The organism is Segatella copri (genome assembly GCF_009494395.1).
In the GTDB taxonomy this organism is placed as follows: Bacteria; Bacteroidota; Bacteroidia; order Bacteroidales; family Bacteroidaceae; genus Prevotella.
Genome location: NZ_VZCB01000079.1, coordinates 54,564 through 112,234, shown reverse-complemented (window position 1 = coordinate 112,234; position 57,671 = coordinate 54,564). Strand labels below are relative to the sequence as shown.

The 57,671-nt window shown below is 50.1% G+C and carries 52 protein-coding genes and 1 tRNA gene (2 of these 53 cut by a window edge); 11 read left to right on the top strand and 42 right to left on the bottom strand.

All coding sequences use genetic code 11. From position 1 onward, the window contains the following. Window positions 1–733, top strand: partial view of a glycosyl hydrolase 115 family protein gene (locus F7D73_RS10185; RefSeq protein WP_153124404.1) — the end only. Its footprint begins 1,688 nt before the window's first position; 733 of the gene's 2,421 nt are visible here — the last part of the coding sequence; the start codon falls outside the window, past its left edge; the stop codon is at window positions 731–733. 20 nt (window positions 734–753) lie between these two features. Here the strand turns inward: F7D73_RS10185 and F7D73_RS10180 are convergent, their stop codons facing one another. The 3 genes from F7D73_RS10180 to F7D73_RS10170 all read right to left on the bottom strand — a co-directional run bounded on the left by F7D73_RS10180 (window position 754) and on the right by F7D73_RS10170 (window position 5,943). Further along, window positions 754–1,176: a hypothetical protein gene (locus F7D73_RS10180; protein WP_153124402.1), complete on the bottom strand. Its 423-nt coding sequence runs from the start codon at window positions 1,174–1,176 to the stop codon at window positions 754–756. A gap of 699 nt (window positions 1,177–1,875) precedes the next feature. After that, entirely contained in the window at window positions 1,876–2,772 is an 897-nt protein-coding gene (locus F7D73_RS10175) for an Rpn family recombination-promoting nuclease/putative transposase (RefSeq protein WP_153124400.1), read from the bottom strand. A gap of 675 nt (window positions 2,773–3,447) precedes the next feature. Next, the gene (locus F7D73_RS10170) at window positions 3,448–5,943 is read right to left on the bottom strand and encodes a GH36-type glycosyl hydrolase domain-containing protein (protein WP_153124398.1); all 2,496 of its coding nucleotides are present in this window, start codon (window positions 5,941–5,943) and stop codon (window positions 3,448–3,450) included. A 158-nt stretch (window positions 5,944–6,101) separates the two neighbouring features. Here F7D73_RS10170 and F7D73_RS10165 point away from each other — a divergent pair, with 158 nt between their 5' ends. From F7D73_RS10165 to F7D73_RS10155, 3 genes are all read left to right on the top strand, one after another. Further along, window positions 6,102–11,681, top strand: a complete 5,580-nt coding sequence (locus F7D73_RS10165) for an alpha-2-macroglobulin family protein (protein ID WP_153124396.1) — start codon at window positions 6,102–6,104, stop codon at window positions 11,679–11,681. 41 nt (window positions 11,682–11,722) lie between these two features. After that, entirely contained in the window at window positions 11,723–12,787 is a 1,065-nt protein-coding gene (locus F7D73_RS10160) for a DUF1573 domain-containing protein (protein ID WP_153124394.1), read from the top strand. Between the two features lie 62 nt (window positions 12,788–12,849). Continuing rightward, window positions 12,850–13,728, top strand: a complete 879-nt coding sequence (locus tag F7D73_RS10155; protein WP_367383713.1) for a 4-hydroxy-3-methylbut-2-enyl diphosphate reductase — start codon at window positions 12,850–12,852, stop codon at window positions 13,726–13,728. 250 nt (window positions 13,729–13,978) lie between these two features. On the opposite strand, the gene cmk is transcribed toward F7D73_RS10155, so the two are convergent. Both cmk and porQ read right to left on the bottom strand, forming a co-directional pair. Continuing rightward, window positions 13,979–14,671, bottom strand: a complete 693-nt coding sequence (cmk, locus tag F7D73_RS10150; RefSeq protein WP_153124392.1) for a (d)CMP kinase — start codon at window positions 14,669–14,671, stop codon at window positions 13,979–13,981. Window positions 14,672–14,698: 27 nt separating this feature from the next. Then, the gene (porQ, locus tag F7D73_RS10145; RefSeq protein WP_153124390.1) at window positions 14,699–15,649 is read right to left on the bottom strand and encodes a type IX secretion system protein PorQ; all 951 of its coding nucleotides are present in this window, start codon (window positions 15,647–15,649) and stop codon (window positions 14,699–14,701) included. 160 nt (window positions 15,650–15,809) lie between these two features. On the opposite strand from porQ, the gene F7D73_RS10140 reads away from it, so the two are divergent. The 6 genes from F7D73_RS10140 to F7D73_RS10115 all read left to right on the top strand — a co-directional run bounded on the left by F7D73_RS10140 (window position 15,810) and on the right by F7D73_RS10115 (window position 22,693). Then, window positions 15,810–16,547 carry an energy transducer TonB gene (locus tag F7D73_RS10140; protein ID WP_228117705.1) on the top strand — a complete coding sequence of 246 codons (738 nt, stop codon included), beginning with the start codon at window positions 15,810–15,812 and terminating at the stop codon, window positions 16,545–16,547. A gap of 47 nt (window positions 16,548–16,594) precedes the next feature. Continuing rightward, entirely contained in the window at window positions 16,595–17,569 is a 975-nt protein-coding gene (locus F7D73_RS10135; RefSeq protein ID WP_153124388.1) for a polyprenyl synthetase family protein, read from the top strand. Between the two features lie 84 nt (window positions 17,570–17,653). Further along, complete coding sequence (locus F7D73_RS10130; protein WP_153124386.1) at window positions 17,654–18,481, top strand: TatD family hydrolase; 828 nt, start codon at window positions 17,654–17,656, stop codon at window positions 18,479–18,481. A 41-nt stretch (window positions 18,482–18,522) separates the two neighbouring features. Then, on the top strand, window positions 18,523–21,060 hold the full coding sequence (locus F7D73_RS10125; RefSeq protein WP_153124385.1) for a beta-N-acetylglucosaminidase domain-containing protein: 2,538 nt from the start codon (window positions 18,523–18,525) through the stop codon (window positions 21,058–21,060). Window positions 21,061–21,226: 166 nt separating this feature from the next. Next, window positions 21,227–21,314: transfer RNA gene (locus F7D73_RS10120), tRNA-Ser, on the top strand. A 128-nt stretch (window positions 21,315–21,442) separates the two neighbouring features. Next, window positions 21,443–22,693 (top strand): site-specific integrase, encoded by a 1,251-nt coding sequence (locus tag F7D73_RS10115; RefSeq protein ID WP_194256894.1) that lies wholly within the window; start codon window positions 21,443–21,445, stop codon window positions 22,691–22,693. Window positions 22,694–22,732: 39 nt separating this feature from the next. On the opposite strand, the gene F7D73_RS10110 is transcribed toward F7D73_RS10115, so the two are convergent. From F7D73_RS10110 to F7D73_RS09955, 32 genes are all read right to left on the bottom strand, one after another. Beyond that, complete coding sequence (locus F7D73_RS10110; protein ID WP_153081876.1) at window positions 22,733–22,948, bottom strand: hypothetical protein; 216 nt, start codon at window positions 22,946–22,948, stop codon at window positions 22,733–22,735. Between the two features lie 22 nt (window positions 22,949–22,970). Then, window positions 22,971–23,372 carry a hypothetical protein gene (locus F7D73_RS10105; protein ID WP_153124381.1) on the bottom strand — a complete coding sequence of 134 codons (402 nt, stop codon included), beginning with the start codon at window positions 23,370–23,372 and terminating at the stop codon, window positions 22,971–22,973. Window positions 23,373–23,388: 16 nt separating this feature from the next. After that, the gene (locus F7D73_RS10100) at window positions 23,389–23,619 is read right to left on the bottom strand and encodes a hypothetical protein (RefSeq protein WP_153081880.1); all 231 of its coding nucleotides are present in this window, start codon (window positions 23,617–23,619) and stop codon (window positions 23,389–23,391) included. 46 nt (window positions 23,620–23,665) lie between these two features. After that, entirely contained in the window at window positions 23,666–24,052 is a 387-nt protein-coding gene (locus tag F7D73_RS10095) for a hypothetical protein (protein WP_153124379.1), read from the bottom strand. A 26-nt stretch (window positions 24,053–24,078) separates the two neighbouring features. Beyond that, entirely contained in the window at window positions 24,079–24,312 is a 234-nt protein-coding gene (locus F7D73_RS10090; RefSeq protein WP_153081882.1) for a hypothetical protein, read from the bottom strand. A gap of 13 nt (window positions 24,313–24,325) precedes the next feature. Continuing rightward, window positions 24,326–24,556, bottom strand: coding sequence for a hypothetical protein (locus tag F7D73_RS10085; RefSeq protein ID WP_153081883.1), 231 nt, complete (start codon window positions 24,554–24,556; stop codon window positions 24,326–24,328). A gap of 13 nt (window positions 24,557–24,569) precedes the next feature. Beyond that, window positions 24,570–24,821, bottom strand: coding sequence for a hypothetical protein (locus tag F7D73_RS10080; RefSeq protein ID WP_153081884.1), 252 nt, complete (start codon window positions 24,819–24,821; stop codon window positions 24,570–24,572). A gap of 67 nt (window positions 24,822–24,888) precedes the next feature. Then, window positions 24,889–25,119, bottom strand: a complete 231-nt coding sequence (locus tag F7D73_RS10075) for a hypothetical protein (RefSeq protein WP_153081885.1) — start codon at window positions 25,117–25,119, stop codon at window positions 24,889–24,891. Window positions 25,120–25,306: 187 nt separating this feature from the next. Then, window positions 25,307–25,885 (bottom strand): hypothetical protein, encoded by a 579-nt coding sequence (locus F7D73_RS10070; protein ID WP_153124377.1) that lies wholly within the window; start codon window positions 25,883–25,885, stop codon window positions 25,307–25,309. 4 nt (window positions 25,886–25,889) lie between these two features. Continuing rightward, complete coding sequence (locus F7D73_RS10065; RefSeq protein WP_153124375.1) at window positions 25,890–26,420, bottom strand: glycoside hydrolase family 108 protein; 531 nt, start codon at window positions 26,418–26,420, stop codon at window positions 25,890–25,892. A gap of 3 nt (window positions 26,421–26,423) precedes the next feature. After that, complete coding sequence (locus tag F7D73_RS10060; protein ID WP_153081888.1) at window positions 26,424–26,717, bottom strand: hypothetical protein; 294 nt, start codon at window positions 26,715–26,717, stop codon at window positions 26,424–26,426. Then, a complete protein-coding gene (locus F7D73_RS10055) occupies window positions 26,714–27,115 on the bottom strand; it encodes a hypothetical protein (protein ID WP_153124373.1) in 402 nt (133 codons plus the stop codon). Before F7D73_RS10055 ends, F7D73_RS10060 begins: the two co-directional genes overlap by 4 nt. After that, complete coding sequence (locus F7D73_RS10050; RefSeq protein WP_153081890.1) at window positions 27,112–27,399, bottom strand: hypothetical protein; 288 nt, start codon at window positions 27,397–27,399, stop codon at window positions 27,112–27,114. Before F7D73_RS10050 ends, F7D73_RS10055 begins: the two co-directional genes overlap by 4 nt. Before the next feature lie 22 nt (window positions 27,400–27,421). Further along, window positions 27,422–30,316 (bottom strand): hypothetical protein, encoded by a 2,895-nt coding sequence (locus tag F7D73_RS16060; RefSeq protein ID WP_194256893.1) that lies wholly within the window; start codon window positions 30,314–30,316, stop codon window positions 27,422–27,424. 5 nt (window positions 30,317–30,321) lie between these two features. Continuing rightward, window positions 30,322–30,774, bottom strand: a complete 453-nt coding sequence (locus F7D73_RS10040) for a hypothetical protein (RefSeq protein WP_153124372.1) — start codon at window positions 30,772–30,774, stop codon at window positions 30,322–30,324. Beyond that, window positions 30,771–32,195, bottom strand: coding sequence for a reverse transcriptase domain-containing protein (locus F7D73_RS10035; RefSeq protein WP_153124370.1), 1,425 nt, complete (start codon window positions 32,193–32,195; stop codon window positions 30,771–30,773). The genes F7D73_RS10040 and F7D73_RS10035 overlap by 4 nt, the downstream gene beginning before the upstream one ends. Window positions 32,196–32,716: 521 nt before the next feature. Further along, the gene (locus tag F7D73_RS10030) at window positions 32,717–34,096 is read right to left on the bottom strand and encodes a hypothetical protein (protein WP_153124368.1); all 1,380 of its coding nucleotides are present in this window, start codon (window positions 34,094–34,096) and stop codon (window positions 32,717–32,719) included. Between the two features lie 21 nt (window positions 34,097–34,117). Continuing rightward, window positions 34,118–35,218, bottom strand: a complete 1,101-nt coding sequence (locus tag F7D73_RS10025) for a hypothetical protein (RefSeq protein WP_153124366.1) — start codon at window positions 35,216–35,218, stop codon at window positions 34,118–34,120. Window positions 35,219–35,221: 3 nt separating this feature from the next. Beyond that, window positions 35,222–35,434 (bottom strand): hypothetical protein, encoded by a 213-nt coding sequence (locus F7D73_RS10020; protein WP_153081896.1) that lies wholly within the window; start codon window positions 35,432–35,434, stop codon window positions 35,222–35,224. Window positions 35,435–35,437: 3 nt separating this feature from the next. After that, window positions 35,438–36,709 (bottom strand): hypothetical protein, encoded by a 1,272-nt coding sequence (locus F7D73_RS10015; RefSeq protein ID WP_153124364.1) that lies wholly within the window; start codon window positions 36,707–36,709, stop codon window positions 35,438–35,440. Between the two features lie 24 nt (window positions 36,710–36,733). Next, window positions 36,734–40,114 carry a hypothetical protein gene (locus F7D73_RS10010; RefSeq protein WP_153124362.1) on the bottom strand — a complete coding sequence of 1,127 codons (3,381 nt, stop codon included), beginning with the start codon at window positions 40,112–40,114 and terminating at the stop codon, window positions 36,734–36,736. Beyond that, window positions 40,095–40,553, bottom strand: a complete 459-nt coding sequence (locus F7D73_RS10005) for a hypothetical protein (protein ID WP_153081899.1) — start codon at window positions 40,551–40,553, stop codon at window positions 40,095–40,097. Before F7D73_RS10005 ends, F7D73_RS10010 begins: the two co-directional genes overlap by 20 nt. A gap of 12 nt (window positions 40,554–40,565) precedes the next feature. Then, window positions 40,566–45,161 (bottom strand): tape measure protein, encoded by a 4,596-nt coding sequence (locus tag F7D73_RS10000; RefSeq protein ID WP_153124361.1) that lies wholly within the window; start codon window positions 45,159–45,161, stop codon window positions 40,566–40,568. 207 nt (window positions 45,162–45,368) lie between these two features. After that, window positions 45,369–45,902 (bottom strand): hypothetical protein, encoded by a 534-nt coding sequence (locus F7D73_RS09995; RefSeq protein WP_153124359.1) that lies wholly within the window; start codon window positions 45,900–45,902, stop codon window positions 45,369–45,371. A gap of 70 nt (window positions 45,903–45,972) precedes the next feature. Continuing rightward, entirely contained in the window at window positions 45,973–46,530 is a 558-nt protein-coding gene (locus tag F7D73_RS09990) for a hypothetical protein (RefSeq protein WP_153124357.1), read from the bottom strand. Between the two features lie 17 nt (window positions 46,531–46,547). Next, complete coding sequence (locus tag F7D73_RS09985) at window positions 46,548–46,964, bottom strand: hypothetical protein (protein ID WP_153081903.1); 417 nt, start codon at window positions 46,962–46,964, stop codon at window positions 46,548–46,550. 2 nt (window positions 46,965–46,966) lie between these two features. Further along, window positions 46,967–47,425: a hypothetical protein gene (locus tag F7D73_RS09980; RefSeq protein ID WP_153081904.1), complete on the bottom strand. Its 459-nt coding sequence runs from the start codon at window positions 47,423–47,425 to the stop codon at window positions 46,967–46,969. 11 nt (window positions 47,426–47,436) lie between these two features. Further along, complete coding sequence (locus F7D73_RS09975) at window positions 47,437–47,754, bottom strand: hypothetical protein (RefSeq protein ID WP_153124355.1); 318 nt, start codon at window positions 47,752–47,754, stop codon at window positions 47,437–47,439. Continuing rightward, a complete protein-coding gene (locus F7D73_RS09970; RefSeq protein WP_153081906.1) occupies window positions 47,754–48,080 on the bottom strand; it encodes a hypothetical protein in 327 nt (108 codons plus the stop codon). The genes F7D73_RS09975 and F7D73_RS09970 overlap by 1 nt, the downstream gene beginning before the upstream one ends. Window positions 48,081–48,102: 22 nt before the next feature. Beyond that, a complete protein-coding gene (locus F7D73_RS09965; protein WP_153124353.1) occupies window positions 48,103–49,260 on the bottom strand; it encodes a major capsid protein in 1,158 nt (385 codons plus the stop codon). 28 nt (window positions 49,261–49,288) lie between these two features. After that, window positions 49,289–49,867, bottom strand: a complete 579-nt coding sequence (locus F7D73_RS09960; protein ID WP_153124351.1) for a hypothetical protein — start codon at window positions 49,865–49,867, stop codon at window positions 49,289–49,291. Between the two features lie 30 nt (window positions 49,868–49,897). After that, window positions 49,898–50,629, bottom strand: a complete 732-nt coding sequence (locus F7D73_RS09955) for a hypothetical protein (protein ID WP_153081909.1) — start codon at window positions 50,627–50,629, stop codon at window positions 49,898–49,900. A gap of 177 nt (window positions 50,630–50,806) precedes the next feature. Between F7D73_RS09955 and F7D73_RS09950 the strand changes: the two genes are divergently transcribed. Next, complete coding sequence (locus F7D73_RS09950) at window positions 50,807–51,022, top strand: hypothetical protein (RefSeq protein ID WP_153081910.1); 216 nt, start codon at window positions 50,807–50,809, stop codon at window positions 51,020–51,022. Between the two features lie 34 nt (window positions 51,023–51,056). Here the strand turns inward: F7D73_RS09950 and F7D73_RS09945 are convergent, their stop codons facing one another. The 5 genes in view from F7D73_RS09945 to F7D73_RS09925 are tightly spaced (at most 24 nt apart) and all read right to left on the bottom strand, a layout consistent with a single transcriptional unit that may run on beyond the window. Then, window positions 51,057–53,666, bottom strand: coding sequence for an ADP-ribosyltransferase (locus F7D73_RS09945; protein ID WP_153124349.1), 2,610 nt, complete (start codon window positions 53,664–53,666; stop codon window positions 51,057–51,059). Between the two features lie 11 nt (window positions 53,667–53,677). Further along, window positions 53,678–55,099, bottom strand: coding sequence for a phage portal protein (locus F7D73_RS09940; protein WP_153081912.1), 1,422 nt, complete (start codon window positions 55,097–55,099; stop codon window positions 53,678–53,680). A 24-nt stretch (window positions 55,100–55,123) separates the two neighbouring features. Continuing rightward, the gene (gene terL, locus F7D73_RS09935; protein WP_153124347.1) at window positions 55,124–56,578 is read right to left on the bottom strand and encodes a phage terminase large subunit; all 1,455 of its coding nucleotides are present in this window, start codon (window positions 56,576–56,578) and stop codon (window positions 55,124–55,126) included. Between the two features lies 1 nt (window position 56,579). Beyond that, window positions 56,580–57,044: a DUF5681 domain-containing protein gene (locus F7D73_RS09930; protein WP_153124345.1), complete on the bottom strand. Its 465-nt coding sequence runs from the start codon at window positions 57,042–57,044 to the stop codon at window positions 56,580–56,582. Window positions 57,045–57,050: 6 nt separating this feature from the next. Continuing rightward, window positions 57,051–57,671, bottom strand: partial view of a DNA modification methylase gene (locus F7D73_RS09925; protein ID WP_153124344.1) — the end only. Its footprint extends 789 nt past the window's final position; the window shows 621 of its 1,410 coding nt (coding positions 790–1,410); its start codon lies off the right edge, out of view; the stop codon is at window positions 57,051–57,053.

Here is a 57,671-nt window from a genome sequence, read left to right as displayed (position 1 = left end):
ACGCAAGGATGAGTTCTATCAGCTATTCAAATATCCCGTGCAGGCTGCTGCCCAGATGAACAATAAACTGCTCTATGGGCAGCTGGCTCGCCACGGAAAGGAGATCTCAGGAGAATTCCGCAGTTCTTCCCGTGACATTTCTGCCGAGTATTGGAAGAAGAGCGAAGCGGCTTACGACAGCATCGTCAGTCTCACCAAGGTATACAACGAGGGTTATTACAATCAGGGCAAGTGGAACCGCATGATGGATTTCCAGCCACGCAGGCTGCCGGTATTCAACCGTGTGCCTCATACCGTGGCTACCCAGCCTTTGGCAAAAGATCCTGAATATATAGCATGTTTGAGCGCCAACGATTGCATTTCTGCCAGTCCTCTTTACTTGTGGAAGGGATTGGGTTATGAAGGTAAGGCGATTAGTATAGTCCGAAATCAAGAGATAGGTTTTGTTTTCGACGGTAAGAAGGTGAAGGGTGATTCGATTACCATCCAGGTTCGTTGGGTTCCGACTCATCCTATGGATAACAAACTTCGTTTCTTCCTGTCGTTGGACGGTGAAAATCCGGTTGAAGGGGAGGTTCAGACCAGTGGCAGAAGTGAGCAGTGGAAGGTGAACACCCTGCAATGTCAGGCTCGCGTATCCTTTACATTGCCAGTAGCCCGAATGAAGAAGCATCGCATTCTCATCAAGGCATTGGACGAAGGCTTGGTTTTGGACCAGGTTTGTGTGTATTGAGAGGGCGTGTTTTACGGGAATTATTTCTTCGCATCGAGTTTTACCTCCTCTACATATTTCACCAGCGAATCCTTGCCGTTCAGCAGATAGTAGTCTACTCTTACCACGTGGTTGATGTCGGCATTACCCTTCACCTTGATATGTAGGGTCTTGCTATATATAAAGGTGTCGCGGCGTGAAGGGTAGGATACCAGCTGGATGATATCCTTGGTAGAACCGCTGCCTATATAAAATATGTCGGTACTGTCCACGATGGCAGCCTGCTCAGCTGTCTTTTTCGCCATCTTTTTGGCGTGGGCAGACGATGTATCTTCCGGATAGAACTCGCTGGCAGCCACGGTGTCACCATCCTGCTGTTCGGGTGCGAACTTACAGCTGGTACCGGTTGTCGTAATAAGGGTTGTGGCGGCAATGGCAGCCACGAAGTATAAAATCTTCTTCATGATTATCTGTTTTTTGCCTGCAAAATTACAAAAAATCCTCTGAAAAACCAATTTCTTTTTCGTCTGATAGTCTTTTGAGCGTATAATTATCGTTCATTTGATACAATAAATCGTTCTTGATGCGTAAAAATGCCAAAAATTGCTGTTTTTTGAACGATTTTTTCACCTATTATATACAGAAATACCTTATCTTTGCACCAGAATTCAGAAAGGTTTGGTTTACTTACGGTGAATCGATTCGTTTCAGGATGATATGGTTTACGATTATAAGTTTAGGTTTAGTTGTTTTAGGTTAAGTTTAAGGTAAAAGTTTTTAAGTTTAGGTTAGTTAGGTTTTTAGGTTTATAGGTTTAGTTTTTTAGGTTTATAGAATTGTATTCTAGAAGTCCACAGCCCGCTGTTGAAGCTCGCTGTGGATTTTTTTTATCCCCAAAATACAAAAAAAATTATGAGAATGTTTTTGGATTCCTAGGTTTTACTCGGTAAAAATCTGCGACGTTTGCGAATTGAAAATCGGCGGCAGGAGGGAAAGGTGAAGCTGCGGGAGTTATTTCTTGTCCCACAGATTCCACAGATTTTCACAGATACAATAGAAAAAAGGGTCTATATGCCACGATAATCGGGTGGCGTATAGACCCTTCTTATTGTATCAGGGATACCGAAGGATGGCGCCATGCGGTCTGATGGGGCGCTGCATGACTAGAGTTTCATCTGCTTGATTTCCTCTGCCGTCAGCCCCGTCAAATCCATGACCATTGCTTCATCCATACCCTGTGCCAGCATCTTTCTGGCAATCTCAAGGCTTCGCTGGTTCATGCCTTCTTCTTTACCTTCAGCTCTGCCTTTTTCTATGCCTTTCTCCATTCCCTCTTCCTTACCTTTCTGGTAGCTGTCATCAATGAGGGTTCTTTCAACGCTTACGGAATCCCAGAATTTGTCGTAGGCCCAGAGTTCGGCATCTGTGAATCCGGAAATCTCCAGTTCCTCTACGGCTTTTCCTATCTCCGGGTCATTAAGCAGGTCGGAAGGAATCTCCTTCGTGTTGGAATTGATTTCCGTCAGGAAACGGAGCCACAGCACCATCATGCGCTTGTCGGCGATGGAATGTGGTGTGAACTTAGGGAGTTCTATGAAGGTGAAATGCAAACCCTCGATGACCTTATTGCTGTCCTTATCGTGCACGATGCGGTAGTTGTGGATGAAATCCGGAGTATCATGCGCAAAGATATCATTTATCAGGTTGAGAGAATACACAGGTTGGAGTTCGCTGTATTTTCCTCCCTTTTTAGCCTGACTCACATAGAGCTTGGAGGCATTGAACAATACTCGTTGCTGGAAAGCATCAGACCATTCCATCTGCATCTCCACGCAGAACTTCCTGCCTCTGACGTCGGTGCAGAGTACATCAACAATGGTGTTCTTTCCCCCTTCGAGCTGGGGCACAAGTTCTGTTGGCAGATACTTGATTTCTTGTATCTGCTCCTCTTCGCTGAGTGGCAGGAGTGCGTTCAGAAGGCTGATCAGTCTTTTAGGATGATTGCCGAATATCTTCTTGAACGTGAGGTCTGCCTTAGGATCTAAGTACTTCATAACCATCTGTTTTAAAATCTACAGCGCAAAGTTACGACTTTATTTTCAAACCCGCAAGCTTTTTCTGGAATTTCTTTGTTTTTCCTTGGGGGTGTTCTAAAGAAGCTGTTAGATTGGGAAAATATCTCTGAGAAATAATAAAATATCTCTGAGCGATAAAATATTATCTCTGTGAGATAAAACTATATCTCTGAGAGATAAAATAATAGCGTATTGAAAAATCTTGATTCTTTGGAAAAAGAGGGAAAATAAAAAAATAAGACACGAAAACTGAAGGAACTGAAGGCAAAGTTTTTTGGAGTGTTAAAATAGGGTTAAAAAGTAAGGAGAATGGACAAAATTATTGGCTGAAGGACTGAAGGCACTTTTTCAAAATAATAATTTCATGTCAAAAACTGCATTTTAACACTTGGTATAAATATATTGCAATTACCTAATAATCATATAATTGCATCTTTTTTACTCTACGCTGCATATAAAAATGAGTTTTTAATTTCAGATTTCAGCTTTTTTTTGTGACCCTTCCTTCACAACCTTCAGTTTTTCAGAGGGTATCCTTTACTCGTAATTCTTTACAAATTCTAAAATCCTAAATCTGCGTTATCTGTGATATCTGTGGGACGATTAAAGAAACAAAAAAGAGGATGTGCCATGGACTCATGACGCATCCTCTTTTTTTATTTACATTTCTACGATTACCTCGTGTTTGCCTTCCTGGCATGGAATGATGGTGCCTGGGATAGGTTGACCATCAACGGTTATCTGCTTGATGCCCTTCTCCTTGCCTTCTGGGTTCTTTACCACGATGTGGTATTCGCCACCACGGAACTTACGGGTTACCTCGTACTCATGGGCGGTGCTTGGGAGACATGGGTCGATGTTCAGACCCTCGTAATCTGGCTTGATGCCGAGGATGAACTCGCTGACCGTATACCACATCCATGCTGCTGTACCGGTGAGCCAGGAGTTCTTTCCTTCGCCCGGTTTGGCTGCATCCTTACCGGCTACCATCTGGCAGTTTACGTAAGGTTCTACCTTGTGCAGAGTCTGATACTTCTCTTCTACATAGCTTGGCAGAATCTTGGTATAATGGTTCCAGGCATCGTTGCCACGACCGGCTACGGTTTCACCGATGATAACCCAAGGATTGTTGTGGCAGAAGATGCCGGCATTCTCCTTGTAACCTTCAGGATAGGATGATATCTCGCCCATCTCTACATGATAGGTGGTATAGGCAGGGTTGTTCAATACCAGTCCGTGCTCGCACTCCAGACGCTCCTTGGCGCTGTCCAATGCCTTGTCGCAGAGACCGTCTTCCAGTCCGATGCCAGCCATGGTGCACCAGCCCTGGCTCTCGATGAAGATCTTGCCTTCCTCGTTCTCATCACTACCTATCTTGTTGCCGAAGAAATCGTAGGCACGGAGGAACCATTCGCCGTCCCATCCATGCTGCTTCACGGCTTCGCTCATTGCGTCTACCGCCTGCTGCATACGCTCGGCTTCTGCCAGGTAATCTTCCTCGGCTAGTCCGGCGATAGCGCCTTCATGGCTGTTCACGGCTACCTTGGCAAGCTGCTTGCAGAGGGCTACATAGTCCTTGCCGGTTACTACGAACAGGCCGGCAATCATCAGGCTTTCAGCCTTGCTGCCTTCGCCCTTGTTCTCGGTGGTCTGGAAACTCTCGTTAGGATCCCAGGAGAAGCAGTTCAGGTTCAGACAGTCGTTCCAGTCGGCTCTGCCGATGAGCGGCAATTTGTGCGGACCCAGGTTGTTGATGACATGGTTCATTGAAATCTTGAGGTGCTCGAAGAGGCTTACTTCTGTGCCCGGCTGGTTGTCGAAAGGCACCTGCTCAGCGAGGATAGAGAAGTCGCCCGTTTCCTTGATGTATGCCACGGTACCGAAGATGAGCCAGCAAGGGTCATCGTTGAAACCGCCACCGATATCGTTGTTGCCGCGCTTGGTGAGTGGCTGGTACTGGTGATAGCAGCCACCGTCAGGGAACTGGGTGCTGGCGATGTCGATGATGCGCTGGCGGGCACGGGTAGGAATCTGATGAACGAAGCCTACGAGGTCCTGGTTGGAATCGCGGAAGCCCATGCCTCGTCCGATGCCACTCTCGAAGAAACTTGCCGAACGCGACATGCAGAAGGTAATCATGCACTGATACTGGTTCCAAATGTTCACCATGCGGTCTAACTTGTCGTTGCCGCTCTTCACGGTGAAGATGTTCAGCAGGTTATCCCAGTACTGGTTGAGTTCTGCGAAGGCAGCATCCACCTTTTCTGTGGTATCAAACTTGGCGATAAGCTCATGAGCCTTCTCCTTGTTGATTACCTTCTTGGCGCTGAACTTCTTGTCCTGCTCGTTCTCCACATATCCCAGGAGGAAGATGAGGTCGCGGCTCTCGCCTGGCTGCAGGGTAACCTCGATATAATGAGATGCGATAGGGCTCCAGCCGTGGGCAAAGCTGTTGCGTGGCTTGCCTTCGATGACTGCCTCAGGCTCGGCAAACTCGTTATAGAGTCCGATGAAGCTCTCGCGGTCGGTATCATATCCCTGAATCTCTGTATTCACGGTGTAGAAAGCATAGTGGTTGCGGCGCTCGCGGTATTCGGTCTTGTGATAGATGGTAGAACCCTCTACCTCCACTTCGCCTGTAGAGAAGTTTCGCTGGAAGTTCTCCATATCGGTAGCTGCATTCCAGAGGCACCACTCTGCAAAGGAGAACACCTTGAGGGTCTTCACCTCCTCAGTCTGGTTCTTCAGCGTCATCTTCTGCACCTCAGCCCATGTATGGAGCGGAACGAAGAAGAGCACACTTGCCTCCACGCCGTTCTTGCTGCCCGTGATGCGGGTATAGTTCATGCCGTGGCGGCACTCGTAGCTGTCGAGCGGTGTCTTGCAAGGTTTCCACCCTGGGTTCCATACGGTATCGCCATCCTTGATGTAGAAATAGCGACCGCCGTTATCCATCGGCACACCATTGTAGCGATAACGGGTGATACGACGGAACTTGGCATCCTTGTAGAAAGAATAACCACCTGCTGTGTTTGAGATGAGCGAGAAGAAATCCTCGTTACCCAAATAATTGATCCAAGGCCATGGGGTCTTTGGGTCAGTAATCACGTACTCGCGATTGGCGTCATCAAAATGACCATACTTTTTTTCTGCCATTGTTTTTTTAATGTTATTTCTTGGTAAAATATACTATTTTGGTGCAAAGATAGTAAAAAGTTTCAGTTTCGGGGTTAGAAAACAGTTTTTTTTTGTATTTTTGCAATGAAAAGTTTGATGATTATCATCATTCTATAAACATTTTATACAGTTGGCTTATGAAAAGAAACATTTTATCACTTCTGATAGCCCTCTTTGCAACCTTGCAGGTAGCGGCTCAGACATACGACAACTTGTGGAAGCAAGCTGAAATCATTGCTCAGAAGGACCAGCCTAAGAGCGAAATCGCGGTGATGAAGAAAATCATCGCCAAGGCTTCGGCTGCCAAAGATTACGGGCAGCTGCTGGCGGCTGAGACAAGACTGATGACACTCTGGAATGAGATTTCGGCTGACTCGCTGACGCCTAACGTGAAGCGGATGGAAGCAGAGGTGCTGAAGGTGAAAGACCCGGCATTGAAGGCGGTGAGATATGCCGTGCTGGGTAAGGTGTACTGTGATATGAACGAAAAGAAAAGCCAGGAGTTCTTCAAGAAGGCCTTGGAACAGCCTGAACTTCTTGCTCGACATACATCTACAGAGTATGTTCCATTGACGCTGAAGGGCGTGGATGGAAGTTCCTTCAACAACGATCTGCTGCATCTCATTGGTTTCGAGGCAGACAGCAAGGAGGCGTATCTGCAGCTGTACACCTATTATAATAAGGTGGGAAATAGGGGCGCGGCTTGTCTCTGTGCCTATAAGCTCATTGAAAAATACAGTCAGGACGACGTGAGAGAGGTGAAGAAGTCGAAGTATCTCCATACCATCGACTCGCTCATCCACGTTTATCAGGATATTCCGGAGGCAGGCGAACTTGCCGTGGAGCACTACCGCTTCATGGAGCGTTCTTCCGATGCCAAACCGCAGGATAAGCTCAACTATATCAACTATGCGCTGAGCCGCTGGGGCGGTTGGTCGAGAATGAACGAACTGAGAAATGCGCAGAAGCGACTCACCGAACCGATGTTCCAGGTGCAGGATATGCCGCAGGTATTGCGTCCAGGAGAGAAGGCGTGGGTGCATCTGAATGTGCGCAATCTCCAGAACCTGAAGTTCAGCATTTCCCGTCTTGATATCACGGCAGATAATAATTATGATGCGCAGGATGAGGCTACCTATAAGATGCTCCTGAAGAAGACTACGAAGCTGCATCAGAAGGATTACAGCAGGAACTACTACGGTCGTCCGGATTATGAAGAGGTGAAGGATTCCATCGAAATCGGTGGCAATCTGCCGCTGGGCGCCTATCTGATGGAGGTAACTTCGGATAATACCGGCATCGCTCCGCAGCGACTGCTTTTCTATGTGAGCAATCTGGCGGTGATGATCCAGCAGTTGCCTGATGACAAACATCGCTATGTGGTAGTGAATGCTACCGATGGCCAGCCTGTCGCAGGGGCTAAGATTGAACTCTATGAAAAGGATTATGATGTGAAGACGGGCAAGCATAAGCGACTGGTTCATGCCCGCTTGACTACTGACAGCAATGGTGAGGCTTACTTCAAGAATGTGGATGGAGAGGTGTTGATTTCCACTTCTGCAGATAAGTATGCGCCAGCCAAATACATCTATCTCAGCCGTGACCGCTATTTCGAACGGAAGGATGACAAGACTGCATATCAGCTGTTTACCGACCGCAGCATCTATCGACCGGGACAGAAGATGCATGCCACTGCCGTCTCCTTCATCGTGAAGAAGGGCTTGGATGCCAGCGTGCCGGGCAAGAGCAAGGAACTGAAGTTTATCCTGAGAGACGCTGAATGGAAGCAGGTGGCTGAGCAGAAGGCTACGACCGATGAATACGGTACGGCTTCGGTGGATTTCGAATTGCCGAAGGAGGGAAAGACGGGAATGTTTTCTATCTCCGTGAATGGTACGGCAACAGAATATGTCAGAGTAGAGGAATACAAGCGTCCTACCTTCGAGATTACTTTCCCGAAGGTGAACGAGCGATATACCTGGGGCGATACTATAGTGGTGAAGGCTACAGCCAAGACCTATGCTGGTGTGCCTGTGCAGGGAGCCAAGGTGGAATATAAGGTGACCCGCAGAAACCAGATGTGGTGGAGGGGTGCCAGTTCTTCCGATAAGCTGGTAAAGACAGAATCCACCGTGACCCGCGAGGACGGAACCTTTGAGGTGGAAATCCCATTGGAGGTTGCAGAATCGGAGAAGAACGACTTCATGCGCATCGCCCGCTTCTTTAATTTCACGGTTTCTGCCGTGGTTACGGATATCAGCGGCGAGAGTCATGAAGGCGAGATGAGTCTGCCTTTGGGCACCAGGTCTACTGCTTTCTCGGTGGATATGCCGAAGCGGATAGAGGTAGACAGTTTGAAGACCGTGACTTTTGCTTATAGAAATGCCAGCGGAATGCCGATTTCGAGCCAGCTGAAATATCGCATTGATAAAGGCGAATGGAAGGTGGCTGAGGCAAATGCTCCTATCGCCATCAAGGAACTTAACGCTTCTTCTGCCCATGTTTGGAAATCGGGCGTTCATCAGCTGGAGGCAATCTGCGGAACAGATACCCTGCAGCAGAAGTTCACCCTTTTCAGCATGAAGGATACCCATCCGATGGAAACAACCACCGAATGGTATTATCAGACGGCGAAGACCTTCCCTCGTGATGGAAAGCCGGTATACGTGCAGGTGGGCTCTTCGGAGAACGGAGCGCACATCGTTTATTCCATCATCGCCGGCAACAAACTGCTGGAGAAAGGTGCCTGGGAGTTGGGCGACAGTATCGTGACCCTGCCATTCACCTACAAGGAGGAATATGCGTCGGGCGTGGTCATCAACTATAGTTTCGTGAAGAACGGAGAATGCTATGCTCGAACCATCAATATCGCACGTCCTCTGCCGGAGAAGAAGCTGAACATCGCCTGGAAGACTTTCCGCGACCGTCTCACTCCGGGACAGAAGGAGAAGTGGACCTTGCAGATTACCACTCCTGACGGCAAACCAGCCAAGGCACAGCTGATGAGTGTGCTCTATGACAAGTCGCTCGACCAGTTGGCTGAGCATAGCTGGAGAATGTCGCTGGGATTCAGCCAGTGGTTGCCAAGCTGCTATTGGCGGAGCAATCTGAAATATTATACGATGGATTTGCTGGGTATCTATCCTACCAAGTTTTATGACGAGAAGCAATTGGATGTGGATAAGTTTGATGGCAAATTCTTTAGCTATTATGCTTATATGCAGGCGGTGGAACTGAGCAAGTTGGAACGTTCTTCTGGCGGAACCGTTGAGGCTGTTCGTATACAGAAAGACGAGCTGGTTCGAGATGAGGCGAAAGTCATGAGAATTCGTGGTTCTAAGATGACCCGTTTCGGAGCTGCTTCTTCGAAGCCTTTGCTTTCTGAGATGGACCTGGTTTTGAAGGAAAAAATGGTGATGCATGAAGAATTTGGAGGTGGAGGATCTAATAAGGTTCTTTCTTCTGCCGATGAAGCGGCACTCAACCATGTTCAGGTGCGTGAGAATATGAACGAGACCGCCTTCTTCTATCCTGCCTTGGAGAGCGACAACAATGGCAACGTAGCCATCAGATTTACCCTGCCGGAGAGCGTGACTACCTGGAAGTTCATGGGATTGGCTCATGACAAGGAGATGCGCAACGGTTTGCTGGTGGATGAGGCTGTGGCTCAGAAGACCGTGATGGTACAGCCTAACATGCCTCGCTTCCTTCGTGAGGGCGATAAGGCAATTATCGTGGTGAAACTCTTCAATACTTCCGACAAGAAGGTGAGCGGCAACACCCGTATGCAGATTCTCGACCCGGAGACCAACAAGGTGGTTTGGCAGAAGACGCAGAACTACAGCATCGATGCTGAGGGCTCTGCTACCATCTCCTTTGATGTCCAGGGACTGAAAGAAGGTGTATATATTAATAAGGTGGTGGCTGCCGGTAATGGCTACAGCGATGGCGAGCAGCACTATCTGCCGGTTTTGAGCAACCGTGAACTCGTGGTGAACACCCTGCCTATCACCCTGCATCAGAAGGGTGAGCAGAACTTCGACCTGAGCAAACTCTTCCTGAACAAGGAGGGCAAGCAGGCGAAGGGCGCTGAAGAGGCAAAGGTAACCATCGAGTACACCAATAACCCAAGTTGGCTGATGGTGAAGGCGCTGCCAGCTATCAGTAATCCTACCGAGGAGGATGCACTCTCCTTGATGGCTGCCATCTATGCCAACACCGTGAGCCGCCATGTCCAGAAGACCTTGAACGTGAATGCCAAGGACATCGACGATGCTTCGGGCTTGACATCGGCTTCTGATACCTTGGAAAAGAAGGTGAACAAGTATGTCGCTCTCCTGAAGAAACTCCAAAACAAGGATGGTTCCTTCTCTTGGTGGAAGGGCATGAGCGGCAGCAGATATATGACCACGGCTGTGGCAGAGATGATGGTTCGTCTCAATGCCATCGTGGGCAGACAATCCTCTACCGCAAGTATGCTTTCGGGAGCAATCGACTATCTGCGTCAGCAAACGGCTCGTGAGGTGAAGGCGATGAAGGAGGATGAGGCAAAGGCTGCGCAGAAAGCCGCTCGCAATGGCAAGAAGGGCGAGGCTTACCAGGCTACGCCAAGCGAGGTGGCTTTGCATTATCTCTATATTGTCGCAATGGATGGGACTTGTGTGAAACTCAAAGCTCCTGCTTTGAATGACATGGATTATCTCCTCGGAAAACTGAAGAAGATGACCCGTTCGTTGACCATCTATGGCAAGGCGAAGGCTGCTGTGATACTCGCCCTAAACTACGATTACAAGACGGCTGCCGACTACTTGAAGAGCATGGAGGAATATTCAGTCTATCGTGAGGATATGGGCAGATATTATGATACTCGCAAGGCGTACTATAGTTGGAGAAACTATAAGATTCCGACAGAGGTGGCTGCCATCGAGGCTCTACAGGCTTTGGATGCTCAGTCAATAGCTGCTATTTCATCAGCATCGTTTGCTATTAGCAAACAGCAGACCATCGAGGAGATGCAGCACTGGCTTCTGATGTCGAAGCGTACCCAGGTTTGGGATACGCCGGTGAACACCGTGGATGCCGTCTATGCCTTTATGAAGGGCAATGAAGGCAACTGGAACAGAAAGGCTGAGAATGCCGTTCTGAAACTGGATGGCAAGCTGCTGCCGATGCCGCAGGATTCCACTACTTTGGGCTATGTGAAGACCGAAAGACCGGGCAAGGCATCTAAGCTGAGTATCGACAAAAAGAGCGATTATACCAGCTGGGGAGCCGTCTATGCAGAGTTTAAGCAGCCTATCAGCGAAATCGGTTCTATGGAGTCGGGCATCAAGGTGCGCCGTGTCATCGTTCCTGCCGAATCTGAGAGCAAGGGCAAGGCGCAGGCGAAGGTAGGCGAGAAGGTGAAGGTAACGCTCATCATCACCGCCGACCGCGACTACGACTTTGTGCAGATTACGGATAAGCGTGCGGCATGTCTGGAACCGGTCAACCAGTTGAGCGGTTATCAGTGGGGCATAGGCTGCTATGTTTCTCCAAGAGATCATGCAACAAATTTCTATTTCGATCGTTTATCTAAAGGTAAGCACATCGTAGAAATGGAGTATTACGTGGATAGAAAGGGCGACTATCAGAGTGGAACTTGCACCGTACAGTGCACTTACAGTCCGGAGTTTGGTGGCCGCACAGAGGCTTATGAATTGAAAGTTAATAATTGATTGTAAAAAGTTTATAGATTGATAATTTAAAATAGAATAGTATGAAACGGATGAATATATGGATGCTCTCAGCGCTGTTGGCGCTGCCGGCATCAGCACAGAAGATTACAACCCAGCACGAGGTGGTGGACTGCGGACAGGTGTTGTTCCGCAAGCCCGTAACTGCTGAGTTCGTGATGAAGAACGAAGGCCACAAGCCTTTGGTGATTAACAATGTATTGAAGAGCTGCGGTTGTACATCCGTGGAATATCCTAAGAAGAGTATCGCAGCAGGCGAGACCTTCACGGTCAAGGCTGTCTATGACTCCAAGCAGGTGGGTACCTTCATGAAGCAGATATGCCTCTACAGCAATGCCTCTGACGAACCTTTCATCGTCATGATGAGAGGCAAGGTGGTGGGCAGCGTGGTAGACTTCGCAGGTTCTTACGACCAGCTTCTGGGTGACATCAAGTCGGATGTCCAGGAAGTGGAGTTTGATGACGTAAACCGTGGCGACCGTCCGGTGCAGCGCATCCACATCTTCAATCCTACCGACCGCGTGATGGAACCGGTGGTGATGCATCTGCCTAATTATCTCCAGGCACAGGTATCTCCATCCAAGGTGGCTCCTCATCATTCTGCCGTCGTCGTATTGGGCTTGGATTCCAAGAAGCTGCGTGACCTGGGACTGAACCAGACTTCCATCTATCTGGGCGAGCGTCCTGGCGACAAGATTGCCCCAGAGAAGGAAATCGTGGTTTCTGCTGTCCTCCTTCCTGACTTTGACAAGTTGACAGCCGAGCAGAAGGCAAAGGCTCCGAAGTTGGAAATATCGGCAACGGAACTGAACCTCGGCAGCTTCAACGGCAAGAAGAAGCTGAAGGGACTTATCACCCTCACCAACAAGGGTAAGTCGGAACTCGACATCAGAAGCATGCAGATGTTTACCATGGGCTTGCAGGTAAGTTTGAAGAAGAGCAAGATTCAGCCGGGAGAAACCGTGAAGATGAAGGTGACGGCAGTGGCTGCCGAACTGAAGAAATCGCGTGTGAAGACCCCTCGTATCCTCATGATTACGAATGATCCTGACCAGGCAAAGGTGGTAGTGAAGATTCATGTTAAATAATGTACAATGAATAATGTACAATGAATACATTATACATTATAAATTATAAATTGAAATAAACCGTGCAGATAGAAATAGATAACGGCAGTGGTTTCTGCTTCGGCGTGACCACTGCCATCAAGAAAGCTGAAGAAGAGTTGGAGAAAGGCAGTAAACTCTACTGCCTGGGAGATATCGTGCATAACGGTATGGAGGTGGAACGACTGCATGAAGCAGGACTCATCACCATCGACCACGAGCAGATGGAGGAGCTGCATGGCGTGAAGGTATTGCTTCGTGCCCATGGAGAACCACCTGAGACCTATGCCCTTGCCGAGCGCAACAACATTGAAATCATTGATGCCACCTGCCCTGTGGTACTGCAGTTGCAGCGACGCATCAAGAAGCAGTATGTCAACAATCCGGAGGCGCAGATTGTCATCTTCGGAAAGAAGGGACATGCCGAAGTTCTGGGTTTGGTAGGACAGACCCAGAGTCACGCTCTCGTGGTAGAGAAGCTGGAGGATGTGGAACATCTGAGGGAGATAGGAAGGCTGGATTTCTCCAAGGACATCTATCTCTATTCTCAGACCACCAAGAGCCTGGAAGAGTTCCATCGCATCATCGAATACTGCCAGGCGCATATCGTGGAAGGTGCTACCTTCAAGAGCTTTGATACCATCTGCCGACAGGTGGCTAACCGCATGCCGAATATCGCCATCTTTGCCAGCAAGCATGATGTGGTGCTCTTCGTGAGCGGCAGAAAGAGTAGCAACGGTAAGGTGCTCTTCAAGGAATGCAAGAGCGTGAATGACAACAGCTATCAGATAGAGAGTGCTGACGAAATAGACATGGCATGGTTCCAGGGCGTCAATACCGTGGGCATCTGTGGTGCCACAAGTACTCCCAAATGGCTGATGGAAGAATGTAAGGAAAAGATTATCAATGAATTCAAGGGGTAATCTCTTTGAATTCAGGGGTAATCTCTTGGAATTCTGGAATGTATAAAAACAAAACAAGTGGTAAATCTTCTCCCGAAGACTTACCACCTTCAAAAAACAGTAATTAACTCAAAATTTATAATCTATATCATTACTACCTTTAAATAGTGCTGCAAAGATAATAAATCATTGCTTTTTTTGCAAGGTAGTGTCAATGAATAATTCTATTTTCTCGTTAAATTATTTTATTTTAACTTATTTTTGCAAACACCTATGCCTTGATGGCTTTCTGATACTGTTTCATGAGCCATGCCTTCTGCTGAGGGATGGTCAGCTGGCTGTTGTCGAGAACGATGGCATCTTCTGCCTGGCGCAGAGGAGAAGTCTCTCGATGGGTATCGATGTAGTCGCGCTCTTCCACGTTTTTCAGGATGTCCTCGAAATCAGCTGGCATTCCCTTCTCCTGCAGCTCATCATATCGGCGCTGTGCTCTCACCTGGGAGCTGGCGGTGACGAATATCTTGAGTTCTGCGTCAGGGAAAACGGTGGTGCCGATGTCGCGGCCGTCCATCACGATGCCCTTGTCTTCACCCATCTTCTTCTGCTGTGCCACCAAAGCCTCTCTGACGAATGGGATGGCGGCAATCGGACTCACGTGGCTGGAAACCTCCAATGAGCGAATCTCCTTCTCTACGAGTTCGCCATTGAGATAACAGTCCGGGTGACCGGTAGCTTCATTAAACTTGAACGAGATGTGAATTTCAGGCATCTTCTTCTCCAGCTCATCTACCTTGACATTGCCCTCTGCATCAAACAGCTTGTTTCTCAAGGCGTAGAGCGTAACAGAACGGTACATGGCGCCTGTATCTACATACACATATCCAATCTCCTTGGCAAGGTCCTTAGCCATGGTACTCTTGCCACATGATGAATAACCATCAATTGCTATTGTTATCTTCTTCATATTTCGAACTGATTTATAATTTATAATTTACAATTTATAATTCACACTCAGCACCAGACTGTTGCTGCTGACGTGATATTTGCCATAGGTCACATTCAGCTGGAAGCGCTTCAGGTTGATGCCTCCACCGAATGACCATCCGGCTCCATGACTGCTCTCCTCGTTCTCCTCGCCTGTAGAAATCGTCATCTCGTCGGCACGGCGGGCATTATATCCTGCTCCCAGCCACAGACTCTCGCCCAGGAGAAGTTCTGCTCCCACCACAAGATGGTTCTTCAGTCCGCTGTCCCAATGGTTCAGATTCACCAGGGTGGCAGAAATGCGGAACGGGGTGCTCTCAAACCGTTTGGTGGCTCCCACCTGCAGGTCTATCGGCATCTTCTCATATTCCTCATCATACGCCTTGAGCTGTCCACCCAGGTTCTTGGCAACGGCAGAGATAGAAAGGTCCTGCTCCGGGTCGTAATAGTTCAAACCCAGGTCTACGCCCATGGCGATGGAGTTGTAATCACCGATATAGGAGGTGATGAATCTGGCAGAGATACCACCTGCGAGATTCTGGGCAAGCATATAGGAGAAATGGCCCGCAAGCGCAATGTCCTTTGCCGAGAATTCGCCCATCTCGATGTTGTTCTCATCCGTCTGTTTCATCTTACCATAGTCGATGTATTGAGCCGACACCGCCCATGATGCCTTTTCCTTCACGATGCGGTTGAAGGAAGCCGATGCCACGTTCACCCCCGACATGTAATTCATGTAGTTGAGGTTGATGGTCTTATCGCTCACCGACGACAGCAGCGCCGGATTATGAAATACGAGGGCTTCATCATCTTCTATCAAGGTGATGTTATCGCCTCCGAGGGCTGCGGCATGTGCACTGACCGGTAAGCGCAGAAAGTTATAACTCGTTTGGCTCTCCTGAGCGTTCATAAAAGCCGCAAAAAGCGTCAATACGAGGGAAAAAACTATTTTTTTCATTTAAATTCTATAAATCTTTGGCAAAGATACAGCTTTTTTCAAGAATATACAGTAAATTTGCATTGTTTTCGTAGAAAAGAACGGAATTGATAGTGAAATATTGCAGTTTCTGCTCCTAAAAATGGGGAAGTGGGGCTGCAGACTAGATAGAAATAGAAGAATGTTGGAAATTAAAAAATCGAAGAAAGTACAGTTGGACGACAAGCGGGTCACCTTTTTCCTGCTTGGGCTTCTTCTGGCTTTTACCTTCCTCTTCGTGGGACTTCAATATCAGAAGGGACCTCAGGGAGGAGATGACTGGGCTGAGAACTTTGAGGATCTGGCACAAGACCTGGATATGCAGACACCACCCGACCAGAAGGACATGGTGAGTGCTGAGGCTATGTCGAAGGCACCTGCATCAGAAGCCATCACGCAGGAGGTGAAACCTACCGAACAGCAGATGGTGAAATCGCCCGATAAACTCAGTACCACTACCAGCAAACTGGTTATCGGTGACGGTTCGGGAGCGGTGGAAGGTGCCGATGTGAAGGAAGCTGCACCTGAGACTGCGATTGATAATTCTGACAATACGCCAGAAGAACCCATCAAATTTACAGTGGTGCAGAAAATTCCGGAATTTCCGGGCGGATGGTCGGCATTCATGCAATGGCTCACCAAGAACCTGAAATATCCTTCTGCAGCGCAGAAAAACAAGGTGCAGGGAACCGTTGTCATCACCTTCATCGTGAACAAGGATGGCAGTATAGCAGATACGAGAGTAAGCACTTCGGTAGATCCGGTGCTTGATGCTGAGGCTCTCAGGGTGATGAAGATGATGCCGAAATGGAAACCGGGAATGGATAGAAACAAGGTATGCCGTACCATGATTGCCGTTCCGGTGGTATTCCAGTTATAGGATTATAAATTATTTTGTAAATTATTCATTATAAATTATACATTATTATGAAGACAGCTGATGAAATTTTAAACATGGTGAACGAGTTCTTGGAAAACTTGCCATACGACCGTAAACCATATTCGCTATATGAGCCGATAAAGTATGTGCTCTCTATGGGGGGCAAGCGCATCCGTCCAACCCTGATGCTCCTGGGTTACAACATCTTCAAGAACGACCCGGAGAAAATCCTGATGAATGCCATCGCCCTGGAGACTTATCACAACTATACCTTGCTCCATGATGACCTGATGGACAATGCCGACCTGCGCCGTGGTCACGAGACCGTTCACAAGAAGTGGGATGCCAATACAGCCATCCTCTCGGGCGACAGCATGCTGGTTCTTGCCTATGAGCGCATGGCACAGTGTGACGAAAAGCATCTTGCCAAGGTGTTGAAAATCTTCACCACCACCGCTCTCGAAATAGGAGAGGGACAGCAGTATGATATGGAGTTTGAGACACGCAACGATGTGAAGGAAGAGGAGTATATCGAGATGATCCGTCTCAAGACCAGCGTACTCCTGGCTTGTGCTCTGAAGATTGGTGCTGTTTTGGCTGATGCTTCTGAGGAAGATGCCGAGAACCTGTATAAGTTTGGTGAGCAGATTGGCCTGGCTTTCCAGTTGCAGGATGATTTCCTCGATGTCTATGGCGATACCAAGGTGTTCGGTAAGGAGATTGGTGGCGATATCACTTCCAACAAGAAGACCTTCATGCTCATCAATGCCTTCAACCATGCCAACGACGCTCAGCGTGCAGAACTCCAGAAGTGGTTGGATGCCAAGGAGTTCGACCGCAAGGAAAAGGTAGCTGCCGTTACCCGTCTTTACAACGAGATTGGTATTGACAAGATGGCTCAGGACAAGATAGCTTATTACTTCGAGCAGAGCAAGAAGTATCTGGATGCAGTGAATGTGCCTGCTGAGCGCAAGGAGGAGTTGGCAAAGTATGCTCAGAAAATGATGAAGCGCCAGTACTAATTTAAGTGAAGAGTGAAGAACGAAGAGTGAAAAATTCATCGGCTTTACTAATCATAAAGTTCAAAGTTCAAAGTTCAAAGTTCAATGTTCAAAGTAATAGATACGCATACGCATTTTGATGCGGAGGAATTTGATGAGGATAGGGCGGAGGCTTTCGCTCGTGCCAGTGAAGCGGGGGTAGGCAAGGTGTTCTTGCCTGCCATCGACTTGAAAACCACGCACGCAGTCCTGGCTTTGAGCCGGGAATATCCGGGCTACGCCTATCCCATGATTGGCTTGCACCCTGAGGAGGTGAAGGAAGACTGGAAGGAGCAGCTGGCAGAACTCCGGAAGATATTAGAGGAACATCGCATAACAGGGAATGCTAATCCTGCAGGCGATTCTCCACAGGTTTCTGACTTTATTGCCATTGGCGAAATCGGATTGGATTACTATTGGAGCCGTGAGTTCGAACATGAGCAGCTGGAGGCTTTCGAAGAGCAGGTGAAGTGGTCGGTAGATACCCGCTTGCCATTGATGATTCATTGCCGCAAGGCGCAGAACGAGATGGTACATCTGCTCAAACAGTATCAGAAAGACCTGCCGGGCGGCGTGTTCCATTGCTTTACCGGCAATCAGAAGGAAGCCGAGGAACTCCTCTCGTTCGACAACTTCGTGCTGGGCATCGGTGGAGTCTCTACCTTCAAAAGCAGTCATCTGCGTGAAGACCTTCCAGCCGTGGTTCCGATGAACCGCATCGTTTTGGAAACCGACTCTCCATACATGGCTCCCGTTCCATATCGCGGAAAGCGCAATGAGAGCGCCTTCGTAGTAGAAGTTCTTAAAACCTTGGCGAAAGCCTACAACGTGAGCGAAGAAGAGTTTGCCAAGCAAACCAATGAAACCGTGGAAAGAGTATTCCATTTGAAATAAATAAACTTTAATAAATATAAATCCTAAACCAACTATTCATTATGACTAGAAAAATGTTGATGGCAGCCCTCCTGATGGCTGCATTTGCACAGGGCACTCAGGCACAAGACCTGAGCGGCCAGCGTTCTGAAAAGCAGGACGTAAACATGATTCCCGGTAAGAAACTGGATCATCACGGACTCATCGTGAGCCCTACACCACATCTCCTGAATGTGGATGCTGCTAACCGACTCGACCTGCAGAAAGGTGTCAAGGTGATAGACAAGAAAGGCAAGTTTGCCGATGACGTGAAGTTTCTTACCGTCAACGCCAAGGGCATTCGCCTGACTATCGATTTCGGTGAAAAACTCGCTGCCAAGGCTGGCGTAAAGCCTGTTTCGGGTGCTTACAGCCTGAAGGCTGATGCCAAGGGTATCCAGATTGTGGGCTACGACGAGCGTGGTGCCTTCTACGGTTTGCAGACTCTGCGCCAGATTGTTAACAGCGAGATGGCAAAGGGACAGATGCCTTACACCACCTGCAACGACTACCCAGATCTTCCAAACCGTGGTGTGGTAGAAGGCTTCTATGGCGAACCTTGGTCTCATCAGGTGCGTCTTTCCCTCATCGACTATTACGGAAAGAATAAGATGAACACCTATCTCTACGGTCCGAAGGACGATCCATATCACAGTTGTCCAAACTGGCGTCTGCCTTATCCTGAGAAAGAGGCTAAGAACATTAGCGAACTCGTTCAGGCTTGTCGCCGCAACCGAGTAGACTTCGTGTGGGCTATCCATCCGGGACAGGACATCAAGTGGAACGAGGAAGACTATCAGAACCTGGTTCACAAGCTCGATCTGATGTACGACCTTGGTGTTCGTTCTTTCGCTATCTTCTTCGATGATATTTCCGGCGAGGGTGCCAACCCGGTAAAGCAGTCTGAACTTCTCAACCGTCTCGAAAAGGAATTTGTGAAGGCTAAGGGCGATGTAACTCCGCTCGTGATGTGTCCTACCGATTATACCCGTCTCTGGGCGAATCCAAAGCCAACCGGTTCTCTCGCCATCTTCGGAAATACCCTCGACCCTTCTATCAACGTATTCTGGACAGGTGATGTGGTATGTAGCGACTTGACCCGCGAGACGCTCGACTGGGTAAACTCCCGTATCAAGCGTCCTGCTTATTACTGGTGGAACTTCCCTGTAACCGATTATGCTCGCCATATCATCATGCAGGGGCCTACCTACGGATTGCAGACCGACCTGACCAACAAGGATCTCTGCGGTTTCGTAAGTAATCCGATGGAGCACGGAGAGGCATCCAAGCTGGCGCTCTATGGTGTAGCTGACTATAGCTGGAATATCGCCAACTATAATCCGCTCGATAACTGGGAGCGTGGTCTGGTAGATCTCACCCCAGAAGCACATGAGGCATATCGCACCTTCGCCATGCACTCTTGCGATACCGAGACCGGTTATCGCCGCATCGAATCATGGGAGACCAAGAGCTTCCGCATCGACAACTTCACAGATGCACAGTTCAACGCTTTGCAGAATGAGTTTGTCAAGGTGAAGAATGCTCCTGCCCAGATGGAGGCAAACTGTAAGAACGCCCTGCTGATGAAGGAACTTCGCCCTTGGCTCAAAGAGTTTGGCAAGTTGGGTGAGCGTGGCTTGAAGACCATGAGTCTTATCAAGGAATACAAGGCTGGCAACGACCAGGCATTCTGGGAGGGTTACGTGAACAACCGCATGAGCAAGGAAGATGTGGCTGCCTACGAGAAGCATAAGTCAGGAACCATGGTATTGCAGCCATTCTACGAGCAGTCTATGGACGATATGGCATCTGGTTTCTTCAAGAAGTTGACCGGCAAGGTGCCTGCTTTCTATAAGGGTATCGGTACCTATGCTACCTTGAGAACTACCCAGAGCAAGGCGATGTTCGACAACGATTCTACTACCTATTATACATCGGGTAACGGCCAGAATACAGGCGACTGGATTGGTGCTGACCTGGGCTGCGTTCGTTCCGTTTCAGAGGTAAGAATCCTTCAGGGCCGCAACTCTGTGGATGATGTGGATTACTTCGACAACACCGTATTGGAGTATTCTGTAGACAGAAAGGAATGGAAGGCGCTGACAGGCGAGTTGAAGAAGCAGTATATCATCAACTGGAAGACCGACACTCCTGTTGAGGCTCGTTATATCCGTATCAAGAAGTTGAAGTCAGACAAGCGTAACTGGGCAGCTGTCCGCACCTTCGAGGTGAATCCAACCACTCCAGAGCGTTTGAGCTTCCCTGTAGAGGCAACCAACTTTCAGGCAGCGATGTATGGTTTCGATGAGAATCCTTGCACCTCATTCACCAACGAGGGCATCCTTACCATGGGTGTAGAAAAGGAAGTAAAGGGTTACACCCTGCTTCTGAAGTTGACTCCAGGCAGTTCTTTGGTTTGTCGTCAGTTGAATGCCAAGGGCAAGGTTCTTGCCACTACCACCATCGACAGTTCATTCTGCAAGGTAGAATTGGTGAAGAAGGCAGCCAAGCTTCAGATAGAAGGCTCAGCCGAAATCTTCGAGATTATTCCTGAGAAGTAGGATTTATATGATTGAGGGTGTGGCATTAGTTTCTTGCCTTATTTATACTCTAGGCAAGAAACTTATGCCACACCCTCTTCTTGCTGTTTTCGTTAAAGAAATGTAAAAAGCAAGCGAATATGTGGCATTTCGGATAAAAATTGATACTTTTGCATTCCGAAATAAAGGAAAGGTGCTCGAGTGGCTGAAGAGGCACGCCTGGAAAGCGTGTATTCCCCTAAAGGGAATCGGGGGTTCGAATCCCCCTCTTTCCGCTTATAATCAGTTTATTTCTCCTTTATTTATTGCGTTTTTGGTCTGCCACCTTTGTTGCGCTTGTCTCCCTTTTGTTTCTCTTTGTTGCAAAATGCGTGCAAAATGCGTGCAGTTAAATCTCGGAAAAATGATTAGAGTGCATTATTATCTTGATGTTCGTGGTGTCCCCGACGGTGGTCTTGCTTCCTTGAAGTTCGATTTCTGCCGTCAGCGTTCCCATTCCCAGCTCCCTGTTGGTATTCGCCTGCTTCCTTCTCAGTGGGATGCCAAGGCGCAAAAGGTGCGTGGTACCATGAACGACGAATCCACAAATCTCTTCCTGCTGCAGCAGATGGCTCGTGTCTCTGAAATCATTCTGAAGCTGACCTCTGCTGGTAATCTCGTTGGCTTGTCGGCTGTCGAGGTGAAGAATCGGGTGGCTGCTGAACTTCGCCCTGATGCTGGTGTCGATAATCGGTTCTTGGCTCGTTTCCGCTCCTATGCCTCGCTGTGCAGGTCTCCTCGAACTCGTGATATCTACCTGGTGACCGTTAAGAAGGTGCTTGCGTTTGACTCTCATGCCGAGTCTCTCTCCTTCGAGCGCATCACGAAAGATTGGCTGTCCAGGTTCGAGGCGTGGCTTGGTACCGAGCAGGGTGGGTGTCCTTCTGTGAATGCTCGCTCCATCCATCTGCGAAACGTTCGGGCTGTCTTCAATGATGCCATCGATAATGGTATCACCTCCTGGTACCCGTTCCGCTCCTTCAAGGTGAAATCGGAGGCGACCAAGAAACGAGCTGTGTCGGTGGAGGCTCTTCGCTCGCTGTTCTCGTTCCCTGGTTTGACCTGGCAGCAACAGTATGTCGATGCCTTCAAGCTCTCGTTCTGTCTGGTTGGCATTAACCTGGTTGATCTGCTAGCTCTGAAAGATGGGCAGCTTGTCGATGGTCGCCTGTCCTATCGTCGCTCCAAAACTGGGCGGCTCTATGATATCAAGGTGGAGCCAGAGGCTGCAGCTCTCATCGAGAAGTATCACGGCTCCTGTGGTCGGCTTGTCTCCTGGGGGGAAAACCGAAAACGCTATACCTCCTTTACCATGCAAATGTGCCGTGGCTTGAAGGCTGTTGGTTCTGTCGTGAAGGAATGGCGCACCGATGATCTGGGCGTGTATCGTGAAGTGGAGGTGTTCCGTCCTGCCTTCCCGATGCTGTCTTCCTATGTGGCTCGCCATTCCTGGGCGACGATTGCTGCTTCCCTGGATATCCCAAAGGACGTTATCGCCCATGCTCTTGGTCATGGTGGGTCTTCCGTTACCGATATCTATATCGATTTCGACCAGCGGAAGGTGGACGAGGCGAATCGTCGTGTCCTCGATTGGGTGTTCTACGGTACGAAATAAGGGAGGATCCTGTGTAGGATTCTCCCTTTCTCCTGTCTGTCAAGGCTCGATTATTTTAATCTCTGGCTTTCCTGCCGTCGTAATAATCACCTTGTGGCGTGTCATGTCTTGTCGTATCAGCTCGTTGATGTAGCGGTTCTTGTTTGGCTTGGTGTTCAGCCAATCCTCCAGCTCGCTGTCAATGGCGACCCCGATTCGTTTCTGGGTGCGTCCGTCGCCTCGCTTGCTTGACTTGTATTTTCTTGGTTCTGCCATGTTCTGTTCTCCTTTTTAAAAATTAAACTCCCCATTTTTTCCAAGTGCCAGCCTCCTTGCGTTGGTCTCGCTCTTTGGTGTAGATGTCGATGCATTTACGCACCTCCTTGATTGTCTCCTTCAAATCGAACTCATTTCCAAGCTCTTCTAGCTGGTTGAGGAGCTGCTTTGCTGCCTCGATTTTCTGGTCGAGCTCCTGCCCTGTCATGCTGGCTGCTTGCTTTGTTCTCTGTTTCTCGTTCAGTACTACGTAGTCTTCATTCTTTTTTACGTAGTTGTACGTAGCCTTCTTGTCTTTGCTCACGCAGTCTTCCTCCAGGGTACAGCGTCTCTCTGTCGTTCCCTGGTGTGCTGCCTTGAAAGGGCAGCCAAATGGGTTGTAGCATCTTGCCATGTTGTTCCATTCACGGATGTAATTTGCCATGTTGTCCTCCTTTCTTCTAGTTCGTTGCTTCATTAATGTATTCTGTGGCTTCGTCGATTGCGTCCATTGCGTTCGACAAATTGTCGATGGCTTCCTGCATCGTGTCGCCTTTTTCTCCTTCCTGGAAGGCTTCGGGCAGATTCTCTAGTGCCGTCTGCTCCTCATCCATGAGCTCCTCTACCTGGTTTTTTATCTCTTCGAGCTTGGTGAGGAGCTCGTTTAATGCTGTTCTTCTTTTCTTGTTCATATTCTTGTTGTGTTGTGGCTGGGTGGTTAGCCCAGCCGTTTCCTTCTTACTTCAAGTTGGCGAGGATTCGCTTCTTATCGTCCTCTGTGAGCTTCAGCTGGTTCTCTAGCTTATAAACCAGGTAATCTCTTTCTCCGATGATGGCGATCGCCATGCGGTTCATCTCTTCGTCGTTGAATTGGTCAGCCTTCTTGATGAGTGCCTTCGCCATGTTTGTCTTTTCGCCTTCAGCTCCTTTGGCTGCCTTCTCTGCCTTGATTCGCTTTGCGCATTCCCAATCGTAGGCAGCTTGAACACCTCCGTTCTTCTTCCACTCCTTCACCCATTCGTCTTTGTCCAGGTTGCTTGCGTTGTATCCTGGCTCTATGAATGTGTGGTAGCACTCTGGGCTAACCTTGAAGTTTGCTCTTTCTTCAAATTCTTGTTTCATCATGATTCTTGTCTCCTATCTTTAAAATGTTAATATTCAATGTCCTCTATGTCGTAATCAAGCCCTGCCAGGGTGTGGGTGAGGGTCTCCTTCAATTCGTAGAGGTCGTCTGCTTCGTCCTCATCCTCATCGTCGAATCTTTCGCTCTCCCATTGGTTGGTTGCTGTGCGCTGAAGGCATTCGAAGTATGGGTTATCCAGGATTCTGTCGATTCCTTCTCTTGCGTCGCCAAGGCTTATTGTGATTCTAATTGCTGTTTCCATGTCGCTGTCCTCCTTAAATATTAATCATTGCTATTTCCTCGCATTCGATAAAACTCGTACCTCCTTCTCCTTCTATGATGAGGATGCTGCTTGAATAGATGCTGTCTGGTTGCTTCATCAATCTGCAGTCATCGTCTGTTGGGTTGAACTCTATCTCCTTTCCGCTCTTGAGAGTGATGGTTGCTTGTTGAACCTTGTCTTTCTTTATCTGGCTTATGATGTTGTCTGCTAATTCTTTTTTCATTGTTTGTTCCTCCTTAAAATTTAATGTCTGTGTAATTGAATCTGCCGAGGTAGAATTCCATTGTCTCAATTGAAAGGAAAGCCTTTACTCGGGTTGCTCTCTTTTTAAGTGTAACCTTGAATGGCTTGTCTGCTGCCTCTCCCTCGTATGTGATGGTTAAGGTTGTGCCGTCCTCGGTTGTAAGAACTACAGGGTATCCTTCCATGATGTTGTCGATGATCCCTGTCATGTGCTTGTATATAAAAGCGTCGCCTGTCTTTGTCATAAAATGCGGCTTTACCGTGCTGCCGTAGGGCTTAAGTTGTGGGAGGCTTGCGCCTCCCTGGTTGTCTTTAATATTTCTCTATCCAGTATTCTGTTGTCATCTTGCCAGCCATGGTGAACTCCTCAATCTTGAAGTATCCCATTCTTCTGTCGGTGATGTTCTCGTTTCCCTTTTCGAGTCTGTTGAAGAATCGCTCGGTCTCTGCTTTTCTTGTAGAGTTGAAAACTTCTCTAACCTCTTCTTTCTCGGTGTCTCTCCAAGTTGTCTGTTCCTTAATGTAATATGTAGCTCTTGCCATAATTTTTGTATTTTATGCCCCTTGGTTAGGGGGGCGTTTCCTTTTCTTTTTCTGATGCAAAGATAATCAATTTTTCGCAAAGTTGTATAACTTTATAGTTATTATAAGTTACAGAAAATCAACTACTTAGCTAAAGAAAGTTATCAAAAAAAAGACCCCTCCACCTTGTCGGTGAAGAGGTCTCTTTCTAGTTTTTCGGCTTCTTTCGCTTTCTCCAGATCCAAATAATGGCGGTGGTTGCTCCTATACCTATTATTATACCAGCTCCCAGCCAAATGTCCCAGCTCGCCTGCGTTGTCTTGGTGGTTTGCTGGGTGTCCTTTTGGCTGTTCTTTGAATCCGACGAGGAGTTCCTCGTGTTTTTCGTGGATGAGCTCTTTTTGGAGATTTTGGTGGTGTCCGTGACCGCTGTCTGTCCCTTGACCTTTGCCCCTGGCTTTGCCTCCAGCGTGTGCGTCAGCTTTCCGTTTGCCCAGGTTGCGGTGGATTTGTACAGGTCTGTCTCCAGCACCGACGTGGTGTCCTTGGTGGTTCGCTCCAGCTTGGCTTCTGGTACCGCAATCTCAACGGGTACCAGCTTCTGGGTGATCCTGGTGGTGTCGTGGGTCTCCGTGATGGCAGTGTCCTTCACTTGTTCCACCTTCGTTGTCTCTTGCTCTGTTGCCGTCTCTGTCATTGCCTTTTTCTTCGTTGCGCATCCTGCCAAAAGGCATGCAATGCAGATGATGATCAGGGCGAGGATGCTTGTCTTTCGTTCTTTCGTCATGGTGTTAATCCTCATATTTTAAATCGTTGATTCTGTTGAGCCAGCCTTTTTTGAAGACGATCTGGCTCGGGTCTTTTTTTATCAGCTTGTTGATGTACGCCTTTCGTGCGTTCTTCAATGCCTCGAAGAGCTGGTGTTGGTTCGGGTAGTTGTTGACCGCTGCCAGGGTCTTCGCTCCGACGATGCCGTCTGCCTTCACTCCCAGGAGCTGCTGCGGTTTGATGATTCCCCATTTTCCGCTGTTCCAGACCCAATCGACCAGGCTCTCTGCTACCTTCTGGTCTTTGATTTGGTCTGCCTTCCATGTGTCCCAGAAGTTGCGCTTGAGCACCATCTTGAAGTCCTCCTCGTCGAGGAGCTTCACGTCCTTCTCGTCTATCTTGCCGTCTCCGTTCTTGTCGTAGCCTACGGTACGCCAGGTGGCGATGGTGATTCCGTACTTGGTGGCTCCACCTCTGTCGTGCTTGTTGTTCGTATACTTGGCACCTCCTTCCCATTTAAGGACGAAAGGTGCGAATTTCTCTACTTCTGCCATTGTTTATTCCTCCGTTTTGGATTGTTGGTTACCTGGGGAGGTTGGCTCGTTCCTCTCCCCGAATGCTTTTGTTATGCCTGCTGTTGCGAAAAGTGAGCCAATCGCACCGATTACTGCAGCAATGCCCATGAGGTCGGTGTGGATGGTGTTCGTGGTGAGCACCTCGTATAGCAGGACGAATCCTATTGTCAACAGCAGGAGGCATCCGATGATGGTCACGCTTACCAAAAAGAATGCCTTGCTGGATGCTCCGCTGTTGGTTTGGATGAGCTTCATTAAATATGTTGTAAGTCTCATACGCCTTCTTCGTCTGTTCTGTCTGTGTAGTTCTCCTCTTCCTGTTCCCTCTTGCGTGGTGGGCTTCTCCGCTCGCATCCGTTGCGGATGCATCTGTTCCAGCTTGACTCCTGGAGTTGCAGACGGAGCTCCATGTTTTCGTCCTTCAGCTTATCCTCGCTTGCTCGGTGCTGGTTTAGGACATCGTAGAGGCTGTCTATCTTCTCGTCCTTGGCTTTCAGCTCGCTGTCCTTTCGCTCGCAGAGGTCTTTCCATCCGCTTGCGTATTGAGCCGTTGCCTTGGCTTCCTCCTGCGATGCCTTCGCAGCCTCGGTTCGCTTCTTGCTGTCGTAGAACATGAAGCAGCCCAAAATGGTAACGAGGGCGGTTGCTATTGCCTGTAGAATCTCTGCGCTCATGCCTGCTCCTCCTTCTGCTCTCTGCCCTTTGTGATGGCTGCTTGGATGCCGTCCATCACTGCTGGGGTGCAAAGCTCGGAGCATCTGCTGATGAGCTCGGCTTCCTTGTCGCTGTACTCCTCCTCCCCATGGGAGTTGTAAATCTTCATGGCTAGGGCGTGGCAGGCGATGCCCTGTCCCTGGGTGTAGATTGCGTCTGCAAATCCTTCCTTGATGTCGATGACCGCTGCCTTGGTCTTGGCGAGGTTCGTGAAAACCTCCACTCTTTCAAAATTAATTTTCATCGTTCTGTTCTCCTTTTTATTTTTACATGACTCCGTATGCGAGCCATATTCCCTTGTTTAAAACTGCGTTCTTTGAAACGACCTGCCATCGTGGGCAATATACAAGAATGCAAGAGCCGTATGCGCTGAAAAAATCGGTATCAAATCCGCTCTTGGTGTAGCGTTTACCCTTGTTGTAGATGTAGGTCTCATACCTCTTTCCGCTCTTGTCGTAGCAGTACCCTGGCTTGACTTTGAAGGAGTATTCTCCGACCGCTTCTCTCGAAAGCATGACAAAGTGCCCCTCGTCGTACCATTGCATGTCTGGTAACGTGAATTCTACCCAATTACCGCTTTCGTTTGAGTCGCTTATGTAACTTACCACATTCTCGTCTCTGCTGATGGTGTAGGTCTTAGTTGTGATGATTTTCGTGTTGAGTGCAAATCCTTTGATGCAGCCTCCTAGAATTTCCAATGCCACGTTTCTGTCTGCGTTCTTTGCCGACAGCAGCATTGCGATGTTCTGTCCGAGATTGTCGTATTCAAACCATCTACTTTTGTTTTCGTTCTCGAATCGTGCCACGGCTCTCAGTCCGCTCGATGCTGGAAGCAAGTTGCCTCCGATTCCTGCAAATGCTCCAGCGTTGTCGTTCCTAAGAATGATGTAGGCATCGTTGTTGAAGTTCTTGTCGTTTGTCAGTCCATTTCCGCTGATGGTGAATCCTCCGATTGTTCCGCTGTCGATTGAAACGTTGTTGAAGGTTCCGCTCGTTGCGTTAATGGTACCCGTGATACTTACTTCGCTCGCTTCCAGCTGTCCTCCGTACTTCACTCTGAACTTAGCTGCTGCAGCAGTAATCGCTCCAATCCACAAAGGGTAGCCGTTTGCCTCATCCTCGACACCTCCGAAGCAGCCTTGAACCTTGTCTTTGCTGTTTGTGATGAGGATTCTGTTCGTCTGCGAAAAGCGAAGGACGGCATTCTTCGCCACGATGAGTGGCGTGTAGATTGGTCGCATCTGGTTCAGCTTTAGCCATTCTGCGCTGTTGTCGCTCGGTGCGTTCGCTGCTGTGGACGTATGTGTCACCCTGCATTGGTAAAGCTCGAATTTACCTGTCGTGTTGTTGGTGACGGTCACCAAGTCAAGGTATCGGATGCCTCCTGTCAGGTTCTCGTCGTTGTGGAACTCGACACCTGCTGCCCATTCACTCGTCCTCTCGATGAGTCCTGGTATTCCTCGCAGGTCATCGATTCCGTCCACAAAGCCTGTGGCGAACATTCCGCTCTCCAGCTTCGGCATGCAGATCCATACCTCTCGGTACGCCTCTTCGTTCGGTGTCGGCTGCAATCTGAACAGGACAGCCTGTTCGTCGCTGTTCATGGATTCCTTGGTCTTGAATGTTACCGTATGCCTCTTCCATTCGTTTGTCAATGCCCAGCTAACTCCCAGGTCTGATGGCGTTGCTGCTTTCTCGGTTCCGTCCACAATCATCTTGGTGTTCGTGTCCACCGCTGTCGGATAGATGAAGGTGGTGAGGTCGAGTCCGTCAGTTATCTCGTATTGGTACACCGTGACCGTGCCTGTTCGAGGGTAGTCTTGGTTGTACATGTAGCTATTCAGCTTGTATTCGCCTGTTTTCTTAGGCGTGAAGGTCATCCGTATGCCTGTTACGATGGTGGAGTCTGTGGATGTGTATGCGCTTTCGCTCCAATCGCTTTTGTAGATGTATGTTCGTAGCTCCTTGCCATTGTTTACGGCATCCTGGCTGCATTTGCCCACGATGGTGATGTTGTAGGTTCTTCCTGCGACGAGGTATAGGCTTCTTTCCGCAAATCCGTAGCTGCTGCTTGTCTCGTTAATCGGGATAACTTTTTGCCTTCCCTTCGCCCAAAAACTGAACGTGTACCATTGCCCTGCTGCCAGCTTGTTGATGGTACCTGGCTTATGGATGACTTGCCGCAGCACCTCCTTCATTGTAATGGTTGCTCCTGTAGCCTTGCAGGTGTCATGGTAGGAGTTGCGGTTGTCCTTCTTGTTGGTTGGATCAATGGCTCCCTTGTCGCTTGGTACCTGCTTTCCGCTTAATGCCTGGTATTGGCTCTGGAGTGCCCATGCCGTCATGTTGCCTGCGCTTGTGAAGGCTGCGTTGTCGATGATGTTGGCGTTGTCTCCACTATGGTATGTGGTGATGAGTTCTGGCGTGGAGTAGGTTGTTCCGCTCTTGGTGTAGGTCGTCTTCACGCATTTCCATACGTATGGCTTCTGTTCGGTCGCTGTCGGGAAGGTGGTGCTCCAGCCATAAACCGAAGAATAGGAGGCGACCTTCATCTGGTCGGTGGCGATGAAGTAGGTTGTTTGTGTGCTGATGCCGTTTCCATCTTTTCCGTCAGTGCCGTCCTTTCCGTTCTCTCCGTCCTTGCCGTCTGTTCCGTCCTTGCCTGGGTCTCCCTTGTCACCCTTGTCGCCATCCTTGCCAAAGTAACCGATGCAGATGGCTGTGGTGTAAGTGTATGCACCGCTCGTCCATCTTATTCGGTTGCGTGTCCATAGCCACAACTCCTTGGTTGGCGTGTAGCTCGTTCCCCATCCGCTGGTTGGTGCGGTTATGCCGCTGCTTCCTACAGCGTATTGCTCCGTGATGGTTGCAAAGTCCTTGCTCGCACCGAGGCATTGCTTGCCTGTGTAGGTGGTCGCTCCGCTGGTGAGCACGGTCTTGGTGCAGCTCCAGACGTAGGTGTTCTCCATCAGATAAAGTTGGGAGAAAAGGGTGACCCATGTCACGCTGTCAGCTGGTGGCGTGGTGTTGCTCGTGGAAAGCGTGAATACCACGTCGGCTGACTTGATGCCGATGCCGTCCTTTCCGTTCTCTCCGTCCTTGCCGTCTGAAGGAGCCCACCTGCAGGTGAACGCTGCCTTGAATGTTCGCTTTTTCTGCATGTTAATTAATCTTTCAATGAACTAAGGATTGCTTTGGCGCAGTTTGCGCAAATGTTGCGGTATTCTGCGAATTCCTTGTAACTCGCAATGTCTGCCTGCTCCTCTGCTGTCAGCTCCTCGCCATCTACCTTCTTCATCAGCGCATCGATGGTGTTGAATGCCAGGGCGTGCTCCTCCTTCTGTGGGAACGCTGCCTCTACGAGCTGGCTCTTGATGTGGGCGTAGTCCATGATGCCATCGGTCTGAATTACAAAACCGCTGAAGCCTTCGATGGTTGTCTGTTCATCCTTCGCCTTGCTGCTCTTGGATGATGTGCTGGTGCTGGTCTCGCTGTTGGTGGTTGTCTGTACCTGCGAGTCCTTCCGGAAGTTCATGTATGCGATGCGAGTCTGCTTGTCATAAATCGCTGGCTGCTCTGTCATGAACACTCTTCTGATGTTTCCGTACTTCTGTTTCATTGCTTTGTCTCCTCTTTTTTATTGTTGAACTTGGTGAGATCTACGACCTCGTTTGTGTCTGTGTATATCAGCTTGCCATCCTCTGTCTTGGCGACAGGTCTCTTGTCAATCTCGAGAATCTTGACCTGGCTGAACTCGAAGTGCGAGCCTCCTTTGTCGATGACCACTGCCTTGAATCTTGTAACTCGTGCCTGCTCGAACGCATCGATGAGCTGCTTCATGCTCGGGCTGTTTACGATGAGTTTGTTCTTTCCTCCGTAGAATTCAATCTCTAATGCGTATCGTCCCTTGCCGTATGATGTCTCAACGTCTCGCACCCAATCGACGACCTCTATCTCCTTGTTAAGGATGACGGCTGTTGTAATCTTCGGTGCGTCGATGATTCGCTTTCCGTTCTTGTCTTTTTTCTCGGGCATCTTGATGCCTAAGTCTGATAAATTTATTCCTGTTTCCATTTTAAATAATCTTTTGCAATGTCGGTTTCCCCATTTTATCATTCCCCATGCTGCTGCATCGATTTCGTGGAGCCTGCGCTTGTTGGTGACCTTGGCTCTTCGTTTGAGCCAGCGTACCTTGTCGCTCTTCCTCCAGAACATGTCGCCTCCTTCGTAGTAAACGAAACCGAGGAAGTCCAAGCCTTCGCTTATCGGACGGATCTTTGGCTCATGTGCCTCAAATCCCAGCTCCTTCAAAAAGGCGGTAGCCATTTTCATCTTTCGCTTGACCTCGCCCTTCGTCTTGCCGAATATGACGAAATCGTCAAGGTATCGGATGTAAAGGTGTGCCTTGGCTACTTCCTTTAGAAACCTGTCGAATCTCGTGAGGGCGAGGTTTCCGCTGTCCTGGCTTGGTCGAATGCCTAGCGGTATCCCTTTCTCGTCATCTGTGAATCTCTCGAACGGCTCCATGTATGCGTCGATGAACTCCTTGTCCTTGAAGATGTGCTCCAGGTTCTGTCTCAGCAATGCATGCAATATGTTAGCGTAATAATGGCAAATGTCGCCCTGGGCGAACCATCTGCATTCTTCTCTGTTCTCTCTTAGCCATCTCTTGACTTGAAGCGCAGCTGCTATCTGTCCGTAGCCGATTCTTGACGCATAAGTGTGTGAAATCAACGTGCGCTCTATTCTGTCGTGGCTTACTAAGACGAGGCTCTGATGCCATTCGTGGTTCGGGTGGAAGTTCAGCTTGCTGATGTCTCGTTCCTTCTTTCCGTTCTTCAGCTTCATGTGCTGGTATTCGTCCGTCTTGATCTTTCGGTCGATGATGAGCTGTTGAACTTCCACAAGGTCTTTCAACCATTGCTTCTTGTGCTTCTTCACTCCGTAGTTTTTCTTGCGCCTTGTGGAGACCCTGTCCGCTTCCTTCACGGTGTCCCATTGCCAGGTGCAATCATATATGTAACCCTGTCTCTTCGGCATAATTTTCTTTTTTCAAGTCGTGCTCGTTCTTTGTTCTCGTTGGGCTTGCTTCACTCTGTGCAGAGCTTTCAACTTCCGACCCTTTTGGTCGGATTTACTAACACCACGGGCAGGTCGCTGGGCGTTGCCTGCGCAAGTTCGATTTGTTTCGGCTGAACACTGGCTATACTTATGCACCAGCTGCCGAGGCTCGGGAAAGGCGGACATTTTCCCATGACGCAGTACCGATGTCCTTATGGGTGTCGTTTATTATTTCGTAAACGTTGAAGTAATTCGAGCCGAGATGTTCGCACTCGCAGACGACCAGGCGTTGCTCGAGATCGCAGAAGCGAGACCGCAATCCGCACCGAAGTTCGAGGTGCCGCCACCAACCCACAGCTGTCCTTCCCTTTTGCCTACCTCGCCACGAGCTGGGCGAGGGGTTTTGTCTATATTTTTTTTCTTGGCTAAATTTGAAGGGTGGGGGGAATCCCCCACGCCCCCTTTTTAAATGTCTTTCTCGCTGAGTTTCCTGCTCCTTTTTAAGATGCCAGGAGTCTCTTCAGCTCGGCAGAGGTGACCTCTTTAAGGTCGCCATGGTAATCAAGCCGAGCCGAGATGCTCGCATGCGCATTCGACCAGGCGTTGGTCGAGCTCGCAGAAGCGAGACCGCAATACGCACCGTAGCTCGAGTCGCCGCCACCAATCCACAGCTGTCCCTCTGCGTTGTACCAATAGTTATCTCCGTAGCTCACGCCTGTATGCGCCTTAAGCGGTACGTAGCTCATGTGCTGCGCTCCCTTCGTGGTGATGAGGTTGATATCTACGTTCTGGAGTCCGTCGGTTGTTGCTCGGGTCAGCTTGTTGTACTTGATAGCCTTGAAGGTGTCCGTCGTCGGCTTGCCTGTAGGCATGAAGTTGTCGTCCCATTGATAAACGTCGCTTCCTACCGAGCAAAGGTGTCCGTCCATTTCCCAATATTGACCGTATGGGTCACCCCATACGCCAACATTTACGCTGTGGCATGTGAAGTTGTCTGCGTCCTTGACAGCGACCTTTCCGTCGCTGTAGCCCAATGCCAGGCATGCGCCTGTCTTGATGTTCTTCTGTCTTGCGAATCCGTCCGCTAATGTTGAAGTTGCGCTCTTCTCTGTTCCGTCAAGACCGCATCCGAAAATCTTTGTACCATCGGATGCTGTGAGGTTCTGAATGTCTCGGTACCCGTATTTCGCCATGATGTACTGCAGGAGCAGGTTTCTGAACGGCTCGCCTGCTAGTCCATGGTTCTTGCTTCGTGCCTGGGCGTAGTTGAAGAACTGATTAATGTTGCTGCCTCCGCTCGGAACCACAAACGGAATGCTTCGCATCTGTCCGTTCTGAATGGTGCACTTGAACATGCCGACAGGGACGTTCTTGGTAAACCAGCCACCAGGCAGCGGTGTGAGCGATATGTGGTGTCTGATGTGCTTAACTCCTCCGATTGTCACCTCCTGGAGGTAGTTCCAATAACCGCCATCGAGCATACCGAACCAATCGGCATTCTTGTATGCTGCTACCACGGCTCCGTCCTTCACGACCTGGTCTCCGTCTGCTGTGTAGTGGTGGTCGTTCGGGTTCAGACGGGTGAAGTGTCCGTCTGGTGTCATGAGGATTGCCGTAATCTTCGACAGCCAAATCTGGCGCATGAGGCTGTTGCCTCCTGTCTCGCAGTATGCGGATCCCCTGCTTGATGCTGTGTTCTCTTCAATCCAGAATGCGTTCTCGTCTAAGAACTGCTGCTGGTTCTCTTCCATCATTGCTCGCAGGTTGTCGAGCGTGATTCTTTTCGGTGTTCCTCCTGCGATTACAAACACGTAGTCGCTTCCGTTCAAAGCGGTTGTGGTACCGAATTCTGTTACTTTCTGATATTGTACGTCTGCCATATCTATTCTCCTTTTTAAATGTTATGAGATTGATGCAGTCACTTCGTAGGCTACATCTGAATAATAATTTTTGCCCTGGTTGCTTGCGTCTGGTACGCATTTCGCCATTTCCGCTGTCAGCGTTACATTTGCTCCCGAGCCTGTGTAGGTCTTTACGTTGAGCGCATTGTACACTTCCCATCCCCATGTTATGGTTCCTGTGTATTTCACTCCGTTCTGCTTAAGCGAAAGGACAAACTTTGCGTTGCTTGTCTTTGAAATAGCGTCGGGGTTCGCTCCGTCAGGGTTTGAGTCGATGATCCATTCGTCTGAATCGTCCGTTACTCGTTGCGCATCGACGGCTTTGGCGACCCAGTTATCGCCTTCCTTGTGCAGGAGCTTGACGCTGAATACGGAGCTGCCATCTACGTCGCTTCTCGTTACGGTGATTGTCTTTCCGTTCTGTCCGCTCATGAGGACGAAATCCTTATACCACTCCAGCTTCCAATTCTTTGCGAATTCCTCATCGCTGATTGGCTTCGTTCCGTACAGGTATGTTGCGGTCAGCGTGGTGCTCTTGTCTGTCGCATTCAGCGTGCTTCGGCTTGTCGTGATGTTGATGCTGTAGCTGTCTGCTCCTGCCTGCTGAATCAGCACATCCTCTGTTCCTGCGATGGAGTCTCGGACGTTGTTGGATATGTAGCTGATTTCATATCCGATGATTTGGTTCGAGATGATGGTGGTGCTTGCTGCGTTGTCAATTAGTCGCAGGTAGCAGTAGCCGTCCACCTCCTTCTTGGCAAACTTGCCATCTGTTGACAGGTTCCAGCCTGTGTAGTTGCCTGTGGTGGCTGCGCTGGTGTTGAATGTCAGCTCCGTGCCTCGGTACGTCCATTTGATGCCTGTAATCGTTACAGGGTTGCCGATTGCACTCTTGATGCCCACCTTCAAGGCTGGCTGGTTGTAGATGTCGGTCTTCCAATCGACGGACAATGTTCCGTTTGTCGGGTCGATTGCCTGGAAGAGCGAGCCTCCGCTTTCCGCTCCTGCCTTGTCAAATTTCACGATGGATTTGCTGACGTAGATCTGGTCGCCTGTTCTGATGAAGCGCACCGTGAACGCTCCTTTAATCTTGTTTCCCATTTGTTATTCGTCCCATTTATTAAGTTCATTCTTGAATTCCTGCAGTTCCTGTAGTTTTCCTCCGAGCTCTGCTGCTGCTGTCTCGGGGTTCTCGTTCACCTTCAGCAATTCGTTCTCGTTCACTGCCATCTTCGAACCTGTGTTGTTCGTTCGATGGAGCTTGGCTTTCAGCCCTTTGGCTTCTGCCTTGCTTGTCTCTACAATTGCGTATCTCATAAGCTAAAAAATTAAAACCTTACCTTTCTCGTCCGTGAGGACGATGTTTGCGTTCTCGCTTGTCAGAATCGCTGCTGGCTCTCGTTCCTCGATGTCCATCGAAACATCAAACCAGCTAAGGTTCTTCTCGTAGCCGATGCCCAATGAATCAACGCTGCACTCCATCTTTTCGCCTGTCTGTCTGTAGATTCTATCTGCAAACTGATACGCCTTGCTGGTGGCGTTATAAACTCTCGCCTGTGTCCACCATTGAATGTTGTAGTACAGCTCTGGGTATTGGATGAGCTGGCTTCCTGCGGCAAAAATTCCGTGGTTGTTGTAGCGTTGCTGTCCTGGGACAACATCGTTGCCTCTCGCCACGTCGTGTTGTGTCAGCAGGCTCATGTCTCGAATGAGAGTGATACCTGTGCTGGTCTTCACGTTGCCCTTGGCATCGACAAACTGAACCTCGAACTCCTTCTCCCATGTGAATCGCATATCGAATCCGATTGTCGGATATGCTATCGATTTGATTTCTGGGTGCTGGAGCGTTCCTGCTGCAAGTGCAGCCGTCTTTCCTCGCTCCACGAGGCGCATCGTGATTCCTGCTGGCAGCTTCGTCAGCGTAGCGTCTCCCTGGGTGAGCGTAATGGTTACGGTTCGCTCGTAGCTTTTTCCGTTCACGAACTTGGCTCGTTGCCCTGCTGTCTCGATGCCTTCCGCTACCAGGTATTCGTAAAGGAGGAGCTCATCCTTCAGTGGGTCGTAGATGAGCTGTTCGCAATCTACGCAGCATGCCAGCTTGTTTCCTCCCTTGTCTGTCGTGGTGAGTGCCATTCCGCTTCCGCTCACCGAATTGTTCGTTCCTGTTCGGAAATCGTAGAACATGCCCGTGTACGAAAGTGCCGCCACCTCTCCTGGTGTAATGTTTCGCATCACCTTCAAACTGCCGTTGTCATCCGTATCGTCCTTGATGATCTCGTAGTCTGTTCCCTCTTTCCAAACCTTGGCGATTGGCGTGGAATTCACAAACCATGCGTGCTGGTCGCTTGCAAGGTTCCTGTTGTTGATTCCCGACGTGAAGATTCCGTCGGGGTCATTGACCGTCGTCTGCGGTCTGATGATTGTCGGGGTAATCGAGCGGTCTGGCTCGTATTGCCCCAGCGCAGTGTTGGCTGTCTGTGCCGTCGGTGCGTCTGGCGTGATGCAGACCAGCTCGCATGTCAGATTCAATGGCGAAAAGTCGAGCCTTGTGTGCTTGCGCTCAGATTGGAATGCCCTCTTTTTGTTTGCCATTCTGTTTCTCCTCTGCTTTAAATATTAATATTCTAATGGCTCCGTTATCGGAGTGTCTTTTCCGTCGTCTGCTATAACGTAGAATAGGGTGCTGATTCCGCTGTGGTTCGGGTTGATGTGCAAATCTGAAAACGAAATCTTAAACGATGAGCCGCAGTTTAGGTGCTCGGGCTTGGCGTTCCAGACGGCATCGGATGCCGTGTCTCCTGTATCTCGCTCCACCTTGAAGCTGTATTCGGACGTGTGGTCTTGCATGTATCCGTCCAGGATCTGAATCGTGACGGTCTCCGTTTCATCCGCTGCCATGTGTCCGTCCAGGCTCTGGTCTATGTACATCTTCCTGCCCATGTTCTCGAACTGCTCTATCGTACCGCTCATGTAGATGTTGTTTAGGTAAGCGGAGTAGCCCTTCATATTGAAGCCGAAAATGTTCAGATTCGTCAAGTCTCCGAATTGGGCGGCTATCATGTCCTTGCTGAATTCCCAATTGTTCACGTCCGTCAGGTACCGCTCGTATGTCAGCGTGCTGTAGCGGCTCTTCTGTCTCGTGGTGTCGCTGAAGTTGCCGTATGCCACAAAGTGCATCGCCTCGTGTGGGTGGTGCTGCGTCTTCCAGGTATCGCTTGTCGGACGCAATGCGTAGCGCACCCTGCTGTTGTGGGTGGTGTCTATGATTTCCGTGATTCGGAAGTATGCCGTATAGAATCCTGCAAACTTGAAGTTGCCGATGCCATCGTCGTAGTCGTCGCTCTCGTTGTCCTCGATGTTCATCCCCTCATGCCAGATGCCCTGGCATATGTCATCAACGGCAATCTTTCCTATCTCTCCGTCCTGGAGGTGGAGGACGATGGTTCCTGTTGCCAGCTGGTTGCCGTCGCTGTCGGTGTCTGGTATCACTTCCTTGATGATGCCTCCTCCTGGAGCTCTCCATCGGTTGCCTATCTGGATTGTCACTCGGTTGCATCTTAATTCGGGAGCCTCTAGGAAATCTCGGAGCGTGAGGCTATGAAGTTCTGCCCTTCCCATCTGGTCGATGTGTCCTCCCTTGCCGAATTGTCCGCTCACGAATTCACCGATCGTCATGCCCTTGTATAGGGTGATGAGCTGCTGGGCGGTGTCCTCGAAGACCTTGCTCAGCTTGGTGTCCATCCGCTTTTCCAGGAATTGCATCTTATTCTGCAGCTCCGTGATGAGCTTGTCGTATGCAGGCAGGTTGCCCTGGGCGGTGGTGTTCTGCAGCTGGTTGTTGTAGTACACGATTTCGTCCACGGTGCTTGCAAGTGTATCGCTCCTGCTTGAATGCTTGCTCTCGCCTATGGTGTATTCGCCCTGCGTCAAGTCTTCAAGGTCTAGTTCCCATCCGATGATGCGGCTTTCCCTTGCGTGGTCTTCTGCATCGAAGTACTCGGGTGCTACGAGCTTCACCTTGCTGCCGTATGTCAGCTCGATTCCCTTCTGTCCGAAAAGGACGGGGTTCTTGGTTCCTGTGTAGGTACCGCTGTCCACCTTCATCTTCTTCATGTCCTTCTCGGCTTCTGCCTTCAGTTCCATTTCCGCTGCCTCCACCAATTCGTCATCGATGAAGGTAATGTCCATGTTGTACATGTAGAGCGTGTCTCCTACGGCTGGCTTCATTGTCTCGTTCGGCAGCTCTAGGGTGTAGGTGTCGTTCCTGGTAATCTCGAAGAGCTGTTTGTCGTCGGTGTCTGCATCTGGGTTGAAGTGTACCTCGAAGTCCATGCCGTTCAGCTTACCGCTCTCGAAATGGATGCTCAGCGGCTTGTTTTCTTCCTGCGTCTCGTAGATGCTGTCGAATACGAATGGTGAGCCGTCCTGGAGCTTCGCCTTGAATCGGTATGCTGTCCAATATGTCACGTTGCCTGTGTCCGTGTCGGTGGTCTTGGCTGCTATCTCTGTGACCTCCGTAATGGTAAGCAGTGCCCTTGGGTAGATGTCCTCGTATGTCTTTACGATGTCCGTGATGTCGTCTGGATCCAGGTTCACGTCGCTGTCGATGTATGGGGTTCCGATTGGCAGCTGTAGGATGGTGTCGCTGACGCCTTGTATCGCTACCTCGCTCTGTCCGTCTATCGGCTCCGTGTAGAGCTTGCTGACGTATGCCATGGCAAGATGGGAGAGGGTGACCTGCTGGCTGCTTCCTGCCAGCTGTTTTGTCTTGTCGGTCAATGCGTAGCAGTCCCTGCCGTCGTTCACGCTGCTCATTCCGTCTGAGGTTATGCCGATGAACTCGATACCTGTCTCCGTCTTGTCTGCCAGCGTCACCCTGGTGTTTGGGGTGATTGCTTTCTTCTGAAGCTGCAAGTCCTTGAAACTGAAAATAGGGTAGCTGTCTCGCTCCACCTTCACCATCGTAGTCTTGCTGTCCTCTGTCTGCCCACCTGTTTCGTCTCCGATGATGAACTGAACGCCTGTTCCGTTCTGAAAGCCGATTGCATCTACAATGCTGCCCACCTCAATCTCGAAGACTGGGTTATTCCAGGACACCGTCTGTCCTGCTGCTGGGTTGGTGTATGAACCGCTTACGACCTTGAATGTGAATGTCTGCCCTTCGTACTTGCTGTTGCTGGTTATTTTGATGCGTCTCTTCTCGCTGAAGAAGTTCTTCGGCTTGTTGGTGGTGAATCTTACCTTTGTGCCGTATAGTCTATGGAATCCGTCTATCGTGAATGGGTTCTTCAGCTTACGCCTGTAGTTCTGGTTGAGGTTGCGGCTTGATCCGAATGCGTAGAGGCGAGTGCCATGCTCCTCGCTGTCCTCGCTTCTGCTCAGTCCGTTCAGCTCCTTGCCCTGTTCCAGCGTTATTGTCTGTCCCTGCTCGCATCTGCCGAAATGAATTGTATTCTCGGTTATCCACCATTCGGTCTCGAATGCTTCGGCTATCTTGTCGAGTGCCGATAGCAGGGTGGTGCTGTCGTATGCTATCAGCTTCGCCTCGTTCCTCTTCTCTACGTCATCGTGGATATAAACGAGGTATTCCTCCCCTGCGTAGGTGTAGCCGATGTTGGCAAGGTTGTCCGTCAGAATGCCTGCGTGCGCCTGTAGGGTGTCCGTAAGGCTCCATTTGGCTTCCATTCCGTTCACGCTTCCTCTTCTGAAGAAGATGATGCGGTTCTTGAACTTATACCATGGGCGGTCTAGGCGCAGCTCGTATTCGTAGCCGATGTCCTTGCTTGCCTTGGTTGGTGTAGGCAAGTCCACGACCTCGAATCGTCCGAGGCTTTCTATGTTGGTGTAGAATCCCTTCTTCAATGCCAGGACGGATTCGCTGGAGAAGTTCACGGTGATGTACTCCTCCTCCTGCTTCTTCCATGTGTAGGTGCTTCCGCTGCCTACAGGGATGGTGTATGCCTTGACTTGCGCCCTGTTATAAAGCTGTACCTTCATAATCGTCTGAATCTTTGGTTCCTCTGTTTGCTGGGTTCGGTTCGTTCAGCGTGAGGCTGAATGTTGCCATTCCCTTGAAATATGATTTGAATTGCTTGCAGCTCTTGTAATCGCACCTGTACACCACGTCCTTCTCGTACTTGGTTCTGATGTTGATGCGTCGCTTTTTCAATTCCTTCTTGAATGCGATGAGCTTGCTGAACATGTCGTCCCTGCTGGTTGCGTAAAGCTGGACGAATAGTGTGATATCACGTTCGTCCACCTTTGGCTTCGCCTCCTTGCGTATCTGCTTTCCGTCCTCTGTGGAGGATTTGTTGCTGACCGCATCCTTCAGCGGCTCTGGCTCTACCAGGGAGCAAAGGGAGGAGTCGCTTAAGCAAACGCCCCACATGCCGAATGCGTCCATGTCGTTGATGAAAAGTTCGCCTTTTCTGTTCATGCCTCTGTCTCCTTATAACTTTTCTGTGTTCTTTCTTATCTTCTCCAGCTTCTGGTTCATCGATGGCAGCTCGCTGGTGTGTCGCTCTATCTTCTCCAGGTACCCGACGGCTTGGATCTGCATCTCCATCATGTCGTCCATGTTGCTGCGGATAATGGCTGCGCTGTTGGCAATGATGGCGTTGTTCTCCACTTGCTGCTGGACGGCATCTGCAACAATGGACAGGCTGTTCTGTATGCTGGTAAGTCTGCCGTTTGTCTCGTCCTGCTGGTCTTGCGTCGCACCGCTGAGAGTTGCGCTTGTGCTGCTCTGCGTGTAGTCTTCCTTTGGGTCGATTCCTGCGGCAGCGTAGGCGTTGTCTCTTGCCTGCTCTCCCTTACGGTATGCTTCCTCGTATTTCTTTTGGAGGTCAGTTTTTTCGCTTTGGTCGAGCTTGCCGTCTGCCATTGCGCTTGCAAACTGCGTGTACCAATCCTGCATATCCTTGGCGAGGGTGGTCTTGGTGATGTATGTAAGAACTGCTTCTTCCATGTATTCCTTGACCTTCTTGGTTGCATCCTTCACGCCCTTGGTGGTGTCACTCAGCAGCTCTTTCAATCCGTCCCTGGTGTTGTCGAAGGATAGGTTCGTCACTGCCTCGTTGTAGTCATTCTGCAAGTCGATGAGTTTCTTGTAATACTCGATGTACTCATCCATGTTGCTGGCGTTGCTCTTGTATCCATCGTTGCTGGCATTCTTAATCTTAGACCAGAGGTCTGTCGCTTCGTCTGCCACCTTCGCCATCTGCTCGCTGGTAAGGTTCCAGAAGTCCGAGGCTGAGCGGACGTTTTCTCCTGTGATTTGGCTGATTCGCTGCCAATCAGCGGAGCTCATGGATTCGTTTATATGTGAGTTCGAGGAGTGTTTCCCTCCTATGCCGATGAATCCGTTACTGTATGCGCCACCTGTATCTCGCAGGATTTCCTGCTTGTTGGCGGTGGCATCTTCGAGGTTCTTCTTCGCTCGCTGGTAGGTGTCTGTTGCTTCCTGTCCTGCCTTGTCTTTCATGACTTCAGTCAGCCTTGTTACGGCTGATTCCAGGTCTTGGTTGGATTTGGTCAGGTCGCTGATGGTGTCCTCGATGCTGGTGTCGGTACCGAATAGCTTGCTTCCTGTAAGGCTTCGGAAAACTCCACCGACCGCTCCAAAGACTGATTGAAAAACGTTACCTACGAACTTGAAGAGTCCCTGCTTCTGTATTGCATCAAGCAATGAAAGGATGGCACCGATGATGCCTCCTATCTTCGAGCCTGCCTTTTCGAATACGTTTGCGACGTTGCTTGCGACGTTGCCAAGTTCTGAAAGGCTCATCTCGCTGGTGCTGCCCAGCTGGGTTATTGCCTGCGATAGCTGGATGAGGTTGTCCGTCGTGGTGTCGAAGCTCTTGTCTCGGTTCACCTTGCTGGTGTCCTTGTCTTTCTTCGCATCGTCTGCCTTCTTCTGTGCAGCCTCGACCTTCTTTTTCGCAGCCTCCTTCGCCTCTTCTGGTGCGTCGCTGTCCTCGATGTCATCAAACTCCGATAGGGCGATGTTCAGCTCTTGCAGGGCGGTGGTGTATCGCTCGCTGGCTTTCTCGTATGCCTGGCAGTTCTCTGCCAGGTTGCCGAATATTCCGCTCCCCTTGATGATGGCATCGTTGAGCTGGTCTATTGCCGTGGAGACCACCTTCTTGTTTTCTGGTGTCGCCTGCTGGTATTCCTTGCTGTTCTTGTATGAGGTGAGCTTGTCTCTCGTTGCCTTCAGCTGTTCGGTGGTCTGTCGGTCGAGGTTGTTGAATACTGCATCCCAATCAATGGATTTTTTCAGCTCCTCGAGGTAAACGCTTTGTATGTTCTCCTCCAGGGCTTGCGCTGCCTGCTGTCTCTTATGCTCGTAGTTCTTGGCGATATCGTTCTGTCCCAGCTTCTCGGCTTCATCTCTCAGCTTTGTAAGCTGGGCGATGTCGTCCGTGATAGCCTTGCGTGTCTTCTCTGCCTTCTCGTTCTCGTCATCGTATTTGTCGAGCAATGCCTTGATGAGCTCGCTCCTCTGCTGGGTCGTCGTAGCGTCCAGCGATTGTTTCTTGGCGGTGATGCCAGCCTTTTCCTCATCGGTTAGCTTGATAGCCTTCTGCTGTCCTGTTGCGTAGAAGCCCTGCTTCTCATGCTTTGGATCTGCATCCCATAGGTTCTTCGCATGGTCTATCTTTGCCTGGAGGAGCGATTGTTCCTCCTTATCGATGGCTTCTTTCTCTTTCTTGTAGTTGAGGTCGAGCTGGGCGAGCTTCTTCGCCTCTCCCTCCTGCATGGCATCCACGATGGCTTGCGCCTGGAGCAGCTGGTTGGCTTTCTGCTGCTGTTCCTGCTGCTGGCTATATCTGTAGGTTTCCTCTGCCGTCTTCTCGTTAGCCTTGGCTTGCTCCTTGGCTGCTTTCTCGGCTTCTGTCTGCTGCTTATGCGCTGCCGTGGTTCTCGATTGGTGTGTGGAGACGGTTCTGCTGGCGATGTGGTCTTGCGCTTCCTTAACGAGCGAGACCTGCTGGTTCCACTCCTTGCTTCCCTTCTGGCTGTCTGCCATCTGGTCGAGCTTGGCTTGTGCCTCCTTCTGCTGCTTCTCCCAATCTGATTTATTGTATGTGGTCTTCGACCTGGTTCTTGCTGCTGCGATTCCCTGTGCCTTGGTAAGCATGGACAGGATATCGCTTTGGCTGTATGCGTAATTGCCGAGACCCTTCAAGTTGAAGCGGACGTTCTTGCCTGTCCTCTTGCCTTTGGTGAGCGTGTTAATGACCTGCTGCAGCTGGTGCTTCGTCATGTCCTTGAATGTCTCAGCGAATTTGTCCGCATTCTGCGTTGTCAGCTCCCTGGCGACGTTCTTATTGGCTCCGACCGCAGAATCTTGTGCATATTTAATTCGTTCCTCGATGGTTCCTTTGTGTGGGCTATACCATTTGATCCCTCGTTTGTTTTCGTACCATTTATTCGCCCAGTCCACCTCGGCTTGCTGCGAGCCTGTTAAGAACTGCCTGTATTGGCTGGCTCCCATTCCTGCACTGATAGCCTTGTTTCTTGCCTGCTGTTGCAGCTTGAAGGCTCGTGTGGCTCTGTCTGAGTCGTTCTTTTCTGTTCGGAGGCTCCGTACTCTGTTAAGTCCATCCTGTGCTGCAATCTCTCTCTTTAGTTTTAATATGTCACGGAGGTGTCCTTCTTCGTCTATGTATTTTTTTATGATGGCTGGATATCGCTGAATAAGCAGATTCATTGCCTTCCTGCGTCCGTGGGTTGCATCCTCGTCCTGCTGCGCTCTCTCGATGGCTCGGTCGGTCTCTTCGTTGTATTCCTGCTGCTTTTGTCTTGCGGTCTCCATGGTTGCATTGAGGTCTGCTTGCGCCTTTTCTTCTGCCGTGGTGCTGTCGTGGCAGGCTACCAATACACCGACCAATACACCGAGGACGGTGGCTGCTGCTACGTATGGGTTGGCGAGCATCGTTGCGTTGAGGGCGGCTTGTACCTTCTCTACGACGGCAATTCGCACCTTGGCGATGGTCAGCGTCTCGATGTGGAGCTTCTCGGCTGCAATGGCTGTAACCACCGCTGCCTTGTAGATTCCGTATGTGGTAATCAATCCCATGATAATCTGTCCTACCTGCTGGTAGTTGGCGATTATCTTCTGTGCCATGTCGATGCTGCCTACGATGAGTCCTTCCTGGGCTTCGCCTATGTCGTTGAGCATGTACTGCCAGGCTCCTTCAAGGTTGGATATCGCTCCCTTCAAGGTCTTGCTCTGTGCTTCGAGCATTCCGTTGAACTGACCTCCCTCGCTGGCTGCTGCGTGGAACGCATCTTGCACCATCTTGGTGGAGATTGCGCCTTTCTCCATTTCCTCCTTCAGCTGTCCGATGCTCTTTCCTGTCTGCTCGCTAATCACCTGCAATGGGTTGAAGCCTGCATTAATCATCTGCAATAAGTCCTGTCCCATGAGCTTGCCTGTTGCGCTCATCTGGGAGAAGGCAAGGGTGAGGCTCTTGAACTTCTCGCTGTCGCCCATGGAAATGTCGCCAATGGCTTTCAAGTGCTGCATAACGTCCTGGGCAGGAATGTTGAAGGCGAGCATGGTCTGCGCTCCTGATGCGAGGTCTTGCATAATCATTGGCGTGCGAAGTTCGTATTCCTTTATCTGCTCGAAAAGCTCGCCACCGACCTGTTCTCCTGCGAGGGTCTTGAAGGAGGTCTGCAGGCTTTCCATCTCGCTTCGTATGCTGATGACCTTGCTCTCGAATTGGGTTAGCCGCTGGATTGAAAAGTACGCACCGATTCCTGCAGCAATCTTTTTGAGGCTTGCGTCCATCTTCTCGGTCTCGCTTTTGGTAGCGTTGCCGAGGTCGTGGATTTTATCTTCCGCTGCCTTCGTCTCTTGCTGCAGGGCTTCTGTGCTGACCCCATTGAATGCTGAGTCTATCTTCTGTCCAGCTTGTGTGGCTCGCCTTCCGATGTTGTCGAACTGCTGCACCACCTTCTCAGCGTCCGATTGGAGCTGTGAATCGTCTATGCCTATCGAGAATCCTTCTCTTCCGTTGTCGAAATCTGCCATTTTAATACTCCTTTACAAAGACTTCCTCTTCGTCTTCGTCATCTGTGAAATTTTCGGGATTGTTTGCGTCGAGTTTCGCATCCCATTTTGGTGGTTGCTCATCATCAAACTGCGGTGTCGCTGCTGAATAAAGCGAAAGGTTGGCGTAGCTGTAATCGTATAGGATTTCCTCTGGTGTGGCTCCTATGTTCTTCGCCCAGCCGATGATTATTGACCAGGGGCTGTCTGTTCCACTTCCTTGGTTCTCGCCAGCGTGTTTATTTCGGATAGGGAAGTGGTAAGCCCGAAAAAATCGCCCAGCTGCATCTCCATGAGTCGCTTGGTGATGGTCTCGTTCAGCGTTTCTGGCGTGATGTCCTCCATGATGCGCATGGCTACAAAGTCCAGCTCGCTCATGGTCTCCTGGTGCTTGGTGAATCTGAAATGTCGCCAGCTCCATTTCTTCGTCTCTGAAATCACGACCTGGTGGTTTTCTCGTATGCGCTTTGCTCCGAGCACCAATATGGCGGCAATGCGTCCGATGGCTTTGCAGTCCCTGGCGGTTCGGAGGGTCTCGCTGAAGATGCTCTTCGTCTCTTTGTTAATTAACGGCATCTTCGATGTTTCCTCGCTCACCAGCATTATGGTTGCCGGTGTCGGTGCTGGTATCTCGTATGTGCGTCCGTCTATCTCCAGGGAGGTTGTCTTGCGCTGGAGGATGGTATCGACCACCTGCTGTTCCAATGTCTTTTGTTCTTCCATGTTGTGATTAAAGTGAAAGAGCAGGAGGGTGGCTCTGTCGCTTCCTCCTGCTCTTGGATGAAATTATGGGTTATTTCAAAGCCTCTTTGGTTGTGAAACGGGAGTACCAATAGTTGTTATCAACAGTTTCTGTGTCACCCGATGCTTGTGTCTCTGGTACGCCTGTTGTCTTGAAGATTGAAGCGGTGATCTTGATGGCGTTACCGTTCTGCTCGTCCATCGCTGGTGCTACCTTGATGCGGCAGAGCGGAGCCTTGATGCCTCTCGCTCCCTTGTTGTGTGGGGTAATCTTAATCGATTTGTCTCCTGGCACAATGTGGGTCTTGACCTTCTGTTCGCCATCAGCGTCCTTGGCTGCAATGCCCAGCTTCTCGTAAAGCTCCGCAGTTGGCTCGATGACGGTAGTCTCCACCTCGAGTGTTCCTTCGAGGTCTTCCTGCGCCACGACTTCGCCTCCTGTTGCCTTCATCTGCAGCTGGTCGCCATCGTTGGACGTGAGGGTCGTTGTCTGGTCTTTGATGGTGCCGACGTTGAAGAGTGTAGTTGCGAATGCATCGTTCTCTCCTGTGTCGCCAATCTCGACCTTGCACTTGCCCCATGCCATGATGATTTTCTTTGAATCTGCCATGTGCTTGTTCTCCTTGTTTATGAAAATGTTGCTAATCTAAAATGAATCCCGATGTTAACGAAGTGCTCGTTCCTCTCTGGTACCGCAATGGTAGCCGTTGCCTGGAACTTGTCGAAGATGTAGGCGGTGCAGGAATCATTAAGGGTCTGCAGCACCTGTTCGTCGATTGCCTCCAGCTCCATCAGTCTGGCTTTGTCGGGCACCAGGCTTGCTCCTCCGTTATTGATGTCGGGGACGTATATGTTGAGCCTAGCCCTGCCTTCCTGGATCTGTCCTGCTGTGGCATTTGAACATGTAAGGACTGCGTCTTCGGTCTTGGCTTCGATAGGTCGCAGCTCGCTGGGGTAGAATGTTCCTTGAATCGTACGTCCCATCAGCTCTTCAAGGGCTGCGTACATGTCCATTTCTATTGTTGTCGTTCCTTTGCTTGCCATTGTCACTTCGTTTTGAATAATCGGTTAAGCATTGCCTTGATTTTGCGTTCTGCCATCTGCTCGCTCGTATCGAGAACGTCGAGGCTCATGGCTTCGACGTATTGGGCGTATGGCATTCCTGCTACCATCAGAAAAACAATGCCTTGTGTTGTCTGCTTTGCCGCAAGTTCATGAAGAAAAGCTACGCCTTGTTTCTTTCCCTCTGTTCCGTCGCCCTTGCCTCCATTCACGGCTTTCCATTCTCCCTCGTGTACTATTTCGCCATCCACGAGGACGCAGTAGCCGATAGAGCTGCAAAGGTTGCCTGTCTGGTTCAAGTACTTGTGTCCGCTCCTTGCTTGGGTCAGGCATTCCTCCCCAATGTAGAAAAGCTGGGCGATGATGGCTTGCTTCCTGTTCTCTATCATGGCGTTCATCCTTGCTCGGATGTCTGCTTGCGTGAAGTTGGGTTTAATTGGCATGGTGAAATCTTTTAGACGGTGATCTGCAATGCTTCTACTGCTTCGAGGTAGGTGATGTCCTGCACTTCAAACTCTCCGAGATCCACGCCTCGGTTGTCGGTTAGCTTCACTCTTTTGGCGGTGAAGTCCTGCGGTTCGATTAATACCTTGGCTGCAAATTGTCTGAACTTGCCGTCCTGGTACGTGCCTTGGTGGTCGCTCTTGTTTTTTACGATATTGCAAGGGATGCCCTTGTCGCTCAGCTTGGTTTCCACCTTTTGGGGGATGCCGTGAAACATTCCCCCTCCAGTGGTATCGTAAGTAAAAAGAAAGCCGTTCTGTATAATCATCAGAAATCCTCCCCGATGTAGCCGCATGGGATATCTGTTCCTGCTTCGTCCTCTCCCAGCTCTGCTAGCAGGCTGTTCGATTTCTTGGCAAAGCGTGAGCGTTCGTCCTCGTTGAATGTGTAGCTGATTCCTCCCTGGGTGATGTTCGGAGCTTCGGCAAGAAAGGCGTATGTGAGGGCTTTCGCCTTCTTGAACTCGTTGCTTGCTCGCACCTCCCTGGTGATGTCCGCATCTGCATCCAGCCCAGCTTCATCGATGATGTTCTCAATCGTCGCTGCTGGTATCGGGTAGCTGCTCATTGCTTTAATTGCGTTGCTTGTCTTCATGCTGCTTGTTTATAAAACGTTGTTATGCGCTCGCCTCTCCGTTCGCCCAGGTTTGGTTTGCGGTGTTGAAGAAGACGAGAGACTTGCGGTTGATGAGTCCTGGCTGAACGTATGCCTCTGCCATGGTGGTCTCGGTCTGTGGGTTGACCTCGCTGTAGCGTGTCACCTTGTAGAAACCGCCATAAACCTGCAGGGCAGCCGTGTTCTGTACCATTGGGACGTTCTTGTAATAAGTCCAGCCGAGCTGGATGGTTGGTGAAAGTGTAACCACATTCACGTTCCATGGCTTGATGGTCTCCTTGTTGCCGTCCTTGTGCTCGAGGCTTACGTAGGTATCGAGGACGATAATCTGCGGATAGCCTCGGGTTGGGCTTGCGTTGTAGGCGTTGATTTTTTCCAGCGTGATCATGTCCGCTGTAATCATGGACAGGTCGTTGACCTGTGGGTACAAACGCTTGGCTGTCTTCTTCTGTGCTACCAGCTGCTGGAACTTCGCTTTTTCCATGAATGCGTAGCGTGGCTTGGTGAGTCCCTGCTTTGCTATCATGTCCTGGGCGTTGGCGAGGTCGAGGAGTCCGTCTGCGTTCTCCTCATCGCTCCACTCGTAGCCCTTCTTCTTAACGACAGCTCCTGCCTTGACCTCCGAAATCTTCACACCGATGAAGTTGCCCTTCGGTACGTTGAAGTCGATGATGTCCTGTGATGCCATGTCGCCTTCAATCTTTTCTGGGAAGGTCTGTACACCGCTTGATGCAATGCGCATGCAGTCCAGCTCCACCTTGTAGTCCATCGCCTTGCGGACGAATGAAACGTCATCGTAAACCATGTTAACGAGTTCCTGCTTTTCCTGCTGGTTCTCGGTTGCTGAGTTTGCGAGTGTCTGTGCATCGAGGTATTCATTTATCTCGATTTCGTCCTTGTCTCGGCTCACGGAATACTTGGAGAGCTTACCGCTCCATGTGCCGACCTTCTGGCGTGTCTTCTTTGAAGCCTTGGTGTTGAATGCGACACGATCGGCAGCTACAGGGATTCCCTCGTCACCCTCCAAGCCCTTGATATCGAACTTTCGGGTGTATTTCAATGGGAAGAGGGTAGCCCATGCAAGACCTGTACCTGGCTGGAACTTGTTGACGGTTGCCTGCATTCCAGGGATGTCAATGTCGAATAATGGTGCTTCCATTGTTTCTTTTCTCCTTTGTGTTAATTAATTAATCGAGCGTGATGCCCTTCATCAAGTCCACGACCTCCTGCGCTATAGGTGCTGTCTCCTTGCGAAGGCTTGCGGCTCTAATCAATCGAGCCTCGAAGTCACCCTCTCCTGCCTTTCCAAGGTTGCCCATGAAATTGCCGAGGATGTATTCTGGCTTGTGAATTGGTGCAGCCTCCTTTGTGCTTCCGTCCGCTGCTTCGGCTGCTTGGTAGAGGACGGTATCCTGGGCGATTGCCACGCCCATCGTCACGGTTACAACATCGTAATCGTCGCTGGTGGTGGTGTCGACCTCTGTGCAGGCGACACCCACCTTGCCGTGGGCGATTACGTCTCCCTTCTTGATACCGCTACCCTTGGCAATCTTGATAGTGGTGTCAGCTGTCTTGCGCTCTGTTACGAGTCGGTATCCCTTGATTGGGACGTAGAGTCCGCTTGCGTCCTGTCCCATTGCGAGACCTGGCTTCAAATCGAACTCTGGGTTCTTGACGAGTCCACCTCCTGGCTTCTCCGATGTGATTGTCTCGAAGATGATAGGGTCGGCTGGAGCTGCGTCCTGGTGCTTGAACATTCTGTTCATGGCTTTTTCCCTTTTAAATGTTTAACTTGGCTACTGCTGTGGTGCCTGCTGCGCTGGTTGTGCGAGTCCGATGATTACAGGCGATGCCGTCTGTGCCTCTCGGCTTGCCTCTGCATTAAGGTAAGCGGTGACCGCTGGGTCTGCCTCTTCGCCTGGCTTGCGCTTGCCACCGACAGGTGGTGTGGTCTTGGCACCCTGCGCCTTCTCCTCCTTGATGTCGCTCTCGATGAACGGCTTCTGCTGGTCGAGCCAGCCGTTGAAGTCCTCGTCGTCCTTGAAGGTGAGTCGGTCGTAGTTTCGCATGTAGCGTTCCTTCAATTTGTCGGATGCTCCTTCAAATAATGCGCTGAACTTATCCTTGCGCTGGTTGCCGAGCTCCTTGGTTTTCATGCCATTGATTTCGGTTCGCAGCTGCTGGTTGTCCTGCTGTATCTGTTTGAGCATCTTCAACACCTCGCTGTCTTCCCCTCCTGCTGGTGGTGTAGGCGGCTGTGGTGGGTCTTGCTGTGGTGGCTCGCTAGGCTTGCCATCCTTCAGTTTGTACTTCTTCTCATAGTTGCTAACGGCTGAACTCTGGGCTTCGTTCGCTCGTCGGTCGCCTTCGCTGTCTATGATGGATTGGAAGGTCACCCCATCTACGACGGTTTTCACTTCGTCCTCCGTGGTTGTCGTCTCAGCCTTTTTCTTGGCTATCCGCTCTAGAATTTTGGAATCAACCCCAGGAAATTTGGTTTTGAGTCCTGCTAAAATCTTTTCAAACATAAATTTTACGTTTTGGTTATACAAATTTGTAATGGCGCAAATTTACGGCTTTATTCGTTAAAGTGGTTACGTGGTAATCACTTTTTAACTTGAATTAACCTTAAAATCGGAAAATAACCGCTTTTCCGCTTGGGGGTCTCGGGCTTTTTTCGTAAATTTGCCGCAAAAACCAAACGTATGAAAAAGAAATTTTCATTTGAGGATGACCCTTCTTTTGGCGGTCATTCGGCTGAGTGGTGGGAGGAATGGCGAAGAAACGCCAATGCTCAAACTGCCACGAACGTATGTGATGGCTGTCTGAATCGTGCGGAGGATTGCTCTTGCTCCGTGCTTGAGCCACAAGAACAAAGCGAAATCATCGCCATTGGTAGATGCGATGAAAAGTTAAAATAGGGAAGAGGCTTGTGTGTCGCTTCCCTATTTTTTGTTATGGAATAACTCTGCATCTAATAATTCCGTAGTCTTCACCGCCTCTCGTTTCAACTTTTACAGAAATAAGTGCGAGCTTTGTTTCTCGTCCAAGAATGCACTCGCTCTCCGTGTAGTTTTCTGTAACGTACATCTGTGCTCCCTTTGGTATTTCGAGTTGTAATTGGAAGCGTCTTTCTTTGAAGACGTTCTTTGTTGCGTTTGTTGAAACTGAAAGGTAGCCGCAGTCTGGAGTAATGGCTGGTGTCGTGCTTTGCGTGATTTTGTTGCAAATTTGAGGTACGTTGCAGCCATCCATGTCGATGCCTTTGAATAAGGCTTTTATCGCATTGTTATCCACGTTTCTTATGACGAGCATCGGAAATTCTGTCTTATTGTTTCCTATGGCAGCATCGAGTGTAATTATTGTTCTCTTTTGGTCTTCTGTGAGTTTGCGTCCGAATAAATCAGCGCATTTGTCGATGTTCGGGTTGTTGATGATACTTCCATGGATTGCATGCTTTCCTGCTCCTGTAATGTCTCGGCAGTATCCATTGATTGTAAAGCTGCTACCTGTTTGGATGTATCCGTATCTATGATTCCATATCTGTTTGCGTTGCTCTCTTGTGATGTTCATCATGTGTTCTGCCATAAACTCATGCTGCTCTGCGTTGATAATGCACAATCCGTTTTCAACCTGTATTTCTGAATCTGTGAGTTTCTTGCCTCTTTTCAAAAAGGCATCTTTCATCTCTTGTATGATTTCAGCCTTCGATTGTATATGAGTTGCATTGCCTGCCTTTTTCGCTGCTCTGGCAGCTGCTTGTGCTTCAAGTTTTCCGACCTTGTCTTGTAGTTCTTTGGCTTTGCTTCTAAGTTTGGCGAGGTCTGCATTGTTGTCGTTGAGCGTTGCCTTTATCCAATTTCCGAGCCTCTTGACTATTGCGCTCTTTGTCTTGCCTGCAAAGTCCAGCTCGTGCGTGATGGAGTCACCAATGGCTTTCATGTCTATTCGTTTATTGACGAGTTTTAGCCTGTTCTCGAATGCCTCCTTTGCGACTTCCTTTGTTGAGTGGCTGCTTCTTGCGACAATTCCGATTTCTCTCTGTAGTCTTCCTTGCAAGAATTGGAGCGAGTTGTCTGTTGTGAAGTCCCATGTCCATCTGTCGAATGTCTTCTTTATTGCATCGTGCGCTGCCTCCAGCTCCTTGATGGTATGCTTTTTATGCCATTCGTGAACGTTAGGTATGAGGTCTTCCATGTTCGCTTCTGCGAGTTTCATCTTTTCGACCTTCTTCTGTACTTTCTGCCCAAGTTTGAACATCTTGTCGAGGTTGCCTTCATTTATCGCTTTTGTCAGTGCTGTTGTGCTAATCTCTGGCATTTCCTTTCCTGCTGCCTGTGCGTCGAGTGCAGTCTGCTTCATCATTGCGTGTCGCTTCTGGCGTTCCTCTGCTCGCTTCTGAATGTCTGCTATTTGTTCCTGGGTTCGTGCAGCGTGTCTTTCTTCTGCTTTTTCGAGGGTTGTCTTCGCCTTTTTCTTGCCTTCCCATCGCAGTCCCTTGGCAGGATCTCCGTCCTTGAAGTTGTCCTTGATGAAGTAGGGCATGGAGGTGGCGTTCTCGATTCTTGCCTGGTTGTCCTTCATCCATTTGTCGAACTCTTTTGGCATTTTCTCCACTTGCCCTGTGAACTTCCAATGGCTCACGTCCTCTCCGTTCATGATTGCGGTGGTGTATGCGTCCATCTCCTCCTGGCTGGCGAGGACGGAAACTGCATAACAGCGGCACCATGGATGCCATCCTGTGAACTTGAAGTCCTTTGGAAAGCGTTTTCCGTCGAATAGGTCGCAGATGTCCTCCGTCGGGTGGTTGTTGCTGATATGGATTTCGATGCCGATGACGAAAGGGAGAGCCTGCCATCTGTTGTGGTCAGCGGTGCGGTAGGCGATGTTGTTCTCGGTCGCTGTCATTCGGAGGGCGTTCTTGTAGCTGGAGCGATAGACTCCCTGCCCTGGGTGGTATGCGGCAGCTGCCTTGGAGAGGCGCAAAGCTCCGCTCTTATCTCGTACCCTTCTGAATAGCTTGTTTGGCTCGACAAGGTATTTTCGGATATCACGGCTCAGAGCGGCAGCACTCTTTCCTTCGCCCATGCCCAATTCCAGGGCGAGCTCCATTTCGCTCTTGAACTGCTGGGTGAGGTTCCAGACCCTGCGGCTGAGATTCATTCCTGCTTCCTTGCGTGCGATGAATGCGTTGAGTGCCTCCAGGTGTGGGTGCTTCCAAGCCTTGACGGTCTTCGCTGGGAGCTTCTTCTTGCCGATGATGGAGTCCACCATTGCGTCGTTCTTGGTGTTGGAGAGCGTCCAGCTTTCCTGGTCTCCGTCCTCGATGTTAGCTTGGAGGCTGCTTCCGAGGTCTTGCATGAGTGCCTCCATCTCCTTCTTCAAGGCAGGGAAGTCCTCGAAGTGGAACTCTTTCTTTGGGTCGGCATCAAAGAGCGAGGGCGCAGCTGCCTGTGCGATGCGCTTGATGGCTGCATCGTATAGCTGCTGCACCTTCCTGGCTCTCTTTGCGAGGTTCTCCTTGTGCTTCTTGTCGTATGTGCCTATGGTGAACGTCTTTGGCATATTCTAATCCTTTACATGGTTGGTTCGTTGGTGAAGGCATCGTTTGCCATTGCCTCCTCCTGTTCGATTCTCTTCTCTTCCTCCTCGACCTCCTCTTCTGGTACCATTTTGAGCCTGCGGATTGCGGTTCTCCGTGACACGATTGGTTTTCCTCCTGTTGCGTCGCTCATGTCCTTGATTTCCTGGCTGCGGTCATCGATTTGGAAGGCTGTAATTTCGTTGGTGACGGTCAATGTCTCGAATGCCTGCGCCAACTCTGGGTACATGATCTTGCAGAAAGCTCGTACCACGTTGACCTCTCTGTCGAAGAACTCCAGCCAATCTCCGCTTTCGTCCGTGACCTTCATCTGGCAATCGATGAAGAGCATCTTGCGTGCTTCTCCGCTCATCGGGGTGGCTTTCATCTGCTCCATGCTCATGTCTGGCAGCTGGAGGCTGGTGTGGATGTTGCGTCTCAGCTCTTCCGTGAATAGCTTCTGTGCATCGGTAGCCTGGCTCCAGGTTGCGTACCCAGCCTTGTCTCCCTTGCCGTAACGGAGGACGTTTCGTCCTGCGTTGTCGTCTGTCGGCTCCTGCTTTTTGTTCTTTGGAGCTGTCACCTTCTGGCTGTCCGAATAGATGACCCATGTAGGTCGGCTGTTCTTGCGGAGGTAGTTGCCAGCTCTGCTCTCCGTCCATTCCAGCTCGTAGCCGTTGTCGCTCTGGTCTTCCCAGATCGGGAGGTCTCGGTGTATGTAGATGCCTGCTATCTTTTTGATATTGATAGGCTCTGGTACGATGTCTTCCTTCCATCCGTTGCTGTTCATGTTGATCCAGCGGAAGTGGAACTCATCGGTGTAGGTATCGAAGTAGGTTACGGTGTCGTTCCCTTTCTTCCTGGTGTATTGGACGCTGAGTGCTATCATGTCGTCGTATTCGTCGAATAGTGGGTACAAGATGTCTCCGTCCAATGGCGAGAAGGTGCGGCAGCGCAGTTTCAGCTTGCTTGGGTAGCCTGCGTATGTGGTGTCCTGCAGCTGGGCGTACCAAATGGTGACCATCTCGCAGCTCGCAAAGAGTTTATGGGAACGCTTAAGGTTCAAGGCGTTAATTCGATTCTTCTGAAAAATCGCCTCCATGATGGCTGCTGCCTTCTTCTCGTCGTCATCCGCAGTGGTGTATTTGCGGTTGACGGGGATTGTGAACATCAGCTCCTTCATGCGCTTCACCGCCAGCTTCTGAATGTTGTATGTCACTCTTGTCATGCGTTCGGTCTTGCCTCTGCGTGTCTTGTCTCTGTAGTTCTTGTCTGTGTAAACAGGGTGCAGCTTGGGGTTGTACTCCTTTTCGAGCACCTTCCAGGGGATGACATCGATGTTCTTCTGGCGCAAGTCCTCGATGATCGCTCCTGGCTGTCTGTTTTCTCTATCGATAATTTCTCTAATGTCTGGCATTGCTTTGTCTCCTATGTTTTTTAATTAATAAACTTCGTCCTCGATTTCCTCTTCTTCCTCATCCGTAATCTCTGCCGAGGTGAACAATCCGAAACGCTCCACGATGCCTGTGGTGCAGTCGGGCGCATCGTCATGCTCGTTTCCTCCCTCCTTACGGTATGACTTCATGGCGTTGGCGTAATGCGTCCAGCGGTCTTCCCATCCTTCTGGGTAGAAGACCATGTTCTGAACCTTCGAGCTGTTCGTGAAGATTCGGGTCTGCTTGTTGGCGGTCTGTGCCAGGTCAATGAAGACCATGTCCCAATTGCCAAGGGTTCGCACCAGCTTCTCCACGTTCCTTCTGAATCCTCGACCTCCGTTGTTGCTCTCGACCACGACCTCCTGCGTCTGGTTCCGCACCAGCATTCTTGACACGGCAGGTTCGGTGTACTCCATGCTCTTGTTGGTGAATACGATATCCGTCACGTAGCATCCGCTCTCGTATTCTTCGTAGCAGATGGCGCAGAGCCAGTCGGCTCCTGTGTCAGCTGTATCGATGTAGCACTTGCGCCTTGGCAGGTGTGCCTCTATCGGCATGGTGTCGTATGTTTTGAAATGGGAATACATGAGACCCTCGATTGGTGTCGGGTTCTGCATGTACTGCGTCTCATAAACGAAGGAGTTGGCGAGGCGTATCTTCTCCAGCTCCTCCAGGGTGTGCTTGAATTCCCAGAGCGGCTGGCGGTGTCCGTCTTCGTCAATGGTGACGCATGGCAGGCTTACGACCGTCCAATCGTCTGGCTCTATCTCCTGGAGGTATCCGCAAAGGTCATGCTCATGGAGTCGCTGCATGATGATGATGATTGGAGTGTTGCGGCTGTTGACTCGGTTTCGGATGGTGGTCTCGAATCGTCGGTTCACTCGCTCACGCACCACGTCGCTCAGCGCATCCTCTGGCTTGATAGGGTCATCGATGATGATGGCTCCTGCGAATCGGTAGGGCAGTGGGTTGCCATGCTCATCCACTCTGTCCACCTCGCCAGCTCCGAAACCTGTTATCTGTCCGAGGGTGGAGGTTGCGTAAACTCCACCGCCTTGCTCCGTGTCCCATTGCGCCTTGGTGTCGCTTCCATACTTCACCCTGGTTTCAAACATCGCCTGGTATGCTTCGCTGTTTACGATGTCCTTTATGGCGATGGAGTTGTCCACTGCCAGGTCGCTGGAGTAGGAGAGGTGTATGAAATTGGAGGCTGGATTGATTGCGAGTCCCATGGCGATGAAGTTCTTAACCGCCAGCTCGGTCTTGCCGTATCGTGGTGCGATGTTGATGATGAGCTTGTTGCATTCGCCCTTCAGCACCTTATCCAGCGCATCGCATACTCTCTTGTGGTGGTGTCCGACAATAAACCGCTTGCCTCCGTTCTCCTTGAAGAAGTACCGAGTGAAGTTGAGGGGGTTCTGCAGTACCCACATCTTTTGCAGTTCGGTGTCGTGCATCATGCTAGTACTCCTCCTCCAGCTTCTTCAAATATGCGATTTGCTCCTCCCTGGTGAGCGGTGTCCCCTGCTGGATCTGTTTGCCGTTGGTGGTGATGTCCACCTTCTGCTGCGGCTTTCCGTATTGTCTGTCCATCAGCCTGTCCACGGTGGTTGTCTTGCCGTTCTTCATATCGATGATGGCAGCCATTGCCAGCGTCTTTGCGTAGGCTGGCGTTTCGTCTGCCTTCGCCAATACCTGCAAGTCCGACAGCTCCATGGCGAGGATACTTCTCTCGATTGTGTTGATTTCGTCCTGGGTGAGTCCTTCGCTCTTCTTCAGCTTGCTCTTTGGGAGCACCTGCTTCAAGAGTGCCTTGACTCTGTCCTTCGGCTTGCCCTTCGGATTACCGCTCTGTCCCTTCTGCCATTTGTGGCTCTCGATGTTGGCGAGCTGGCTTTCCGTCATTGTCTCTTTTCCTCTTGGCATTGCTTATTACTCCTTCTTCTTCGATTTTTTGGTCTTGGTGACGGCAGGTTCATGGGCAGGCAGCAGGGTGCTTGCCTCTCGCTGCTTATCCTCCAGAATGTTGCCGATGCGGACAGCCTTCTGCTGGGTGAGCTCCTCCCATCGCTTGATGATGACGTCCACGTATATCGGCTCGAACTCCACCATGCGGCAGCACCTGCCGAGCTGTTCCGCTGCGATGAGTGTGGTTCCGCTGCCTCCGAATATGTCGAGGACGATATCCTTTACCCTGCTGCTGTTGCTGATGAGCTTGCCAATCAGCGGTACAGGCTTCATGGTTGGATGATCAGGGTTTTTCTTCGGCTTGTCGCAGTCTATTACGCTTGTCGGTATGTCGCCTCCGAATAGCTGCTGGAGCAAGTCCTTCATTTCTGCCTTGCTCATGCTCTCGATGTCCAGCTTCTGCTCGAGCACCGTGGTGAGGTTTCGTTTATTGGTGAAGTAATGGGCAGCTCCTTCCTTCCATCCGTACAGGCAGGGTTCATGCTTCCATTGGTAATCCTGGCGACCGAGGACGAGGCTGTTTTTGTTCCAGATGAGGCATTGGCGTGTCTCCCATCCGATGTTCTTCACCGCTGTTCGGAAATT

Coding starts and splice junctions, on each gene's coding strand:
- F7D73_RS09970 (WP_153081906.1), bottom strand. CDS start 48,080: ATGAAGACAAGCAACGCAATTAAAGCAATGAGCAGCTACCCGATACCA.
- F7D73_RS10010 (WP_153124362.1), bottom strand. CDS start 40,114: ATGAAGGTACAGCTTTATAACAGGGCGCAAGTCAAGGCATACACCATC.
- F7D73_RS09990 (WP_153124357.1), bottom strand. CDS start 46,530: ATGGCAGATTCAAAGAAAATCATCATGGCATGGGGCAAGTGCAAGGTC.
- F7D73_RS16060 (WP_194256893.1), bottom strand. CDS start 30,316: ATGCAGAAAAAGCGAACATTCAAGGCAGCGTTCACCTGCAGGTGGGCT.
- F7D73_RS10085 (WP_153081883.1), bottom strand. CDS start 24,556: ATGAAAAAAGAATTAGCAGACAACATCATAAGCCAGATAAAGAAAGAC.
- F7D73_RS10025 (WP_153124366.1), bottom strand. CDS start 35,218: ATGGGAAACAAGATTAAAGGAGCGTTCACGGTGCGCTTCATCAGAACA.
- F7D73_RS10040 (WP_153124372.1), bottom strand. CDS start 30,774: ATGAAACAGAAGTACGGAAACATCAGAAGAGTGTTCATGACAGAGCAG.
- F7D73_RS10170 (WP_153124398.1), bottom strand. CDS start 5,943: ATGGCAGAAAAAAAGTATGGTCATTTTGATGACGCCAATCGCGAGTAC.
- F7D73_RS10050 (WP_153081890.1), bottom strand. CDS start 27,399: ATGAAAATTAATTTTGAAAGAGTGGAGGTTTTCACGAACCTCGCCAAG.
- F7D73_RS09995 (WP_153124359.1), bottom strand. CDS start 45,902: ATGGAAGAACAAAAGACATTGGAACAGCAGGTGGTCGATACCATCCTC.
- F7D73_RS10060 (WP_153081888.1), bottom strand. CDS start 26,717: ATGAGACTTACAACATATTTAATGAAGCTCATCCAAACCAACAGCGGA.
- F7D73_RS09975 (WP_153124355.1), bottom strand. CDS start 47,754: ATGATTATACAGAACGGCTTTCTTTTTACTTACGATACCACTGGAGGG.
- cmk (WP_153124392.1), bottom strand. CDS start 14,671: ATGAAGAAGATAACAATAGCAATTGATGGTTATTCATCATGTGGCAAG.
- F7D73_RS10110 (WP_153081876.1), bottom strand. CDS start 22,948: ATGGCAGAACCAAGAAAATACAAGTCAAGCAAGCGAGGCGACGGACGC.
- F7D73_RS09965 (WP_153124353.1), bottom strand. CDS start 49,260: ATGGAAGCACCATTATTCGACATTGACATCCCTGGAATGCAGGCAACC.
- F7D73_RS10140 (WP_228117705.1), top strand. CDS start 15,810: ATGTTGGAAATTAAAAAATCGAAGAAAGTACAGTTGGACGACAAGCGG.
- F7D73_RS10030 (WP_153124368.1), bottom strand. CDS start 34,096: ATGGCAGACGTACAATATCAGAAAGTAACAGAATTCGGTACCACAACC.
- F7D73_RS10015 (WP_153124364.1), bottom strand. CDS start 36,709: ATGGCAAACAAAAAGAGGGCATTCCAATCTGAGCGCAAGCACACAAGG.
- F7D73_RS10125 (WP_153124385.1), top strand. CDS start 18,523: ATGACTAGAAAAATGTTGATGGCAGCCCTCCTGATGGCTGCATTTGCA.
- F7D73_RS10160 (WP_153124394.1), top strand. CDS start 11,723: ATGAAACGGATGAATATATGGATGCTCTCAGCGCTGTTGGCGCTGCCG.
- F7D73_RS10070 (WP_153124377.1), bottom strand. CDS start 25,885: ATGACGAAAGAACGAAAGACAAGCATCCTCGCCCTGATCATCATCTGC.
- F7D73_RS10035 (WP_153124370.1), bottom strand. CDS start 32,195: ATGCCGAAGAGACAGGGTTACATATATGATTGCACCTGGCAATGGGAC.
- F7D73_RS09980 (WP_153081904.1), bottom strand. CDS start 47,425: ATGCCAATTAAACCCAACTTCACGCAAGCAGACATCCGAGCAAGGATG.
- F7D73_RS09950 (WP_153081910.1), top strand. CDS start 50,807: ATGAAAAAGAAATTTTCATTTGAGGATGACCCTTCTTTTGGCGGTCAT.
- F7D73_RS09940 (WP_153081912.1), bottom strand. CDS start 55,099: ATGCCAGACATTAGAGAAATTATCGATAGAGAAAACAGACAGCCAGGA.
- F7D73_RS10115 (WP_194256894.1), top strand. CDS start 21,443: ATGATTAGAGTGCATTATTATCTTGATGTTCGTGGTGTCCCCGACGGT.
- F7D73_RS10005 (WP_153081899.1), bottom strand. CDS start 40,553: ATGAACAGAAAAGGCGAACTTTTCATCAACGACATGGACGCATTCGGC.
- F7D73_RS10095 (WP_153124379.1), bottom strand. CDS start 24,052: ATGATGAAACAAGAATTTGAAGAAAGAGCAAACTTCAAGGTTAGCCCA.
- F7D73_RS10165 (WP_153124396.1), top strand. CDS start 6,102: ATGAAAAGAAACATTTTATCACTTCTGATAGCCCTCTTTGCAACCTTG.
- F7D73_RS09985 (WP_153081903.1), bottom strand. CDS start 46,964: ATGGCAAGCAAAGGAACGACAACAATAGAAATGGACATGTACGCAGCC.
- F7D73_RS10105 (WP_153124381.1), bottom strand. CDS start 23,372: ATGGCAAATTACATCCGTGAATGGAACAACATGGCAAGATGCTACAAC.
- F7D73_RS10080 (WP_153081884.1), bottom strand. CDS start 24,821: ATGACAAAGACAGGCGACGCTTTTATATACAAGCACATGACAGGGATC.
- F7D73_RS10090 (WP_153081882.1), bottom strand. CDS start 24,312: ATGGAAACAGCAATTAGAATCACAATAAGCCTTGGCGACGCAAGAGAA.
- F7D73_RS10065 (WP_153124375.1), bottom strand. CDS start 26,420: ATGGCAGAAGTAGAGAAATTCGCACCTTTCGTCCTTAAATGGGAAGGA.
- F7D73_RS09930 (WP_153124345.1), bottom strand. CDS start 57,044: ATGCCAAGAGGAAAAGAGACAATGACGGAAAGCCAGCTCGCCAACATC.
- F7D73_RS10000 (WP_153124361.1), bottom strand. CDS start 45,161: ATGGCAGATTTCGACAACGGAAGAGAAGGATTCTCGATAGGCATAGAC.
- F7D73_RS10075 (WP_153081885.1), bottom strand. CDS start 25,119: ATGGCAAGAGCTACATATTACATTAAGGAACAGACAACTTGGAGAGAC.
- porQ (WP_153124390.1), bottom strand. CDS start 15,649: ATGAAAAAAATAGTTTTTTCCCTCGTATTGACGCTTTTTGCGGCTTTT.
- F7D73_RS09945 (WP_153124349.1), bottom strand. CDS start 53,666: ATGCCAAAGACGTTCACCATAGGCACATACGACAAGAAGCACAAGGAG.
- F7D73_RS10020 (WP_153081896.1), bottom strand. CDS start 35,434: ATGAGATACGCAATTGTAGAGACAAGCAAGGCAGAAGCCAAAGGGCTG.
- F7D73_RS10180 (WP_153124402.1), bottom strand. CDS start 1,176: ATGAAGAAGATTTTATACTTCGTGGCTGCCATTGCCGCCACAACCCTT.
- F7D73_RS10130 (WP_153124386.1), top strand. CDS start 17,654: ATGTTCAAAGTAATAGATACGCATACGCATTTTGATGCGGAGGAATTT.
- F7D73_RS10135 (WP_153124388.1), top strand. CDS start 16,595: ATGAAGACAGCTGATGAAATTTTAAACATGGTGAACGAGTTCTTGGAA.
- F7D73_RS10100 (WP_153081880.1), bottom strand. CDS start 23,619: ATGAACAAGAAAAGAAGAACAGCATTAAACGAGCTCCTCACCAAGCTC.
- F7D73_RS10175 (WP_153124400.1), bottom strand. CDS start 2,772: ATGGTTATGAAGTACTTAGATCCTAAGGCAGACCTCACGTTCAAGAAG.
- F7D73_RS10055 (WP_153124373.1), bottom strand. CDS start 27,115: ATGAGCGCAGAGATTCTACAGGCAATAGCAACCGCCCTCGTTACCATT.
- terL (WP_153124347.1), bottom strand. CDS start 56,578: ATGATGCACGACACCGAACTGCAAAAGATGTGGGTACTGCAGAACCCC.
- F7D73_RS09960 (WP_153124351.1), bottom strand. CDS start 49,867: ATGAACAGAATGTTCAAGCACCAGGACGCAGCTCCAGCCGACCCTATC.
- F7D73_RS09955 (WP_153081909.1), bottom strand. CDS start 50,629: ATGTTTGAAAAGATTTTAGCAGGACTCAAAACCAAATTTCCTGGGGTT.